At 63.6% G+C, this 52,016-nt stretch carries 43 protein-coding genes and 1 pseudogene; 21 read left to right on the forward strand and 23 right to left on the reverse strand.

The window, feature by feature from the left end:
* The 7 genes from DEVEQU_RS10980 to DEVEQU_RS11010 form a co-directional block, all read right to left on the reverse strand.
* Positions 1-757: ABC transporter ATP-binding protein (locus DEVEQU_RS10980; RefSeq protein ID WP_164550354.1), on the reverse strand; the 757-nt coding region annotated here is incomplete at its 3' end.
* Positions 754-1,926: an ABC transporter permease gene (locus DEVEQU_RS10985; RefSeq protein WP_206437829.1), complete on the reverse strand. Its 1,173-nt coding sequence runs from the start codon at positions 1,924-1,926 to the stop codon at positions 754-756. The genes DEVEQU_RS10980 and DEVEQU_RS10985, both read right to left, overlap by 4 nt.
* Positions 1,923-2,852, reverse strand: coding sequence for an ABC transporter permease (locus DEVEQU_RS10990; RefSeq protein WP_126150627.1), 930 nt, complete (start codon positions 2,850-2,852; stop codon positions 1,923-1,925). The genes DEVEQU_RS10985 and DEVEQU_RS10990 overlap by 4 nt, the downstream gene beginning before the upstream one ends.
* Before the next feature lie 152 nt (positions 2,853-3,004).
* Positions 3,005-3,769 carry an ABC transporter ATP-binding protein gene (locus tag DEVEQU_RS10995; protein WP_126150628.1) on the reverse strand — a complete coding sequence of 255 codons (765 nt, stop codon included), beginning with the start codon at positions 3,767-3,769 and terminating at the stop codon, positions 3,005-3,007.
* Complete coding sequence (locus tag DEVEQU_RS11000) at positions 3,766-4,800, reverse strand: FecCD family ABC transporter permease (protein WP_386849554.1); 1,035 nt, start codon at positions 4,798-4,800, stop codon at positions 3,766-3,768. Before DEVEQU_RS11000 ends, DEVEQU_RS10995 begins: the two co-directional genes overlap by 4 nt.
* On the reverse strand, positions 4,797-5,816 hold the full coding sequence (locus DEVEQU_RS11005; RefSeq protein ID WP_126150629.1) for an ABC transporter substrate-binding protein: 1,020 nt from the start codon (positions 5,814-5,816) through the stop codon (positions 4,797-4,799). The genes DEVEQU_RS11000 and DEVEQU_RS11005 overlap by 4 nt, the downstream gene beginning before the upstream one ends.
* 117 nt (positions 5,817-5,933) lie before the next feature.
* The gene (locus DEVEQU_RS11010; protein ID WP_164550355.1) at positions 5,934-6,878 is read right to left on the reverse strand and encodes a carbohydrate kinase family protein; all 945 of its coding nucleotides are present in this window, start codon (positions 6,876-6,878) and stop codon (positions 5,934-5,936) included.
* Between the two features lie 219 nt (positions 6,879-7,097).
* On the opposite strand from DEVEQU_RS11010, the gene DEVEQU_RS11015 reads away from it, so the two are divergent.
* Complete coding sequence (locus DEVEQU_RS11015; protein ID WP_126150631.1) at positions 7,098-7,676, forward strand: TRAP transporter small permease subunit; 579 nt, start codon at positions 7,098-7,100, stop codon at positions 7,674-7,676.
* Complete coding sequence (locus tag DEVEQU_RS11020) at positions 7,676-9,067, forward strand: TRAP transporter large permease (protein WP_126150632.1); 1,392 nt, start codon at positions 7,676-7,678, stop codon at positions 9,065-9,067. Before DEVEQU_RS11015 ends, DEVEQU_RS11020 begins: the two co-directional genes overlap by 1 nt.
* Positions 9,068-9,418: 351 nt before the next feature.
* Here DEVEQU_RS11020 and DEVEQU_RS11025 read toward each other — a convergent pair whose 3' ends face one another.
* The gene (locus tag DEVEQU_RS11025; RefSeq protein ID WP_126150633.1) at positions 9,419-10,519 is read right to left on the reverse strand and encodes a TRAP transporter substrate-binding protein; all 1,101 of its coding nucleotides are present in this window, start codon (positions 10,517-10,519) and stop codon (positions 9,419-9,421) included.
* A 249-nt stretch (positions 10,520-10,768) separates the two neighbouring features.
* Here DEVEQU_RS11025 and DEVEQU_RS11030 point away from each other — a divergent pair, with 249 nt between their 5' ends.
* Genes DEVEQU_RS11030 through DEVEQU_RS11040 form a run of 3 tightly spaced genes read left to right on the forward strand, consistent with a single transcriptional unit; the run spans position 10,769 to position 12,486 of the window.
* The gene (locus DEVEQU_RS11030) at positions 10,769-11,167 is read left to right on the forward strand and encodes a COG4315 family predicted lipoprotein (protein ID WP_126150634.1); all 399 of its coding nucleotides are present in this window, start codon (positions 10,769-10,771) and stop codon (positions 11,165-11,167) included.
* A 27-nt stretch (positions 11,168-11,194) separates the two neighbouring features.
* Complete coding sequence (locus DEVEQU_RS11035) at positions 11,195-11,701, forward strand: sigma-70 family RNA polymerase sigma factor (protein ID WP_126150635.1); 507 nt, start codon at positions 11,195-11,197, stop codon at positions 11,699-11,701.
* Positions 11,698-12,486 carry an anti-sigma factor family protein gene (locus tag DEVEQU_RS11040; protein WP_126150636.1) on the forward strand — a complete coding sequence of 263 codons (789 nt, stop codon included), beginning with the start codon at positions 11,698-11,700 and terminating at the stop codon, positions 12,484-12,486. The genes DEVEQU_RS11035 and DEVEQU_RS11040 overlap by 4 nt, the downstream gene beginning before the upstream one ends.
* 177 nt (positions 12,487-12,663) lie before the next feature.
* On the opposite strand, the gene DEVEQU_RS11045 is transcribed toward DEVEQU_RS11040, so the two are convergent.
* A complete protein-coding gene (locus DEVEQU_RS11045; RefSeq protein WP_206437830.1) occupies positions 12,664-13,845 on the reverse strand; it encodes an alpha-hydroxy acid oxidase in 1,182 nt (393 codons plus the stop codon).
* Positions 13,846-14,032: 187 nt separating this feature from the next.
* On the opposite strand from DEVEQU_RS11045, the gene dps reads away from it, so the two are divergent.
* The 4 genes from dps to DEVEQU_RS11065 all read left to right on the forward strand — a co-directional run bounded on the left by dps (position 14,033) and on the right by DEVEQU_RS11065 (position 21,892).
* On the forward strand, positions 14,033-14,506 hold the full coding sequence (dps, locus tag DEVEQU_RS11050; protein ID WP_126150637.1) for a DNA starvation/stationary phase protection protein Dps: 474 nt from the start codon (positions 14,033-14,035) through the stop codon (positions 14,504-14,506).
* 616 nt (positions 14,507-15,122) lie between these two features.
* Positions 15,123-19,853: a glutamate synthase large subunit gene (gene gltB, locus DEVEQU_RS11055; RefSeq protein WP_126150638.1), complete on the forward strand. Its 4,731-nt coding sequence runs from the start codon at positions 15,123-15,125 to the stop codon at positions 19,851-19,853.
* Positions 19,853-20,455, forward strand: coding sequence for a glutathione S-transferase family protein (locus DEVEQU_RS11060; RefSeq protein WP_329601462.1), 603 nt, complete (start codon positions 19,853-19,855; stop codon positions 20,453-20,455). The genes gltB and DEVEQU_RS11060 overlap by 1 nt, the downstream gene beginning before the upstream one ends.
* Before the next feature lie 9 nt (positions 20,456-20,464).
* Complete coding sequence (locus DEVEQU_RS11065; RefSeq protein ID WP_126150639.1) at positions 20,465-21,892, forward strand: glutamate synthase subunit beta; 1,428 nt, start codon at positions 20,465-20,467, stop codon at positions 21,890-21,892.
* A gap of 114 nt (positions 21,893-22,006) precedes the next feature.
* Here the strand turns inward: DEVEQU_RS11065 and nadA are convergent, their stop codons facing one another.
* Complete coding sequence (nadA, locus tag DEVEQU_RS11070) at positions 22,007-23,074, reverse strand: quinolinate synthase NadA (RefSeq protein ID WP_126150640.1); 1,068 nt, start codon at positions 23,072-23,074, stop codon at positions 22,007-22,009.
* A 126-nt stretch (positions 23,075-23,200) separates the two neighbouring features.
* Between nadA and eda the strand changes: the two genes are divergently transcribed.
* Both eda and DEVEQU_RS11080 read left to right on the forward strand, forming a co-directional pair.
* Positions 23,201-23,836 (forward strand): bifunctional 4-hydroxy-2-oxoglutarate aldolase/2-dehydro-3-deoxy-phosphogluconate aldolase, encoded by a 636-nt coding sequence (eda, locus tag DEVEQU_RS11075; protein WP_126150641.1) that lies wholly within the window; start codon positions 23,201-23,203, stop codon positions 23,834-23,836.
* A gap of 131 nt (positions 23,837-23,967) precedes the next feature.
* Positions 23,968-24,960 carry an alpha/beta fold hydrolase gene (locus tag DEVEQU_RS11080; RefSeq protein WP_126150642.1) on the forward strand — a complete coding sequence of 331 codons (993 nt, stop codon included), beginning with the start codon at positions 23,968-23,970 and terminating at the stop codon, positions 24,958-24,960.
* Positions 24,961-25,182: 222 nt separating this feature from the next.
* On the opposite strand, the gene DEVEQU_RS11085 is transcribed toward DEVEQU_RS11080, so the two are convergent.
* The 3 genes from DEVEQU_RS11085 to DEVEQU_RS11095 form a co-directional block, all read right to left on the reverse strand.
* Positions 25,183-26,193 carry an alpha/beta hydrolase gene (locus tag DEVEQU_RS11085; protein ID WP_126150643.1) on the reverse strand — a complete coding sequence of 337 codons (1,011 nt, stop codon included), beginning with the start codon at positions 26,191-26,193 and terminating at the stop codon, positions 25,183-25,185.
* 97 nt (positions 26,194-26,290) lie between these two features.
* Positions 26,291-27,814: an ATP-binding protein gene (locus tag DEVEQU_RS11090; protein ID WP_126150644.1), complete on the reverse strand. Its 1,524-nt coding sequence runs from the start codon at positions 27,812-27,814 to the stop codon at positions 26,291-26,293.
* A gap of 100 nt (positions 27,815-27,914) precedes the next feature.
* Complete coding sequence (locus tag DEVEQU_RS11095; protein WP_126150645.1) at positions 27,915-28,550, reverse strand: class I SAM-dependent methyltransferase; 636 nt, start codon at positions 28,548-28,550, stop codon at positions 27,915-27,917.
* Between the two features lie 93 nt (positions 28,551-28,643).
* On the opposite strand from DEVEQU_RS11095, the gene DEVEQU_RS11100 reads away from it, so the two are divergent.
* Positions 28,644-29,534: a LysR family transcriptional regulator gene (locus tag DEVEQU_RS11100; RefSeq protein WP_211199030.1), complete on the forward strand. Its 891-nt coding sequence runs from the start codon at positions 28,644-28,646 to the stop codon at positions 29,532-29,534.
* Positions 29,535-29,797: 263 nt separating this feature from the next.
* On the opposite strand, the gene DEVEQU_RS11105 is transcribed toward DEVEQU_RS11100, so the two are convergent.
* Both DEVEQU_RS11105 and DEVEQU_RS11110 read right to left on the reverse strand, forming a co-directional pair.
* On the reverse strand, positions 29,798-30,253 hold the full coding sequence (locus DEVEQU_RS11105) for an Hsp20 family protein (RefSeq protein WP_126150646.1): 456 nt from the start codon (positions 30,251-30,253) through the stop codon (positions 29,798-29,800).
* 385 nt (positions 30,254-30,638) lie between these two features.
* On the reverse strand, positions 30,639-31,919 hold the full coding sequence (locus tag DEVEQU_RS11110; RefSeq protein WP_126150647.1) for a Gfo/Idh/MocA family oxidoreductase: 1,281 nt from the start codon (positions 31,917-31,919) through the stop codon (positions 30,639-30,641).
* A 209-nt stretch (positions 31,920-32,128) separates the two neighbouring features.
* Here DEVEQU_RS11110 and DEVEQU_RS11115 point away from each other — a divergent pair, with 209 nt between their 5' ends.
* Positions 32,129-32,803 (forward strand): GntR family transcriptional regulator, encoded by a 675-nt coding sequence (locus DEVEQU_RS11115; protein ID WP_126150648.1) that lies wholly within the window; start codon positions 32,129-32,131, stop codon positions 32,801-32,803.
* Positions 32,804-32,830: 27 nt separating this feature from the next.
* Here the strand turns inward: DEVEQU_RS11115 and DEVEQU_RS11120 are convergent, their stop codons facing one another.
* The gene (locus tag DEVEQU_RS11120; RefSeq protein WP_126150649.1) at positions 32,831-33,697 is read right to left on the reverse strand and encodes an aldose 1-epimerase family protein; all 867 of its coding nucleotides are present in this window, start codon (positions 33,695-33,697) and stop codon (positions 32,831-32,833) included.
* Between the two features lie 158 nt (positions 33,698-33,855).
* Between DEVEQU_RS11120 and hrpB the strand changes: the two genes are divergently transcribed.
* Positions 33,856-36,309 (forward strand): ATP-dependent helicase HrpB, encoded by a 2,454-nt coding sequence (hrpB, locus tag DEVEQU_RS11125; protein ID WP_126150650.1) that lies wholly within the window; start codon positions 33,856-33,858, stop codon positions 36,307-36,309.
* Between the two features lie 76 nt (positions 36,310-36,385).
* Here the strand turns inward: hrpB and DEVEQU_RS11130 are convergent, their stop codons facing one another.
* Positions 36,386-39,292: an insulinase family protein gene (locus DEVEQU_RS11130; RefSeq protein WP_126150651.1), complete on the reverse strand. Its 2,907-nt coding sequence runs from the start codon at positions 39,290-39,292 to the stop codon at positions 36,386-36,388.
* Positions 39,293-39,455: 163 nt separating this feature from the next.
* On the opposite strand from DEVEQU_RS11130, the gene DEVEQU_RS11135 reads away from it, so the two are divergent.
* From DEVEQU_RS11135 to DEVEQU_RS11145, 3 genes are all read left to right on the forward strand, one after another.
* Positions 39,456-39,764, forward strand: a complete 309-nt coding sequence (locus tag DEVEQU_RS11135; RefSeq protein WP_223214188.1) for a BrnT family toxin — start codon at positions 39,456-39,458, stop codon at positions 39,762-39,764.
* On the forward strand, positions 39,727-40,005 hold the full coding sequence (locus tag DEVEQU_RS11140; protein ID WP_126150652.1) for a BrnA antitoxin family protein: 279 nt from the start codon (positions 39,727-39,729) through the stop codon (positions 40,003-40,005). The genes DEVEQU_RS11135 and DEVEQU_RS11140 overlap by 38 nt, the downstream gene beginning before the upstream one ends.
* Positions 40,006-40,069: 64 nt before the next feature.
* Entirely contained in the window at positions 40,070-40,570 is a 501-nt protein-coding gene (locus DEVEQU_RS11145) for a hypothetical protein (protein ID WP_126150653.1), read from the forward strand.
* Between the two features lie 34 nt (positions 40,571-40,604).
* On the opposite strand, the gene DEVEQU_RS11150 is transcribed toward DEVEQU_RS11145, so the two are convergent.
* Positions 40,605-41,576, reverse strand: a complete 972-nt coding sequence (locus tag DEVEQU_RS11150) for an aldo/keto reductase (protein WP_126150654.1) — start codon at positions 41,574-41,576, stop codon at positions 40,605-40,607.
* A complete protein-coding gene (locus DEVEQU_RS11155; RefSeq protein ID WP_126150655.1) occupies positions 41,573-43,264 on the reverse strand; it encodes an ABC transporter ATP-binding protein in 1,692 nt (563 codons plus the stop codon). The genes DEVEQU_RS11150 and DEVEQU_RS11155 overlap by 4 nt, the downstream gene beginning before the upstream one ends.
* A 181-nt stretch (positions 43,265-43,445) precedes the next feature.
* Between DEVEQU_RS11155 and DEVEQU_RS11160 the strand changes: the two genes are divergently transcribed.
* From DEVEQU_RS11160 to DEVEQU_RS20310, 3 genes and pseudogenes are all read left to right on the forward strand, one after another.
* Positions 43,446-44,444 (forward strand): ligase-associated DNA damage response exonuclease, encoded by a 999-nt coding sequence (locus DEVEQU_RS11160; RefSeq protein ID WP_126150656.1) that lies wholly within the window; start codon positions 43,446-43,448, stop codon positions 44,442-44,444.
* On the forward strand, positions 44,441-46,006 hold the full coding sequence (locus DEVEQU_RS11165) for a cisplatin damage response ATP-dependent DNA ligase (RefSeq protein ID WP_126150657.1): 1,566 nt from the start codon (positions 44,441-44,443) through the stop codon (positions 46,004-46,006). Before DEVEQU_RS11160 ends, DEVEQU_RS11165 begins: the two co-directional genes overlap by 4 nt.
* A gap of 88 nt (positions 46,007-46,094) precedes the next feature.
* Positions 46,095-46,194: pseudogene (locus tag DEVEQU_RS20310) on the forward strand (UvrB/UvrC motif-containing protein); the annotation flags it as partial.
* A gap of 201 nt (positions 46,195-46,395) precedes the next feature.
* On the opposite strand, the gene DEVEQU_RS11175 reads toward DEVEQU_RS20310, so the two are convergent.
* Genes DEVEQU_RS11175 through DEVEQU_RS11190 form a run of 4 tightly spaced genes read right to left on the reverse strand, consistent with a single transcriptional unit; the run spans position 46,396 to position 49,040 of the window.
* Entirely contained in the window at positions 46,396-46,620 is a 225-nt protein-coding gene (locus DEVEQU_RS11175; protein ID WP_449240200.1) for a Txe/YoeB family addiction module toxin, read from the reverse strand.
* Between the two features lie 11 nt (positions 46,621-46,631).
* Positions 46,632-46,889 (reverse strand): type II toxin-antitoxin system Phd/YefM family antitoxin, encoded by a 258-nt coding sequence (locus DEVEQU_RS11180; protein WP_126150660.1) that lies wholly within the window; start codon positions 46,887-46,889, stop codon positions 46,632-46,634.
* Positions 46,890-46,938: 49 nt separating this feature from the next.
* The gene (locus tag DEVEQU_RS11185; protein WP_126150661.1) at positions 46,939-47,331 is read right to left on the reverse strand and encodes a MerR family DNA-binding protein; all 393 of its coding nucleotides are present in this window, start codon (positions 47,329-47,331) and stop codon (positions 46,939-46,941) included.
* Positions 47,328-49,040 carry a long-chain-fatty-acid--CoA ligase gene (locus DEVEQU_RS11190; RefSeq protein ID WP_164550356.1) on the reverse strand — a complete coding sequence of 571 codons (1,713 nt, stop codon included), beginning with the start codon at positions 49,038-49,040 and terminating at the stop codon, positions 47,328-47,330. The genes DEVEQU_RS11185 and DEVEQU_RS11190 overlap by 4 nt, the downstream gene beginning before the upstream one ends.
* 419 nt (positions 49,041-49,459) lie before the next feature.
* Here DEVEQU_RS11190 and DEVEQU_RS11195 point away from each other — a divergent pair, with 419 nt between their 5' ends.
* A complete protein-coding gene (locus DEVEQU_RS11195; protein WP_126150663.1) occupies positions 49,460-51,943 on the forward strand; it encodes an acyl-CoA dehydrogenase in 2,484 nt (827 codons plus the stop codon).
* Positions 51,944-52,016: the final 73 nt, after the last annotated feature.

Here is a 52,016-nt window from a genome sequence, read left to right on the forward strand (position 1 = left end):
CAGTATAGGGATGGGCCGGGCGGGCAAAGAGATCGCGCACCGGAGCGGTTTCCATGACCAGGCCGCCATAGAGCACCAAGACGCGGTCGGTCACTTCGGCGATGACGCCGAGATCGTGGGTGATGAGGATGACCGACATGCCCAGGCGCTGCTGCAAATCCTTGAGCAGGGACAGGATCTGGCGCTGGATGGTGACGTCGAGCGCGGTGGTCGGCTCGTCGGCGATCAGGAGCTTGGGGTCGCAGGCCAAAGCCATGGCGATCATGACGCGCTGGCGCATGCCGCCGGAAAATTCGTGCGGATAGGATTTGAGGCGCGTGGCGGCCGAGGGGATGCGCACCAGTTCGAACAGTTCGATGGCGCGGGCGCGGGCCTCGGCGCGGCTGGCCTTGCGGTGGCGCAGAATGGCTTCCATCACCTGCTCGCCTACGCTGAGCGTGGGATTGAGCGAGGTCATGGGGTCCTGGAAGATGACGCCGATGCGATTGCCGCGCAGTTCGCTCAGGGCATTTTCGTCGAGCGACAGCAGATCGGTGCCCTCGAAGCTGGCGGTGCCGCCCTTGATGCGGCCACCGGCCTTGAGCAGGCGCAGCACCGACATGCAGGTGATCGACTTGCCTGAGCCGCTCTCGCCGACCAGGCCGAGCATTTCCCCGGGGAAGACATCGAAGCTGACGCCGCGCACGGCCTGGACTTCGCCGCGGCGGGTGAAGAAGGAGGTGGCGAGATCGCGGACGGAAAGAATGGGCTGGGTCATCCGCGCAACCTCGGATCGAGGGCATCGCGCAGGCCATCCCCCAGGAAATTGAAGGCAAACATGGTCAGGGAAATCGCGGCGGCAGGGAAGAAGAGCTGATGTGGATAGGCCCGCAGTGTCTCGACGGCTTCGGAGGTCAGCGAGCCCCAGCTGGCCAGCGGCGGGGTGACGCCGAGACCGATAAAGCTCATGAAGCTCTCGATGAAGATGGCCGAGGGGATGAGCATGGTCAGGGTGACGATGATGGGGCCGATGGAATTGGGCAGCAGGTGGCGGGTGAGGATGCGCGCCGGGGAAGCCCCCATGGTGCGGGCGGCGGCGACATAATCCTGGCTCTTGAGCGAGAGAATCTGTCCGCGCACGATGCGCGCCATATCGACCCAGAACACCGAGCCGATGGCGATGATGATCGAGAGCAGTCCGCTATCGAACACAACCATCAGCAGCACGACATAGAGCGTCAGCGGGATGGTGGAGATGATTTCGACAAAGCGCATCATCACCGCATCCACCTTGCCGCCCATATAGCCGGCAATGCCGCCATAGAAGACGCCGACAAAGAAGTTCACCAGGGTGGCGACAAAAGCGACGGTGAGCGAAATCTGCGCGCCATAGAGCTGGCGCACGAGAATGTCGCGCCCGAGCTGGTCGGTGCCGAAGATATAGGTGCGGTTCCAGCTCCAGCCGGAGGGGCGCAATTCGCTGCCGTCTGCCAGCAGCAGGCGCGGCGGCAGGCTGGAATAGTCGAGGGTGACGGTGGTGTCGCCAAACTCGAAAGCCTGGCTCTTCTTGATCATGTCGCGACGCTCGCCGCGTACCAGAGAGAGCACGTGGCCCTCGCTATCAACCTCGTAGAGGTTGAAATTGGAGGCGTTGAGGAAGAAGCGGGTGGTTTCGCCGGTGGAGCTGGTGACCGCATAGGTCTCGAAAACAGGCGGGATATTTGAGAGCTTGAGGTCCTGGCGGAAATAGGTGTGCGGGGACAAGGCCGGACCGAAAAAGGCGGCAATGACCAGCGCGACGATGAAGACGATGCTGGCCATGGCCGGCTTGTTTGCGAGAAGGCGCCGGCGCACTTCCTGGCCATAGGTGGGCGCGGGCGGTGGCGGGGGTGCCTGGGTGGCGTCTGCCGGCAGCTTGGCCCACATCTCGGGAGCGATCTGGGTCATGCGGCGGCCTTGCTGAGCTTGATGCGGGGATCGAGCCAGACATAGAGCAGGTCGACGATGAGGATCATGACCATGAGAATGGCGGCGTAGAAGATGGTGATGCCCATGATGGCGGTGTAGTCGCGATTGGTGATCGAGAGCACGAATTGCCGGCCGATGCCGGGCAGGGCAAAAATCTGCTCGATGACGAAGGAGCCGGTGACGAGATTGGCGACCACCGGGCCAAGCACGGTGACCACCGGCAGGAGCGAATTGCGCAAGCCGTGCTTGATCAGGATCTGGCCGGGTTTCAGGCCCTTGGCGCGGGCGGTGGTCATATAGTCCTGCTCGAGCGTTTCGAGCAGCGAGGAGCGCGTCAGGCGCGAGACGAAGGAAATCCAGAAGCCGGAGAGGGCAATGACCGGCAGGATATAGCCGCGCCAGTCGTCGAGCCCGAAGGTGGGCACCCAGCCCAGCCGCAGGGCGAAGACATAAAGCGCCACCGTGGCAATGACATAGGAAGGGATGGCGACGCCAAGCGTGGCGATGGCCATGACCAGCGTATCGGGCCAGCGATTGCGGTTGAGCGCGGCGGTGATCCCCAAAGGCACGCCGACGGCGACGACGCAGATGACGGCCAAAAGGCCGGTCTGCAGCGTCACCGGCAGGCCGGCGGCGATCATCGAATTGATCGAGACGCCCGGATATTTGAACGAGGGGCCAAGATCAAAGCTGAGGATGCGGGCGAGATAGTTGAGGTATTGCTGCCAGATGGGCAGGTCCAGGCCGTATTTGGCATTGAGCGCCGCGGAAATTTCGGGCGCCAGCATGCGCTCAGACACGAAGGGCCCGCCCGGCACAGCGTGCATGAGGAAGAAAGTGAGCGTGATGATGGCGAACAAAGTCACGGCCATCATGCCCAGGCGACGCAGGATATAGGAGTACATCAGAAAGTCTGGCTTGAAATGGTTTGCTTATAGCCGGGCGCTGGGGAGCACATCGCCCATATGCATCAGCAAATGGGCGGGCAATCAATCCACCGCGCCGCGTTATAGGAAAATAATTTTGCGCAGTTTGACGCAGGCAAAAGGGGCGCGGGTCAGGCCGACAGGATGTGGATATGCGGCTTGCCGTGGTGCGGACTGGTCTCGACGCGCGCATCGACGCGGAAGACATCGCGCAAAAGCTGTTGCGTGAGAACGGTTTCCGGAGTGCCGCGGGCAACGATGCGGCCCCTTTCCATCACCACCAGCTGGTCGCAGAACAGGGCGGCGTGGTTGAGATCGTGCAGGGCGATGATGCTGGTGAGCTGCAGCGCCGAAATCAGCTGCAGCAGTTCCATCTGATGCTGGATGTCGAGATGGTTGGTGGGCTCGTCGAGCAGGATTTCGGTCGGGGTTTGGGCAAGGGCGCGGGCGATATGGACGCGTTGGCGCTCGCCGCCGGAAAGACTGTGCCAGAACTGGTGCTGCCGATCGAGCATGCCGACGCGGCTAAGCGCTTCGCGCACGGCCTGGTCGTCGGCCCTGGTCCAGCCCGAAAGCGGGGCGCGGTGGGGAATGCGGCCGAGCCGGACCACATCGAGCACCCGCACATTGGCCTCGGTCGAGGCATGCTGTTCGACCAAAGCCACGCGGCGGGCGAGAGCACGGCGGCCGATGCGGCCGATGTCCTGGCCATTGAGGGTAACCATGCCGGCCTCAGGGCGCCGCAGCCCGGCGAGCAGGCGCAGCAGCGAGGACTTGCCCGAGCCATTGGGGCCCAACAGGCCCAGCATGCCACCACGCTGGGCTTGCAGCGATACATCGTCGACGATGCGCTTGTGCCCGATGGACCAGGAGAGGTTCTTGGCCGCGATGGTCATGCGGCCCCCTTGGAACGGTAGAGGATGATAGCGAAGAACGGCACGCCGACAAGTGCGGTCACCACGCCGATGGGCAGCACCTGCTGGGGCATGACCACGCGGGCGACGATATCGGCAAGCACCATGAAGATGCCACCGGCAACCACGCAGGTGGGCAGCAGACGGGCGTGGTTGGGGCCGACGATGAAGCGGGCGGCATGAGGCACGACGAGGCCGACAAAGCCGATCGAGCCGACCATGGAGACGATGGTGGCGGTCATCAGCGCGGTGACGCCAAACAGCCCGAACCGCACCGCGCCTACTGGTATCCCGAGCGAGGCGGCGGCGTCGTCGCCGAAGGCGAAGGCGTCGAGCGCGCGGGCGAAATAGAGGCAGACGAGGAAGCAGAGGCCCACCACGGCGGCCACGAGGTAGAATTCGGGCCAGCGCACGCCGCCAAAGCTGCCCAGAAGCCAGAACATGACGTCGCGGGCCTGCTGGGCATTGCCCGACGTGGTGACGACATAGGAGGTGAGGGCATTGAACAATTGCGAGGCGGCCACACCGGCAAGGATGGTCTTGCCCGCCCCCCCGCGCGCGCCATTGGAGAGCAGGGCGACGAAGAGGAAGGCGGCGAATGCGCCGGCAAAGGCGCCGGCGGAGAGGGTGAGCGTGCCCGCCCCGACCCCGAGAATGACGATGGCCACGGCCCCGGTGGAGGCGCCGGCGGAAATGCCCAGCACATAGGGCTCCGCCAGGGCATTGCGCAACAGCGATTGCAGCACCGCTCCGCTGAGCGCGAGGCCGGCGCCGCAGCAGGCGGCGACCAATGCGCGGCTGAGCCGATAGTCCCAGATGACGCTTTCCTGGATGGGCGGCAGGGCAATGGCGGTCCAGCCCAGCCGATTGGTGAATGCGGCAAAGGTGACATCGAGCGGGATCGACATCTCGCCGATGCCGGTGCCGGCGGCAATGGCCAGCACCAGCAGGAGGCTGGAGAGCAGGAGCAACAGGCCAAGCCCGGCTCCCGCAAGCCTGTCGTGCCAGATCACTGGATGAGACCGGGCTTCTCGAGCTGGGCGGCCACCTGCTCTGCGCCATAGAGGGTGCGGATAGTGGGGTTCATCGCCTGGCCGTCCATAACCACGATATGGTCGTTCTTGACCGCGTCGAGCTGGCTGACGGCCGGGTCAGACTTGAGGAAGGCAATCTTGTTGGCAGGCTTGTCGAGCTCCCAGCGATTGCGATCGAGATCGGCGACCACGATGACATCGGGATTGGTGGCCATGATGCCTTCCCAGCCCATGGTGGGCCATTCGGCCTCGGTGGTGATGGCATTGTGGCCACCCAAGAGGTCGGCAATGAACCCGGATGCACCGTTCTTGCCGCCGAGATAGGCGTCATCGGCGGGGCTGGGGCTGGAGAACCAGAAGACGAAGGAGAGGTCCTGGTTGGCCGTGCCGACGCGCGCGCGCAGGGCGGCTTCGCGGGCCTTGAAATCGGCGATCAGCGCCTGGCCGCGATCGGCCACGTCGAAGATCCGGGAGAGCTCGTCGATTTCCTGGTAGAGCAGATCCATGTTCCACAGCGCATCGCGGCTGCCATAGACATCCTTGGTATCCTGGCGGGTGGTGCAGACGCCGGGAGAGAGATAGCCGGGGATGCCGAGCGTCTCGAGGTCCTCGCGCTTGATCACCTTGCTCTCCGGGCCAAGCAGCAATGGCAATTGCGCGGCCACGAAGTCGGGGCTTTCGGCCAGCACCGCCTCGAGGCTGGGCTGTTCGACGGTAAGGAGCTTGACCTTGGCATTGGCCGCTTCGAGCTCGGGCAGCACCTTGCTCGGCCAGAAGGCGGTGGCCACCATGTGGTCTTCAAGCCCGAGCAGCAGCATGATCTCGGCGCTGTTCTGCCCCAGGGCGACGGCGCGTTCGGGTGCCTTGTCGAAGGTGACGGAGACGCCGCAATTGTCCAGCGTCAGGGGATAGCTGGTCGAGGCGGCAAAGGCGGGAACTGTTCCCAGCGCCAGAACGAGACTGAGCAGCGCGGCGCCGGACTTGATAGGAAACATGAGATGGCCTTGGAAAGCGTTTTGCGAGGAGGGCGCGCGTGCGCCTTCTACGCCGGGGTGTGGCGTAAAACAAGACTGCATATGTCATGTTATGCTGGCCGAAGACCCGGCGGATACTCAGGCGGCGAGGATGGTGTCGACCTCGGCGCGGCTGGGGGGCTGGCAACCTTTCTTGCCGCAATTGAGGCCGGCGACGACGGCGCCGAAGCGTAGCGTGGTGGCAAGGGCTTCGGCATCGAGCTGGCCCAGGGCGCCGGGCTTGAGCGCGCCGGTTTCGGAGAGCCAGGTGAGGATGCCCGCCATAAGGCTGTCGCCGGCGCCCACCGTGTCGCCGAAAACCGGCGGCGCATAGATGGCGGCCCTGGCTTCGGCCCGACGCGAAAAGGCGCGCGAGCCGTGTTCGCCCAAGGTGACGACGACCAGCTCGCAGTTGGGCCGGTCGAGCAATTTTGCAGCGTAATCCTCGATGCTGAGCTCGGGCGCCAGCCAGGCGTGGTCTTCCTCGGAAAGCTTGATCAGATGGGCGAGATCGAGAAATTGCGACAGGCGGCGGCGATAGCCGTCCTCGTCATCGACCAGCTTGTCGCGGACATTGATGTCAAAGGAGATGGTGGCGCCCCGGCCGATGGCGGCGCGGACAATGTCCAGCCAGACCAGGGCGTCTTCCTCGAGGATCGGGCAGAAGCCGCCGACCTGGTAGAGGGCAATGGATTGCGGCAGGGCCCTAAGCAGGCCGTCGCGGGTGAAGGCGCGGTCGGCACCACGCTCGAAGACGTAGGAGGCCTGCATCTTGTCATTGAAACTGACTATGGCCTTGGTGGTCGGGGCGGCGACGCGCTCGGTTAGCAGCACCGACACCTTGGCTTCGGCCAGGGGTGCGAGCAGGAGGTCGCCGTGCTCGTCCTGGCTGATAGGGCAGAGAAAGCCGGTGTCATTGCCCAGCTTGGCCAGCGCAATGGCGCAGTTGAACGGGGAGCCGCCAGCATGGGCGACGCGCTCGGCGCCGGGCGCTGCCGAGACCGGCACCAGATCAATCAGGCTCTCACCGCCGACAACGAACATGGTCTCTTCCCCTAAAGTGTGTCGGTGCTGCCATAGCACTTTAGTCGCATGAGTTTCCAGCCCGTCGCGATGGGTTGCCAGAGGGCCGATCCCGGCCGAAATCGGCCGGGTCATGCGGAGTTAAGCGTTGACCCACCGAACGGATAATGTTCAATCGGTCCAGTGGATTGCCGTCTCGGGGAGAGGGATGGCGTCCGAGGGAAGAAGGGAGGCTCTCAATTGCAAGGGCTCGCTGCGCTGGTCCGGGTGATCAGCGCCATCAACTGGCTTGTGGGCCAGGTCTTGTCTTGGCTCGCACTGGCGTGCGTGTTCGTCTGTTTCAGCGTCGTGGTGCAACGCTATTTCTTTCACAGCTCGACCCTGTGGATGCAGGATCTCTATGTGTGGCTGGCCGGTGCCATGTTCACCGGGGTGGCCGGCTTCGCACTGCTGCGCAACGACCATGTGCGCGTCGACATCTTCTATCGCCCCGCCTCTGTGCGGCGCCGGGCTATTTCCGACCTGATCGGGGTGGTGCTGTTCCTGATCCCGTTCATGGTCGTGGTGTGGACCTATACTTTCCCGGCCGTCAGGCGCTCCTGGGGCTTTTATGAGGCCTCGTCCAATATCGGGGGTATGCCGGGACTGTTCATCCTCAAGACCTTCATCCTGGTATTCGCCGTGCTGGTCGGCCTGCAGGGCCTCGCCATGGCCGCCCGCTCCATCCTGGTGCTGGCCGGGCGCGAGGCGCTGTTGCCGCCCGATCTGCGCTACGAAACCGATGAGGAAAAGCCGCAAGCGGCCGGAGGAACTGCCTGATGGATCCCGTCCTTATTGGGGAAATTCTCGCCGCGCTGATGTTTTTCGGCATTATCGGCGTGTTGATGCTGGGCTTTCCGGTGGCGTTTTCGCTGGCCGGCACGGCGCTGATCTTCGGACTGGTCGGCATGTGGCTGGGCGTCTATGACCCGTCAAATTTCGGCTCCTTGGCCGGACGCTATATCGGGCTGATGACCAATGAAGTGCTGGTGGCGGTACCGCTCTTCATCTTCATGGGCGTGGTGCTGGAGCGCTCGGGCATTGCCGAGCAATTGCTGCTGACCATGGGCAAGCTGTTCGGCAATCTGCGCGGCGGACTGGGGCTTTCGGTGGTGGTGGTGGGGGCGCTGCTGGCGGCATCGACCGGCGTGGTCGGCGCCACCGTGGTCACCATGGGGCTGATCTCGCTGCCGGCCATGCTGCGTGCCGGCTATGATCCCAAACTCGCCACCGGCGTCATCTGCGCCTCGGGCACGCTGGGGCAGATCATTCCGCCCTCCACCGTTCTCATCTTCATGGGCGACATGCTTTCGGGCATCAATGCCCAGGTGCAGATGTCGAAGGGCAATTTCGCGCCGGAGCCGGTTTCGGTCGGGGCGCTGTTTGCCGGCGCCATCATTCCGGGCCTGCTGCTGGTGGGGCTCTATATTCTCTACATCATCTTCAAGGCGATCACCGATCCCAAATCCTGCCCGGCGACGCCGGTGCCGGAGGCAGAAAAGCAGCATCTGGCGCGGGAGATTGTAACGGCGCTGGTGCCGCCGCTGCTGTTGATCGTGGCGGTGCTGGGCTCGATCCTGGCCGGCGTCGCCACGCCGACGGAGGCGGCATCGGTGGGCTCGATCGGTGCACTGATCCTGGCGCTGCTCCGCCGCCGGCTCGATTTCGGCGTGCTCAAGCAGGCGGTGATCTCGACGGCGACGATCACCTCGATGGTGTTCATCATCCTGTTCGGCGCGGCGGTGTTCTCCATCGTCTTCCGCATGATGGGCGGCGACAATCTCGTGCACGAATTCCTCTCCTCCATGCCGGGCGGTGCCGTTGGCGCGCTGATCATCGTCATGCTGATCATGTTCCTGCTCGGCTTCATCCTGGATACGTTCGAGATCATCTTCATCGTCATTCCGATCACCGCCCCGGTGCTGCTGGCGCTGGACGTGAACCCGATCTGGCTGGGGGTGATGGTGGGCGTGAACCTGCAGACCAGCTTTTTGACGCCGCCCTTCGGCTTTTCGCTGTTCTATCTGCGCGGCGTGGCGCCCAGAAGCGTCTCGACCGGCATGATCTATCGCGGGGCGGTGCCCTTCGTGATCCTGCAGCTCGTGGCGCTGGTCTTGCTGTTCATGTTCCCGGACCTGATCACCTGGCTGCCCAAGATGATCTATGGCTGAGCACGGCTTCGGCGCCGAAGAACAAAAGACCGGCGGAGCGATCCGCCGGTTTTTTGTTTTGGGGCAGGGGCCAACATGGGCGTGCCGGGATCGTTCAGCAGCCCCATCCGCATGGTGCGGCCCAGCCTCCGTGCCCAAACCCAGAGATCCCCTGATCATTGTATGCTCGACCGTTGCCAAGACGGGCAAGTGAAGCACCCCCGGGGTCGGGCCCGAGGGTGGCGGCCGGTGATGGTAGAAAGGGCAAGAGTTGGCGAGGCGGCATGGTGGTTTGCTGCAGGCGCCGAAACCCAACCAAACAAAAACCCCGCGGTGGTAACCGCGGGATTGGGGTATGCCGGCGGGCCGGGATTACTCGTATTTGATGTATTTTTCGCGGGCGGCAAGGAAGGGCATGTCGGTGCCTTCGGTGCGCTGGCGCAGCAGGTTGAAGGCGGTGACGAAGCTTTCGGCCACTTCCTTGGTGAGGGCGTCGCCGCCGTCGCGGATTTCGGCGATCAGTTCCATCGACGCCTTGGCGCCGGCCTCGAGAATTTCCTCGGGGAATTGCCGCACATTGACGCCGTGCTCGGTGACCAGCGCGTTGAGGGCGCGGGGATCGTTGGCATACATGTCGGAGGCCACGTCGTCATAGGAGGCCTGGGCGCACATCTTGACGATTTCCTGCAGGTCTTCGGGCAGCGCCTGGAACTTAGCCTTGTCGACGACGATTTCGGTTGCCAGGCCCGGCTCGACGAAGCTGGGGAAGTAGTAGTTCTTGGCGATCTGATAGAAGCCGAGCGCCAGGTCGTTATAGGGGCCGACGAATTCGGCGGCGTCGAGCGTACCGGACTGCAGGGCGGCAAAAATTTCGCCGGCGGCCAGGTTGGTGACGGATGCGCCGAGCTTGGCCCAGACCTGGCCGCCCAGGCCCGGGGTACGGAAGCGCAGGCCCTGGATATCGGCAACGCCGGTCAATTCGTTGCGGAACCAGCCGCCGGCCTGGGTGCCGGTGTCGCCCGAGAGGAAACCTTGCAGGCCGAACTGGTCGTAGATCTTGTCCCAGAGTTCCTGCCCGCCCAGATAGCGCACCCAAGCGGTGAGCTCGCGGCTGGTCATGCCATAGGGCACGCCGGTGAAGAAGCTGAGGCCCTGGCTCTTGTTCTGCCAGTAATAGGGGGTGCCGTGGCTCATTTCGGCGGAGCCGTCGATCACGGCATCGAGCGCCTGCAGACCCGGAACCATTTCACCGGCGGCGTAGAGCTGCACGGTCAGTCGGCCACCGGAGGCGCGGGTGATGCGGTCGGCGAGGTTCTGGGCGCCGACCCCCAGGCCCGGGAAATTCTTGGGCCAGGTGGTGACCATGCGCCAGGTGATATTGCCCTGGGCAATGGCGGGTGCGGCCAGAGTGGTGGCTGCCGCCGCGCCGATGGTGGCCACCGAAGCCTGCTTGAAGAATTCGCGTCTTTTCATTCATTTCCTCCTGAAAATGCGCCGCCGGGCGACGCATGCAGCGCGGCTCCCTCTCCCTGGGACACGCTGGTCCCGATCAAGAAAGCAATCGTGGCGGCTGCTGTCCAGCATCTTGTTTGTTCGCCTCGACTTTTTACCGGTCCGCACCAGCACAGGAATTATTTCGTCGCTGCGGGATGAAAGCTCGGGCTGTGGTGTTGATACTGGTGAAGCGCGCGCAGGCGGCTTCCCACACAAGGAGACACTGAAATGCAGTTCCGTTCGCTTCTCGCCGGCGCCGCGGCGCTCGCGCTGTTCGCCGTGCCAGCCTTTGCCGCAGACTTTCTCGGCGGGCAGGTCAAATCCACCGATATCGGTGGCAAGATGGTGCTGACCGACGCCAATGGCATGAGCCTTTACACCTTCGACAAGGACACCAAGGGTGACGGCAAGAGCGTGTGCAATGATGATTGCGCCGCCAAGTGGCCGCCGCTCTTCGCCGACGACAATGCCGCCCCCGAAGGCGATTTCACCGTCGTGACCCGCGACGATGGCACCAAGATGTGGGCGTATAAGGGCTGGCCACTTTACTATTGGTATGAGGATGCGGCTGCCGGCGACGTCAAGGGTGACGGCGTGGGTGGCGTCTGGCATCTTGCGGTCGAATAAGGCGTAGACGTTCCAGGACCGTTCGGCGTGGTCGATTTTCTTGATGAGCTCGAAGCCAATGTACCGGCCCTGCGCCGGTATGCGCGGGCGCTCACCCGCGATATCGACCGCGCCGACGACCTCGTGCAGGATTGCCTGGAGCGCGCCATCGGCCGACGTGGGCTGTTCCAGCCACGTGGGCCGCTGCGCCCCTGGCTCTTCACCATTCTCACCAATTTGCATCGCAACAGCCGGCGCGAGGCGCGACGGCAGGGCACCGTGCTCGATCTCGATGCGGTGGCTGAACCGGCAATCCCGGCCCCGCAGCCCGGCCATATGGCGCTGGCGGAGCTGGCGCGCGCCATCGACACCCTGCCACTCGATCAAAAGGAAGCCTTGCTGCTCGTGACTCTCGAAGGCCTTGCCTATGCCGAAGCCGCCGCCATTCTGGGCATCCCCACGGGCACGCTGATGAGCCGGTTGGGCCGTGCCCGTGCCAGCCTCAGGACCATGACCGGCACGCCGGCCGAGCCGCATTTGAGGACGGTCAAATGAGTACGCCCGATCGCGACCGGCTGATGGCCTATATAGACAACGAACTCGATACCGCAGGGCGCGCGGCGGTGGAGGCCGATGCCGCCGCCATGATCGAGATTGCCGCCCTGCAACGGCAGGCCGACGCCATCCGCACGCTTTTTGCGCCTGCCGCGGCCGAGCCGGTGCCGGCGCGGCTCGATCCGCATCGGCTGGCGCTGGTGCGCAATCGGCAGCGGGTGCAGGCGGTGGGGCGTGCCGCCATGATCGTCGCTGTGCTGGGCGTCGGCATTGCCGCCGGCTGGATGCTGCGGCCGAGCGGCGAGGCGCCGGCGCTTTACGACCGGCTGATCGCCAATGCCGTCAGTGCTCACACCGTCTATGTGGCCGAGCAGCGCCATGCGGTGGAGGTTTCGGGCAGCGACAGCGAGCATTTGTCCAACTGGCTGTCAAACCGGCTGGCCAGCAAGCTGGCCATGCCCGATCTTTCGGCAGAGGGGCTGAGTTTTCTGGGTGGGCGGCTGCTGCCGGCGCCGGAAGTGGCGGGCGGACGGGCGGCGCAACTGATGTATGAGGACGCCGCGGGCGAGCGGCTGACGCTTTATATAACACCATCGAACGGGGTGGGCGGGCCGGCGCTGGATACAGTGCGGTTCGGCGTCGATACGGCTGTCTATTGGGCCGACGATATCTTCACCTGCACCCTGGTGGGGCCGCAATCGCCCGAGGCGATGCAGGCGGTGCTGACCAGCGTGGCGGCGCAGTTGAGCCCCGGCCAAAGCCAGCGCGGCTACCGCGATCTCTGAAAACCTCTCCCTTTGGCGGAGGGGTGGGGGCGCGGCGCCGGGTAGGGGGGCATCCAAGATGCAGCCCGCCCCATCGTCACCACCGGGCTCGACCCGGTGGTCCACAAGATACCGTGCCGCTGGATTGCCCGGTCAAGCCGGGCAATGACGATCGGGGGATAACCAGAGACGCAGGCCCTATCCCCGTACCGGCGCATTCCGTGCCGGCAGGTCATTGGAATAGATGTTGTGCCGGCCGACATTGAGGATGTCGCGCTCGCCGCAGAGCGCCATGGTGGTGTCAAGTTCCTTGCGGATGATTTCGAGGACGCGGGTGACGCCGGCCTCGCCGCCGGCACCCAGACCATAGAGCATGGGGCGGCCGATGAAGGTGGATTTGGCGCCATAGGCGATGGCCTTGAGCACGTCCTGGCCGGAGCGGATGCCGCTATCGAGATAGACCTCGGTCTTGTGGCCGACCCGGTCAACGATTTCGGGCAGGACGCGAATGGTGGAGGGCGCGCCATCGAGCTGGCGGCCGCCATGGTTGGAGACGACGATGGCGTCGGCGCCATTGTCGATTGCAGCCTCTGCATCGTCGGCATCGAGCACGCCCTTGACGATGACCGGGCCGCCGAAGCGCTCCTTGATCCAGCGCACGTCGCCCCAGTTGAGGGTGGGGTCGAACTGGCTGGCGGTCCAGGAGGAGAGCGAAGCCAGGTCGTGATCACCGCTCACATGGCCGACGATATTGCGGAAGGTGTGGCGCTGGGTGCCGAGCATGCGTAGGCACCAGAGCGGATGCTGCATCATCTGCCAGACCGAATAGGGGGTGATCTTGGGCGGGGTGGAGAGGCCGTTCTTGATGTCCTTGTGGCGCTGGCCCAGGATCTGCAGGTCCATGGTGAGGACCAGGGCCGAGCACTTCGCGGCCTTGGCGCGATCGATCAGGCGATTGATGAAGTCGCGGTCGCGCATGACATAGAGCTGGAACCAGAAGGGAGCGTCGGTGTTCTCGGCCACGTCCTCGATGGAGCAGACACTCATGGTGGAGAGGGTGAAGGGAATGCCGAATTTGTGGGCGGCGCGCGCTGCCTTGATCTCACCGTCGGCGGTCTGCATGCCGCCCGTCGCCGCCGGGGCGATGGCCACCGGCATGGTGATTGACTTGCCCAGCATGTCGACCTTGAGATTGCGACCTTCGAGGTTCACCGCCACGCGCTGGTTGAGCAGGATCTTCTGGAAGTCGCTTTCGTTGTCGCGATAGGTGCTCTCGGTATAGGAGCCGCTATCGGCATATTCAAAGAACATCTTGGGGACGCGCCGGCGCGCCAGGCGCTGCATTTCCGCGACGGTCAGGACCTTGTCGATGGCGGGCATTTTCGGCACTCCGGCTGATGGTCTGTCTGCCCTAGCAACTAACATGTTAGTCGTCAATGTGAGTTGAGAGCAGGGCTGAGGTGAGCAAAATGCGGGGTGCGGGGACGGAACGCATCCGGCCGTGCGCCAGTTGAAAGAGGGACGGGCAGCTCGCCCGCCTTTTCAACCAGCGTCAGGACAAAGTCCCATGAAAACCCCGTCCATCGATATCAAAGCCAATGCCAAGTCCGCAGTGATCGAGGTTCTTAATGCGCGCCTCGCCGATGCCATCGACCTGGCGCTGATCACCAAGCAGGCGCATTGGAACCTCAAGGGTCCCAATTTCATCGCCGTGCACGAAATGCTCGATCCGATGCGCGCCGCCATCGACAACCATGTCGACATCATCGCCGAGCGCATTGCCCAGCTCGACGGCATTGCGCTGGGCACTAGCCAGGTGGTGGCCAAGGCGACCAAACTCGCCGCCTATCCCACCGATATCCGCAAGAGCACCGAGCATCTGGCGGCGCTGGCCGAACGCTATGCGGCCCTTGCCAATCAGGTGCGCGAGGATATCGACACCACCGATGAGGCCGGCGATGCCGATGCCGCCGATATCCTCACCGCCTTTTCGCGCGAGCTCGACAAGAATCTGTGGTTCATCAAGTCGCATCTCGAATAGAATCTATGTTGGGTCGGGGGTGCCTGGTGGCGTCCCCGCCGCTCCTATGTGCGCTGCTGTCCTATGCCTGCTTTTTAGGTTTGTAGGAAATATCGCAGCCAATGCGCACGAAAGTAGGAGTTCAGCCTAATTTTCGTGCATGATGCGCAGAATTTATGCAGAATGGCGTAAATCTCTGCCACGAAGTCCTATTTTTCCTATAGCTATTTCCTGCCTTTCCTATAGATTTTCCACAAAGTCCAACTTTGGCGCTTGCTCGCAGTTTGGAACTATGCAAATGTGCCCTGGTTAGGGCAGCTATTCTGTCCTATCTGACGCGTCGCCCCGCTCTCCGCGGCCAGCGCGCACGCTGGTTCGGCTGGACCATTCGTCGAGAATGGAAACGAACAGGCGGGGCTCAGAGCCCGAATTATGAGCGGCCATTTGGATGCAGTGCCGCTCCCCGTTAAAATGGCTGAAGCGCTCACCCGAGCCGTACGAAAACAGTACGACCCGCTTGGATTGCTGACCGCCAGAGGAAAGGATGCATCCGAGAGCCGGTGAACCGGCAGCAACAGGATGCGCACGCGACTTTAATTGCCCCCTGCGAGGGCGCCGAACAGAACGAGGTTGAGCCATGGCACACGAACGGACCGGACTTTCCGCCGAGACGGAACCAGTCGCCAGCAAAACCCTCATTCTCAATGGCAAGCGTGTCACCGGCCGCCCGGCGGCGCAGGGTCTTTATAACCCCGCCAACGAACACGATGCCTGCGGCATCGGCATGATCGCCAATATCAAGAACCTGGCCAGCCACGAAGTGGTCGAGAAGGGTCTCGAGATTCTCGAGAACCTCGAGCATCGCGGTGCGGTGGGTGCCGACCCGCTGATGGGCGATGGCGCCGGCATTCTGGTGCAGACCCCGCACGCCTTCTTCAAGAAGGTGTTGCCCTTCGATCTGCCCGAAAAGCACCACTACGCCGTGGTCATGATCTTTTATCCCAATATTGAAGGCCTGCGCGACCGCTGCGCCGATGTGGTGCGGCGTTGCCTCAGCCAGGAGGGCCTCGCTCTGCTGGGCGAGCGCATCGTGCCCACCAATAATGGCAAGCTCAGCCGGGGGGTGATCGCCACCCAGCCGGTGATCGAGCAGATGATCATCGCCCGCCCCGAGGGCCTGACGCTCGACGAGTTCGAGCGCAAGCTGTTGATCGTGCGCAAGGTGATCTCCAACACAGTTTATAAGGAAGTGCCCGAGAGCGATGGAGATAACGGCTTTTACGTCGTCTCCATGTCGGCGCGGACCCTGGTCTATAAGGGCATGTTCCTGGCCGATCAGCTGGGCAGCTTCTACCATGACCTGCACGATGCCGATTTCGAAAGCGCCATTGCGCTGGTGCACCAGCGCTTCTCGACCAATACTTTCCCCTCCTGGAAGCTGGCCCATCCCTATCGCATGACCACCCACAATGGTGAGATCAACACCATCCGTGGCAACGTCAACTGGATGGCGGCGCGGCAGGCCTCGGTGCATTCGCGCTATTTCGGCGAGGATATTTCCAAGATCTGGCCGATCTCCTATGAGGGCCAGTCCGACACCGCCTGCTTCGACAACGCGCTCGAATTCCTCGTGCGTGGCGGCTATCCGCTGCCGCATGCGGCGATGATGCTGATCCCGGAAGCCTGGGCCGGCAATCCGCTGATGGATGAAAAGCGTCGCGCCTTCTACCAGTACCATGCCTCGCTGATGGAGCCCTGGGACGGTCCGGCCGCCATGTCGCTCAGCGATGGTCGCTATGTCGTGGCCACGCTCGACCGCAATGGCCTGCGTCCGGCGCGCTATCTTGTCACCAAGGAAGGCCATGTGGTGCTGGCCTCGGAATCGGGTGTGCTCAACATCCCGGACGAGGACATTGTCGAGCGCTGGCGCCTGCAGCCCGGCCGCATGCTGCTGATCGATCTCGAACAGGGCCGCATCATCTCCGACGACGAGATCAAGGCGACGCTGGCGACCGCCAACCCCTATGCCGACTGGCTGGCCCGCACGCAGATCGTGCTGGAAGACCTGCCAGCCGTGCCGCCGCGTGCGCCCGAAGCCACCGAAGCGCTGCTCGACCGGTTGCAGGCCTTTGCCTATACGCAGGAAGACATCAAGCTGTTGATGGCACCCATGGCCACCACCGGCCAGGAAGCCGTGGGCTCGATGGGCACCGATACGCCGATCTCGGCGCTCTCGGACAAGGCCAAGCTGCTCTATACCTATTTCAAGCAGAACTTCGCGCAGGTGACCAACCCGCCCATCGATCCGATCCGCGAGGAATCGGTGATGAGCCTGGTCTCCTTCATCGGGCCGCGGCCGAACCTGTTCGATCTCGAGGGCCTCTCGACGGTCAAGAGGCTGGAAGTGCGCCAGCCGATCCTGACCAATGAGGATCTCGAAAAGATCCGCGGCATCGGCGACATCGAGAGCAACCAGTTCAAGACCAAGACGCTCGACATCACCTATCCGGCCGAACACGGCGCCGAGGGGATGGAAGCGGCGATCGAGGCGCTGTGCCAGGCCGCCGAGGAAGCGGTGCGGGGCGAATACAATATCATCATCCTCTCCGACCGGCTGGTGGCGGCGGACCGGCTGGATATCCCGACGCTCCTGGCGCTGGCCGCCGTGCATCACCATCTGATCCGCAAGGGCTTGCGTACCTCGACGGGTCTGGTGGTCGAAACCGGTGAAGCCCGCGAAATCCACCATTTCGCGATGCTGGCCGGCTATGGCGCCGAAGCGATCAACCCCTATCTCGCCTTCGAGGCACTGCAGTCGCTGCATGCCGAGGGCAATTATCCCGAGGAAGTGTCGGCCGACGAGGTCGTCTACCGCTATATCAAGAGCGTCGGTAAGGGCCTGCTCAAGGTCATGTCCAAGATGGGCATTTCGACCTACCAGTCCTATTGCGGCGCGCAGATCTTCGATGCGGTGGGGCTCTCCTCGGACTTCGTCAACAAGTACTTCTTCGGCACTGCCACCACGATCGAAGGTGTGGGTCTCAAGGAAGTGGCCGAGGAAACCGTGCGCCGCCACAACCTGGCCTTCGGCGATGATGCCGTGCTGCGCAAGCAGCTCGATGTCGGCGGCGAATATGCCTACCGCATTCGTGGCGAAAAGCATGCCTGGTCGCCCGATGTGGTGGCCGATCTGCAGCATGCCGTGCGCACTTTCGAAGAAAGCCCGGAAAATGCCCAGGACCGCTATAACAGCTTTGCGGCGCGGGTGAATTCGGGCGAGAACGGTTATCTCGCCATTCGCCACCTGTTCGACATCCGCCCCATCGGCCCGGCCGTGGCGCTGGAGGAGGTCGAGCCGGCCGCCGACATCGTCAAGCGTTTCGTCACCGGCGCGATGAGCTTCGGCTCGATCTCCCGAGAGGCGCATACGACGCTGGCCATTGCCATGAACCGGATCGGCGGCAAGTCCAATACCGGCGAAGGCGGTGAGGAGCCCGATCGCTATAAGCCCCTGCCCGACGGCTCGCGCAATCCGCTGCGCTCGGCCATCAAGCAGGTCGCTTCCGGCCGCTTCGGCGTCACCACCGAATATCTGGTCAATTCCGACCAGATCCAGATCAAGGTCGCGCAGGGTGCCAAGCCCGGCGAAGGCGGTCAGCTGCCTGGCCACAAGGTCGACTGGATCGTCGCCAAGACCCGTCACTCGACGCCCGGCGTGGGCCTGATTTCGCCCCCGCCGCACCACGACATCTATTCGATCGAAGATCTGGCGCAGCTGATCTACGATCTCAAGAACGTCAATGAGCAGGCCGATATCTCGGTCAAGCTGGTGTCGGAAGTCGGTGTCGGCACGGTTGCGGCCGGCGTCGCCAAGGCGCGCGCCGATCACATCACCATCTCGGGCTATGACGGCGGCACCGGCGCTTCGCCCCTGACCTCGCTCAAGCATGCCGGCGGCCCGTGGGAAATCGGCCTGGCCGAAACCCACCAGACGCTGGTGCTCAACAGGCTCAGGTCGCGCGTAAAGCTGCAGGTCGATGGCGGTCTCAAGACCGGCCGTGACGTGCTGATCGGCGCGCTGCTCGGTGCCGACGAATTTGGCTTTTCGACGGCGCCGCTGATCGCGGCGGGCTGCATCATGATGCGCAAGTGCCATCTCAACACCTGCCCGGTTGGCGTCGCCACCCAGGACCCGGTGCTGCGCAAGCGCTTCAAGGGTACGCCCGAGCATGTCATCAACTATTTCTTCTTCATCGCCGAGGAACTGCGTGGCCTGATGGCATCGCTGGGTGCCCGCACCCTCAACGAGATCATCGGCCGTTCGGACCTCCTCGATCAGCGGAAGCTCGACGATCACTGGAAGGGCCAGGGCATCGACCTCGCCAAGGTGTTCTACAAGCCCGAGCCGCTGGGTGGTGATACGCTCTATCACTCCGAGAGGCAGGACCATCACCTGGAAAGCGTGCTCGACCGCAAGCTGGTCGAACTCGCGGCCCCGGCGCTGGAAAACGGCACCCCGGTGCAGTTCGAGCTGCCCATTCGCAGCCGCGACCGCTCGGCCGGTGCCATGCTGTCAGGTGCCTTGGCCAAGAAATATGGCCATGAGGGCCTGCCCGACGACACCATTGCCATCACCCTGCGCGGCACGGCCGGACAGGCGTTTGGCGCGTTCCTGGCCAAGGGCATCTCGATCGACATGATCGGCGACGCCAATGACTATGTGGGCAAGGGGCTTTCGGGTGGCCGCATCGTGGTGCGTCCCTCGGACACGGTCGGGTTCGATCCCAATCGGTCGATCATCGTCGGCAATACCGTGCTCTATGGCGCCATTGCCGGTGAATGCTACTTCCGCGGCATTGCCGGGGAACGCTTCGCCGTGCGCAATTCGGGCGCCATCGCCGTGGTCGAGGGCACGGGCGATCATGGCTGCGAATACATGACCGGGGGCCTTGTCGTGGTCATCGGCCAGACCGGTCGCAATTTTGCGGCGGGCATGAGCGGCGGCGTCGCCTATGTGCTGGATGAAGACGGGACCTTCCGGTCGCGCTGCAACCTGGCCATGGTCGATCTCGAACCGGTGCAGGAAGAAGAAGAGCTGATGCAGAAGCTCCACCACCATGGTGGGGACCTCGAATGGCATGGCCGTGTCGACATTTCGGGCGACATGACCAAGCATGACGATGAGCGCCTGCACCAGCTGATCAGCAATCACCTGCACTATACCGGCTCGAGCAAGGCCAAGCACATCCTTGAAAACTGGGTCGAGATGCGGCCCAAATTCGTCAAGGTCATGCCGGTCGAATATCGCCGCGCCATCCTCGAGATGGAAAAGAAGCGCGCTTCGGGCGCCGTGGCGGCGGCAGAGTGATGATGCAGCTTTACGGCAACCTTGGCTCGGGCAACGTCCTCAAGGTCAAGTACATCGCCGACGCCACCGGCCGGCCCTTCGTTCTGCATGAGATTGCGTCGCGCTCCGGTGCGACGCAGACGCCGGACTTCCTCAAGCTCAACCCTGCCGGGCAGATGCCGGTGGTGGTGCTGGAGGATGGCCGGCCGCTGGCCCAGTCCAACGCTATCCTGCGCTATCTGGCGCAGGGGACGCGTTTCCTGCCAGCCGACCCGTATCTCGCGGCCAAGGTGGACGAGTGGCTGTTCTGGGAACAGTATAGTCACGAGCCGACCGTGGCGGTGGCGCGGGCCCGCGTCGTCTATGATGGGCAGGCTGTTGCCGATCTCGACCCGGGCCTTGTGGCCAGGGGAAACAAGGCGCTCGACCTGATGGAACAGGCGCTGACGGGTCGAAAATGGCTGGTGGGCGAGACCATGACGATCGCCGATATCGCCTTGCTCGCCTATACGCGCCAGGCGCCACAGGGAGGCTTCGATCTTGCCAAGCGCCCGGCAGTGCTGGCCTGGATAAAAGCCTCGGAACAAGAACTTGGACTGCCGTCCTTCCGGACGGAAAACTAGGAGGAAAGCATGGGTAAGGTTACAGGCTTTCTCGAAATCGATCGTGAGGAACCGCGCTATCAGCCGGCTTCGGACCGCATTCGTCACTTTGGCGAATTCACCATTCCGTTGCGCGAAGCGCAGGTGGTGGACCAGGCCGCCCGCTGCATGGATTGCGGCGTGCCCTTCTGTCATGGCGATACTGGTTGCCCCGTGCACAACCAGATCCCGGACTGGAACGACCTCGTCTACAACAATGACTGGGAAGAAGCGGCGCGCAATCTGCACTCGACCAATAACTTCCCCGAATTCACCGGCCGCATCTGCCCAGCGCCCTGCGAGGAAGCCTGCACGCTGAACCTCGAGGACGTGCCGGTCGCCATCAAGACCGTCGAGCAGGCCATTGCCGACAAGGCCATCAAGTCAGGCTGGGTCAAGCCGCAGGTGCCGGCGCACAAGACTGGCAAGCGCGTTGCCGTTATCGGCTCCGGCCCGGCGGGCCTGGCTGCGGCGCAGCAATTGGCGCGCGCCGGCCATGACGTGCATGTCTATGAGCGCGAGCCCAAGGCCGGTGGCCTGCTGCGCTATGGCATTCCCGACTTCAAGATGGAAAAGGACCATATCGACTTCCGCGTCTCGCAGATGGAAGCCGAAGGCGTCACCTTCCACTATGGCGTCAATGTCGGGGTCACCACGCCGCTCTCCACGCTGCAGGCCGAGCATGATGCCGTGCTGCTGGCCGGTGGGGCGGAAAAGCCGCGCGCCGTCGATGTCGAGGGCAATAGCTTTGATGGCGTGCATTACGCCATGCCATTCCTGATCCAGCAGAACCGCCGCGTCGGTGGTGAGGATGTGTCGGGCGAGTTCCAGCTTTCTGCCGCCGGCAAGCATGTCGTGGTGGTGGGCGGCGGTGATACCGCCTCGGACTGCGTCGGCACATCGTTCCGTCAGGGCGCCATTGCGGTGACCCAACTCGACGTGCGCCCCATGCCGCCCGAGCTCGAGAACAAGCTGACCAACTGGCCCAACTGGGCGGTCAAGATGCGCACCTCGTCCAGCCAGGCCGAAGGCGCCATCCGTGAATTCTCCGCCGGCACCATGAAGATCCTCGGCAATGCCAAGGGTCATGTGACCGGGGTGGAATGCGCCAGGGTCGATCGCAAGCGCCAGCCCATCGAGGGCAGCGAGTTCGTCATCAAGGCCGATCTCGTGCTCTTCGCCATCGGTTTTGCCGGTCCGCTTCAGGACGGCATGCTGAGCGAGCTCGGTGCCGATCTCGACAAGCGTGGCAATCTCTTTGCCGATACGTTCACCTACAAGACCTCGGTCGACAAGGTCTATGCTGCCGGCGATATGCGCCGGGGGCAGTCACTGGTGGTCTGGGCCATCCGCGAAGGCCGCCAGGCCGCCCGTGCCATCGACAACGACCTGATGGGCAAGACCGACCTGCCGCGCTGACGCGAGGTTTTGAAGCAGACCAATGGGCCTCTCCCGGATCGGGGGAGGCCCATTTGTTTGGGGGAAGCGGAATAGGGCTCGAAATTAGGTCAAGTGTCAGCCCGGCGGCTGGTCTCAATCCTGTTTGCGGCTCATGTCGATCATGCGCTCGACGGCGAGGCGGGCGGGGCCGATGATGTCGGGAGGGATGGTGACTTCCTCGCTCATGGTGTGGAGCGACCACAGCACGTTTTCGAGATTGATGCGTTTCATGTGCGGGCAGATATTGCAGCCGCGCAGGAAGTCGACGCCGGTGGTTTCGGAGGCGACATTGTCTGACATCGAGCACTCGGTGACCATGACGACGCGCGCCGGCCTTGTGGATTTGACCCAGTCGATCATTGCCGCGGTGGAGCCGGCGAAATCGACCGCGTCGATCACCTCGGGCGGGCATTCGGGATGGGCGATGATCTTGGCCGTCGGATAGGCGTGGCGCAGCTCGGAAATGTCGTCTGCGGTGAAGGTTTCGTGCACCTCGCAGGCGCCGGCCCAGGTGATGATCTTCTTGTGAGTTTTCTTGGCGGTGTTCTTGGCCAGATATTGGTCGGGGATCATCATCACCGTGTCGCCCTCGACGCGATTGACAATGTCGAGCGCGTTGGAGGAGGTGCAGCATACATCTGTTACCGCCTTCACCGCGGCCGAGGTGTTGACATAGGTCACCACCGGCACGCCGGGATAGCGGGCGCGCATGGCCATGACGTCCTCGGCGGTAATGGATTCCGAGAGCGAACAGCCGGCGCGGCTATCGGGGATCAGCACCGTCTTTTCCGGGTTTAGCATTTTGGAGGTTTCGGCCATGAAGTGCACGCCGCACTGCACGATGACCGACTGACGGACCTTGGTGGCCTCAATGGCCAATTGCAGGCTGTCGCCCACCACATCGGCGACGCCGTGATAGATTTGTGGCGTCTGGTAATTGTGCGCCAGGATGACGGCATCCTTCTCCTTCTTGAGCCGGTTGATCTGAAAGATCAGCGGCGCATAGAAGGGCCATTCGACGCCCGGGATCTTGTCCTTGACCCGATCGAAGATCTTGTCGGTGGCGCGTTCCACGGCCTTGGAATAGCCGAGATCGAAATGATCGGCGAGAATAGCGCGGGCGTCCGCGAGCGGGGTTACCGCATTGATCATCTGCACCATCGGGGCCTCCCACGCTCAACGCCGGGAACCTAGGGATTATTGGCTTTCATTTCAATGAATGGCCTTGCAGGAAAGTGACGAGACGCCTAACGCTGGGGCCAGTTTCTTCCTGCCGAGGACCAGTTCATGCCGCAAGACGCCAATGCCATTCGCTCTATCCTCTCGCTGGCGCCGGTCGTGCCCGTCATCATTCTCGACGATGTCGCCCAGGCGCGCCCGCTGGCCGAAGCCCTGGTGGCGGGTGGCCTGCCGGTGCTGGAAGTGACGCTGCGCACGCCCAATGCGCTCAAGGTGATGGAAGAAATGGCCAAGGTCACCGGCGCTATCGTCGGCTCCGGCACGGTGCGCAATGCCGCACATATGAAAGCCTCGGTGGATGCCGGCTGCCGCTTCATGGTGTCGCCGGGCGCCTCGCCGCGCCTGCTCGACGCGGCCGAAGACGTGGCCATTCCGCTCCTGCCGGGGATCGGCACCCCGACCGAGGCCATGGCTGCGGCTGAGCGTGGCTATAGCTTCCTTAAATTCTTCCCCGCCGAAGCCTTGGGCGGCGCGCCGGTACTCAAGGCTTTCGCCTCGCCGCTGCCCGATATCACCTTCTGCCCCACCGGCGGCATCGATCCGGCCAAGGCCAAGACCTATCTCGGCCTGCCCAATGTGATCTGCGTCGGCGGCTCCTGGATTATGCCGGCCGAGGCGCTGGCCTCCGGCGATTTCGCCCGCATCGAGAGCCTGGCGCGCGAAGCCAGCCTGCTCAAGGGCTAATTTTTGGGCTTTTAAGGTCTCAGCGCCCTCGGGTTTTTGATCCGGGGGCGCTTTTTTGTGCTGGCTGTCGATCACCGCAATGGTGCCGATTTCGCCGGGGACGAAATCGGGCTAGGGTGGGATAAAATGCAATGCAAGGTTCGTCCGTGACTGCTCTTGTCGACCCCAATGGCCCCAAACTCGCCGTAACCGCCAACAATCCCGTGCCCGAAGGGGTGCGGGTGGGGTTTTTCACCACCTCCGACAAGCTGCGCCTGCGCTATGCGATCTGGCCGAAATCGGCGGGGCCGCATCGGGGGACGGTGTGCCTAGTGCAGGGACGCACCGAATATATCGAGAAATATTTCGAGACGGTGGCCGATTTCCGGGCGCGGGGCTTTGCCGTGGCTACTTTCGACTGGCGTGGACAGGGCGGGTCGGAGCGGCTGATCGGCAATCCGACGCTGGGTTATGTCGACAAGTTCGACGACTACTGGACCGATTTGCGCTGTTTCCACGCCGAGATCCTGCTGCCCGATTGCCCGCCGCCCTTTTATCTCGTTGGCCATTCCATGGGCGGGCTGGCGAGCCTTTATGCGGCGACGCGCGACCGGATGATGTTCGATCGGGTGTTCCTGTCGGCGCCGATGGTGAGCCTTTACAAGATGGAACAGGCCATGAAGCGCTGGGCGCTGTTCGCCGAGGTGGCGAGCTTCGTCGGGCTTGGAAAGGTGCCGGTGGCGCGCAAGGGCGACCGGCGGCCGGACGAGGCGATGTTCGTCAACAATCCGCTGACCTCGGACGTGCTGCGCTACAACCGCATGGTCGAAACCATCCGCGCCGATGACGGGCTTTATCTGGGCTCGCCGACGCTGCGCTGGCTGGCGGCCTCGATGCGGGCCATGGCGGATGCTGCCCATGACTCTTTTCCGGCGACGCTGAAGATTCCGATGCTGATGCTGGCGGCGGCGCGCGACGAGATCGTCTACACACCGGCCATCGAGGCGCTGGGCCTGCGATTGCGGACCGGTCGGCACATGGTGATCCCCGGCGCCCGGCACGAATTGTTCATGGAAAACGACTCTATCCGCGGCCAGGTCCTGGCTGCGTTCGATGCCTTCATCACCGACCAGACGCGGGTTTAGAGCGTCTTGCGTTCTGGTTGATGCGGCTTCATCGCCCCCTCCCCCCTTGAGGGCTCTGAGCTGTCCCGAAGGGCAAATCTCTTCAGCGGAGAGATTTGAAGTGAAGAGGCCGGGGTGGGGGGGGTGGTGCAGTGACACACCGATGGACCCCCACCCTCAATCCCTCCCCTCAAGGGGGAGGGAGGCGAAAGAGCCCGGAGGTCCACCTTAGGCTGATATCACCTAGCTCAGCGCTGCGGCCAGATAGGGCAGGCTGAGGTCCATGCGGTAGTCGACGCCCGAATGGTTGTCGGGAAATTCCTCGTAGCGATGGACGATGCCCTGCTGGTCGAGCAGGCGATGCAGGCGGCGGGTGCCATAGAGGATGTTGTACTGATCATCGGTGCCGCATTCGAGATAGAAGCCCTTGAGCGTGCCAATGGCGGCGGCCTGGGTTTCGGCCATGCGCACCGGGTCCCATTTGAGCCAATTGGCCCAGCGGTCCTCGATCAGCTCGCAGGTGTCATTGGTCACCGGCAGGCGCAGGCCGAGAAAGGTTTCGGGGTTCGGATCGGGATCGAAGCTGGCGGCCTGGGCGAGGATCATCAGCACCATGGTGTCCTTGCCGTCGAGCTTGGGTTTTGCCTCGAAGGCGCTCATCCAGGCTTCGATGGAATAGTTGAATTTGGCCAGTGCCCGCAAAGTGTTGGGAAATTCAGGCAGGTAAAGGTTCTCGAAGCCCGCATCGCCGGAATGGCTGGCGGCGGCCGACCAGATATCGGGATGGCGCATGGCGTGGATCAGCGCGCCGAAGCCGCCTGAACTCTTGCCGAAGACGCCGCGCCGACCGCTGCCGCCGCAACCGAATTTCTGCTCGACGGCAGCAAGCATCTCGGTGGTGAGGAAATCCTCCCAGTTTCCGAGCACCGGGCTGTTCACATATTGATTGCCGCCCAGCCGCGAGAAGCAATCGGGGAAGGCGACGACGACGGGCGCCATCTTGCCCTCGCCGATCAGCCGATCGAGCCGCTCGGGCACGTTTTCGCCAAAGGCCTTCCAGGCGGTGTGGGCGGGACCGCCGGCAGTATAGCCGACGAGATCGACGAGGAGCGGCAGGTCCCGTCCGTCGTGACCATGGGGCACATAGACATCGACGATGCGCGTGGTCGGATCGCCCAGCAGATTGCCCTTGAGGGCCTGGCTCTCAACCATGAGGCGATGGACGGTTCCGGCAGGATGGCTGGTGCGGCGCATGATGGCTCCGTTGGTCGGGATGGTCACTGCCCAGACTTGGGCCGGGTGCGCGGAAATGGCAAGGGTCGAGGTGGAGCGATGCTCCAAATGTCAAAGACTACTCGGCGGCGCCGCGGTGGTCGATGAGGGCGTCGGGGCCGTTGGGGTCGCCGGGGGCGGTTTCGCAGCCGAGCTCGGGGAAGGCGGCGATGCGCTGGTTGCGGAAATCGGTGCGCAGGACGATGAGGCCGCGCTCCTCGAACCAGGTCAGCAAGCGCCGGGCGCGGCTGGCCGAATGGGTGCCGTAGAGGCGGGCCAAGGTGGCGTCGGACGGGCAGGGTGCGCCGGTGAGCGCGGCCTGGGCGATGACGAGGAACACGCCCTGCACGTCATCTGTCAGCGTTTCCGAGAGGGCGAGGGCCTGTTGCCAGCCGTCGGAGCTGGCGATTTCCTCATCGGGCGCCACGCGGGCGACGGCCAGCAGGCGCTTGAAGGCGGGCAAAGCCGGTGGATCGCCGGGCACGCGGCGGATGCGGCAGCGCACGAGGAAATCCTGATAGAGCACGGCCGTGGTGCGGAAGCCGGCATCGGGGTCGCTCAAAAGCTCTGCCATCACCGCCTGGATCTGCGCCTCGCGCTCAGCCTCGTCGATCTCGGGGAACAGCGAGGCGGGCTCTTCCGGTGCTTCGGCGCGGGCCTTGGCGCGGGCTTCGGCCACCTGGGCGAGCAGTTCATTGGTCGAGGGCGGCGGTGGCGGCGGCGGGCGGCGCACCACGGGGCGGGCCAGTTCGTCCGGCTCCATGGTGAAGATGAGGTCGGCGGCATCAACAGGCGCCTCGGGCAGGGGGGTCAGCTTGGGGCTGGTCGAGCGCGCCGAGGTTTCCACCGCGCCGATGGTGATCGGCAGTGGTCGGCGCGAGATAGCCGGCCCCAGAGCGACGAAATGGCCGCGCTGCAGATCGCGGAACTGCTCGGCCTGGCGGCGATCCATGCCTAAGAGATCGGCGGCACGGGCCATGTCGATATCGAGGAATGTGCGGCCCATGAGGAAGTTCGACGCCTCGGCGGCGACGTTCTTGGCCAGCTTGGCGAGGCGCTGGGTGGCGATGACCCCGGCCAGGCCGCGCTTGCGGCCGCGACACATGAGGTTGGTCATGGCCCCGAGCGAGAGTTTGCGGGCTTCGTCGGAGACTTCGCCGGCAGCGGCCGGGGCGAAGAGCTGGGCTTCGTCCACCACCACCAGCACCGGATACCAATAGTCGCGATCGGCATCGAACATGCCGCCGAGGAAAGCCGCGGCGGCGCGCATCTGCTGCTCGACGTCGAGGCCTTCGAGATTGAGCACGACAGAGACGCGGTGCTGGCGCACGCGGGCGGCGATGCGAGTGAGTTCGTTCTCGGTGCGGGCGGCATCGACGACCAGATGGCCATATTTGTCGGCCAGGGTTACGAAGTCGCCTTCCGGATCGACCACGCATTGCTGCACCCAGGGGGCGGACTGTTCGAGCAGGCGCCGCAGCAAGTGGGATTTGCCGGAACCGGAATTGCCCTGCACCAGGAGACGGGTGGCCAGCAGTTCCTCGAGGTCGAGCGAGGCCGGGCCCTTGCCCTGACTTGCGCCCATGTCGATGGCTACCTGCATTCCTTCTCCGGCCGGCGCTTGGCGCCCATCACGATCACTGGCTTCTGCCTAGCACAGAGGGGAGGCGATTCGGCCAGAACTCGTGCGCCATCCACAAGCCTCAGGCCAGCGCCTGTGGCTTGCGTGCAATGAAGAACACTGCCGCGACGCCACCCGGGTGCCAGCGATGGACGATCTGGAACCCAGCCTTGCGTTGCATCTTTTCGAGGCCATTGCCGGAAAAGAAGCTCAATTGCGGCAGCTTGCCCAGCGCCCGGCCCAGCGGGGCGATCGGCATGAGCACCGCCAGGGGGCTCCAGCCCATACAGGCGGTGCTGGTGACCAGATAGCCGCCCGGCTTGAGCATGGCAAAACTCTTGTTGATCGCGGCTTGCGGATCGGCCAGGAGATGCAGGATCGAATGGCCCATCACCATGTCATAGCGCTCCCGCTCGACCGGCAGGCTGGCAATGTCACCCTGAGCAAAATCCACATTGGTGATCCCGGCCTTCTCTGCCTTGGCGCGGGCGATGGCGATCATGTTCTCGGAAAAATCCACTGCCCTGATATGGCCGACATAGGGGGCATGGCGCAGCGCCGTCGAGCCGGTGCCGCAGCCGAATTCGAAGATCTTCATGTCGGGGCGGAACAGCGCGCGTGTCGCCTCGATCTTGCGCTCATAGGCGGCCTGATTGGCGATGGGGGAGGCGGCATAGCGCTCGGCCATATTGTTCCAGAATGCGGTGCTTGCGGCCATGTCTTGTGTGCTCCTTCGCCAACGGGGCCAAGATAGAGCCGGGTCGTGAACAAGAAAATTGCATAAATAGGCAGTTACGATATGCATTAATGCATGAAAATGCGCGGCATGGATTTTGACTGGAACCTCGTGCGGGCCTTTATGGCCACGGTTGAGGCCGGCTCGCTCTCGGCCGCCGCCCGGCAATTGGGACTGGCGCAGCCGACGCTGGGTCGGCAGGTGGCGGCGCTCGAAGCCGCGTTGGGGGTGACGCTGTTCGAGCGGCCGGGGCGCGCCTTGGTGCTGACCGAGGCCGGGCGGTTGCTGGTCGAGCATGCGCGGAGCATGGGGGAAGCCGCCGATGGCCTGACGCTGGCGGCGGCGGGACAGTCGCAGGCCATGGATGGGGTGGTTCGCGTTACCGCCATCGAGCTCTATGCCGCCCATGTGCTGCCGCCCTTCCTGGCGCTGATGGAGGAGCGGGCGCCAAAGCTCAGGGTGGAACTGATTGCCGCCGACGCGGTACAGGATCTGGTGCGGCGCGAGGCCGATATCGCCATCCGCCATGGCCGGCCGGATCAGGATGGGCTGGTGGCGCGCCGCTGCGCCGATACGCGGGCCCGGCTTTATGCGGCGCCCAGCTATTTCGAGCGCTTCGGCCGGCCGCGCAATGGCGCGGAATTGGCCCATGGCCGGTTGATCGGCTTTATCGGTGACGATGGGGAAATGCTGGCCGAGCTCAACCGGCGGGGCGCCAAAATGGGGCCGGAGAATTGTCGGCCATTCACCAATAGCGGTTCGGTCGGTTGGGAATGGGTGCGGCGCGGCATGGGCATGGCGCTGATGCTGGAAAAGGTGGCCGAGGCCACCCCGGGCGTAGAATTGGTCTGGCCGGAAATGGAGCCGGTGCCCATTCCGGTCTGGCTGGTCACCCATCGTGAAATCCACACCAGCGCCCGCATCCGGCTGGTTTTTGACCTGCTGGCCGAGCATCTGGGGGCTTAGGCGTTTACGGACTGGATGATGTTGCCCGCTTCTCCACGCGGAACTTCAGTAGAGGGCTTGAGTGGGCGGCACACCCCCACCCAGCCTCCCCCTGAAGATGGGGGAGGAGCCATATCGCGTTCTGGGCAAGGTCTAGCCACAAGCACGGGCCGAACTCCTTCCCTTCTTGCGGGGGGGATCGAGGGAAGGGGCATCAGTGGCTCGCCAACAAACAAAAACGCGGCCCTTGCGGGCCGCGCCTTTTATCGTCAGGGGGAGGACGATTAGTTGACGGACTTGTCTTCGATCGAGGCAGTACCGCCATTGATCTGGATGGTGCGCGGCTTCTTGCTCTCGGGCAATTCGCGCTTCAGCTCCAGATGCAGCAGCCCGTTTTCGAGGCTGGCGCCATGAACCTCGACATAGTCGGCCAGCTGGAAACGCAGCTCGAAAGCGCGTTCGGCAATGCCGCGATGGAGGAATTCGCGCTTGCTGTCACCGGTTTCGGTGGGCTTGGCGCCCTTGATCACCAGGGAGTTTTCCTTGGTCTCGATGGCGATGTCGCCATTGGAGAAGCCGGCCACCGCGATGGAGATGCGATAGGCATCCTCGCCGGTGCGCTCGATATTATAGGGCGGGTAGGTCTTGGCTTCCTGGCCAACCAGGGTGTCCAGGCGATTGAACACGCGGTCAAAGCCGACAGTGGAGCGATAGAAGGGGGAAAAATCAAAGGTCTGCATAGTCACATTCTCCAATTGAGCAACGTGGGTCTGTTGGTCCCGGCCCCGATTTCGACATCTCCCTTGATCGGCGAGACTGTCTTTGCGGCACCGGTGTCCCCGGCTATCCGGCGGACCACACAGATGTAGGTGAGGCCGAATGCAGTTCAAGAGGGCCTGCTGGCGCAAAATTGCGCTGGCCGCTACAGATGAACGCCAGATGAACAGATGCTTGCAGTCGCGTTCAGGTGCAGGGGGTTAGAACCGATCTCGTGAAGACGAGAGCGATCCCGACCTTCACGCCCCAATCGGTTTCGTCACCCGCCCCCCGCACGAAGCCGAACGGAAAACCAAGCCAGCATGTCCTTTCGACATGCTGGCTTTTTGTTTTGGGGGGCGGCGCCTCCTAGAACCGCACTAGCGTGTTGACGTCGACCGGCATTCCGGTGGCGAAGCTCTTGTTGGCGGCGATGCCGGTGAGGATGGAGAGGGCGCCATCGCGATGATTGGCGCCATAGCCGGGACGGGGGGTGGCGTTGCCGAAGATTTCCTCGAGCATGATCTTGTCGCCGCCGCCATGGCCGCCTTCGCCATGCCTGACCGGCACGACGCGTGGCTCGCCATGCAGTGGGAAGTGATAGAGTTCGACGCCCTTGGCTGCGCCTTCGGTGTCCGAGCCGGCACCGGCATTGATGTAGGAGTTTTCGTGTACCGTCAGCTCCAGCCGCCCCCCGGTGCCGTTGATGGCGACGTTGAAGCCTTCCCAGGGTGCATAGGCATAAAGCGAATAGGTCATCACCGCCTTGTTGCGATAGCGCACGATGACATTCATCGTGTCCTCGATGGAGATGCCGTCGCCAAAGACGTTCTGGTCACGCTGATAGCCGTCTTCAGCCTCCGCGTCCCAGTAAAGCCCTTTCTGCACGGGATTGTCGGTGAGATCGATGGCGAAGGGATCATCCTTGGCCGCGGCGACGCCGGTGGTACGGGTATAGGGGGTGAAGACCCCGCGCTCTTCGGCATTGGCGCGGCCGTAGAACTTGAGATCACCCATGCCGAACACGGTGTCGGGCTGGCTGCCGAGCCAGAAATTGACCAGGTCGAAATGGTGGGTCGACTTGTGCACCATCAGCCCGCCGGAATTGCGCTTGTCGCGGTGCCAGCGGCGGAAATAATCGGCGCCATGGCGGGTGTCGAGCAGCCATTCGAAATGCACCGAGGTGACCTTGCCGATGGCGCCCTCGGCGATGAGTTCGCGCAGGGCCGAATTGTGCGGGGCGTAGCGGTAGTTGAAGGTGACGCGCAGGTCGCGACCGGTGCGCGCCACCGCGTCGAGAATGGCCTGGCACTTTTCCGGATCGGTGGTCATCGGCTTTTCGGTGATGACGTCGCAGCCCAGTTCCATGGCGGCGATGATATATTGGTGGTGGGTGCGGTCGATCGAGGTGACGATCACCACATCCGGCCGGGTTTCGGCGATCATGTTGGCGAAATCGGCGGCCTTGTAGGTGGGCACGGCGGTGCCGCCCAATTCCCAGGAGATGACGCGATTGGTGAAATCCATGCGCGCGGCATTGGTGTCGCACAGGGCGACGAGCCGCGACTGGTCGCGATGCGGTCCAAGGATCGCCTCGTAGAACATGCGGGCGCGGCCCCCGGTGCCCACGAGCGCGTAGGTCTTGGTCATTGCAGTGTCTCCGGTCTGGGTCTGACAGATGGCCGGCCCAGGCGGGCGGCATTGATCCGAAATCTACCATACAAGATTGCGGAAATGTACTGTTGTTTCTACAATTCGTGCGATGCTGTCGCAGCGGACAGTTGCGCGGCCGGCAAAAATCCGCTGAACAGGTTGATCTGTCGGTGGTCGGCGTCGGCGGAGGGCACAAGCGAGGGCATATGACACCAGTTCAGCAAACCAGTCCCGAGACCATGGCCATGCGGCTGGTTCACGCCCTGCGCGACGACATTGTCACCATGGCGCTCAAGCCCGGCGACGTCATTTCGGAAAGCGACATTGCCGGCCGCTTCGGCGTGTCACGCCAGCCGGTGCGCGAGGCCTTTATCCGCCTGGCCCAGCAGGGGTTGCTGTTGATCCGTCCCAAGCGCGCCACGGTGATCAAGAAGATTTCCCCCGACGGCGTGCGGCAGAGCCGTTTCATCCGCGAAAGCATCGAGGTCGAGATCATCCGGCGGGTCGCCAGCGCTCCCGATCAGGCTGTGCATGACACCATCGCCGCCATGATCGCCGAACAGGAAGAGGCCGCCCGCGCCGACGATACCCGGCGCTTTCACGCGCTGGACGAGTTGTTCCACCGCACGCTCGCCCGCCTGGCCGGCGTGGAATATGCCTGGCAGTTGGTGGACGACCACAAGATCCAGCTCGATCGGGTGCGCTATCTGACGCTGGGTGTGTCGTCCAAGCAGCGCGCCATCGCCGAACACAAGCTGATCGCCGATGCCATCGCCAAATCCGACCCCATCGCGGCAGAAGCGGCCATGCGGGACCATCTGGCCCGCGCCGAAACTTTGCTCAGCCAGACGATCGAGGATTTTCCGGACTTTTTTGAATAGGAGCGGGCGGACAGGTGGGCCGGAGGGTCAGCCGATGACTTCGGCGGTGAAGCGGTAGCGGCCGAGGGCGCCCGGGCCGAGGGTTTCGGCATAGGGGCGTTCGCTGAGATCATCGGAGCCACCGACTTCGGCAGCGGTGCCGCGCCAGGGTTCGAGGCAGACAAAGCCGGCGCCCGGCTTGGACCAGATGGCGAAATTGGGCAGGTTTTCCCAGGAGAAGCGCAGAGCTGGGCCGGTTTCGGGGCCATAGCGCAAGCCGGCACCGGCCCCTTGCGGGAAGATCATGGCATCGTTGCGGAAAAGGCTGTGGTCGAGCGTCAGCAGGCCGTTGTCGAAAGGCGAAGGCAATTGCTCGGGGACAACGAGGCCGCCGGAAAGCCGGTGCAAAGCGGGGTCGGACTGGTTGTCCAGTGCGATGCGGTGCGGCTGGCCTGCGGCGCCGGGCAGCGGCCAGGCAAAGGCGGGGTGAAAGCCGATGCCGAAGGGCATGGGACGATGGTCGCGATTGGTGACCTCGGCGGTGACGCTGACGCTGCGGCCATGGACGCGATGTTCGACGTCGAGACGGAAATCGAAGGGATAGAGGGCGCGACTGGCTTCGGAGGCCTCCAGCCGATAGATGCAGCGGTCGGATTCTTCCACAACAAGGGTGAAATTGCTGCGGCGGGCGAAGCCGTGCTGGCTCATCTGATAGCGTTCGCCCTCGATGGTCACCGTGTCGTTGGGCGCCTTGCCGACCATGGGGAAGAGAATGGGCGAGCGGCCAGTCCAGTAGCTGGCGTCGCCATGCCAGAGCCAGTGGCGGCCGTCGCGGGTCTGGATCGACTGCATCTCGGCGCCCAAGGCAGCGATATCGACGGTGAGCTCGCCATTGCCGATCCGGGTCAGTTGCATGGCGTCTCTCCGGACGATTCGTTTCTGAACGTGGCGGAGCCTAAACCCATATCCGGCCGGTGAGAACCACCGAGTACGCCTTGTCGTGAACGGTGTCTGAACGCGGCGCGCCGAATAGGCCTTGCCGGGCATTGGCGCAACCGGCTATCGCCAGAGCCATGAGCCTGCCGCCGCTGCCGCCCTTGCCGATCGATACTGCCCTGCCGGCGCTGGCGGAGGCGCTGGCGAGCCATGGCAGTGCGGTGCTGGTGGCGCAGCCGGGCGCCGGCAAGACCACGCGCGTGCCCCTGGCGCTGCTCGGCGCACCCTGGCGGGGCGATGGACGCATCATCGTGCTCGAACCGCGCCGGCTGGCCGCACGCGCCGCCTCCCGGCAGATGGCGAAGCTTCTGGGCGAAGAGGTGGGGCAGACGGTCGGCTATCGCGTGCGCATGGAAACCCGGGTCTCGGCGCGCACGCGCATCGAAATCGTCACCGAGGGGGTGTTTACCCGGCTGATCCTCGATGACCCGGAACTGAGCGGCATCGCGGCGGTGGTGTTCGACGAATTTCACGAACGCAGCCTCGATGGCGATCTGGGCCTGGCGCTGGCGCTCGACGCCAAGGCGCTGCGCGAGGATCTGCGCCTATTGGTGATGTCGGCGACCATTGACGGGGCGCGGGTGGCGCAATTGCTCGATGCCGCGCCGGTGATCGATAGTCCGGGCCGGACATTTCCGGTCGAGACCTTTTATGCCGAGCCCGATCCGTTGCAGCGGCTCGAGGACCAAGTGGCCGTGGCGGCATTGCGGGCACTGCGCGAGCATGAGGGCTCGATGCTGGTGTTTCTGCCGGGGCAGGGGGAGATCACCCGCGTGGCCGAACGGCTTTCTGCGCAATTGCCTGGCACTATCGATCTCGCCCCGCTCTATGGCCAGCTCAGTCCCGCCGAACAGGACCGCGCCATCCAGCCAGCGCCGGAGGGGCGGCGCAAGGTGGTGCTCGCGACGTCGATCGCCGAAACCTCGCTGACCATAGAGGGCGTGCGGATCGTGCTCGATAGCGGCTTTCGTCGGGTGCCGGTCTATGAGCCGGCGACAGGGCTGACCACCTTGGCCACGGTGCGGGTGTCGCGGGCCGGTGCCGACCAACGCCGCGGCCGCGCCGGCCGCACCAGTCCGGGCGTCTGTATACGCCTCTGGAACGAGGGGCAGACGGCGGCTTTGTCGGCCTTCGACACCCCCGAAATCCTCGCCGCCGATCTGTCGGGGCTGATGCTCGACCTGGCGGCCTGGGGCGTGTCCGATCCGGACACGCTGCGCTTTCTCGATCCGCCACCGGCCCCGGCATGGGCTGAGGCCAGGGCACTGCTGACCCGGCTCGATGCCGTGGATGCGGTTGGGCATCTGACGGCGGCGGGCAGGGGGCTGGCGCAGATGCCGCTGCATCCTCGGCTGGCTCATATGGTGATGGCCGGAGCCGAGGATGGCGATGCGCGTGGCGCGGCGGAACTGGCGGTGCTGATCGGCGAGCGGGGATTAGGGGGCGATGATGTCGACCTGGCGCGCCGGCTCGACCGGTTTCGCAATGAGCGCGGCAAGCGGGCCGATGAGGCGCGGGCGCTGGCTGGACGCTGGGCACGCATGGCGGGCGGCGCCACGGGCGAGGCATTGCCGGCGGGGCAGCATCTGGCACGGGCTTTCCCCGATCGGGTGGCGCAATCGGCGGGCGCGCGGGGACGGTTTCGGCTGGCCAATGGCCGGCAGGCGCAGTTGGACGAGGGCCATGGGCTGGCGGGGTCGCCGTTCATCGTGGTGGCCGATCTTACCGGCAGTGCCACGCAGGGCCGCATCCGCTCGGCGGTGGCGCTGGATGGCGACGACCTCGAAACCCTGTTCGCGGCGCATATCGAAAGCCGCACAGTGCTGGCCTTCGACGCCGCCACCGGCTCGGTACGGGCGCGGCGGCAAAGGCGGCTCGACGCCCTGCGGCTGGCGGACGACACGGCGCCGGTAAGCGACTTTGAGGCGGCGGCGCAATTGCTGGCCGAAGCGGCGCTCAAACGGCCGGAAACGCTGCCCTGGAGCAAGGAGCAGAAGGCGTTGCGGGCCCGCGCCAGTTTCCTGCAGCAGACGCTGGGCGGGGACTGGCCCGATCTCTCGGACGCGGCGCTGGCGACTGACACGGCCTGGCTGGTGCCCCATATCGTGGGCGAGACAAAACTTTCGGCGATTTCAGCCGAGCATCTGGGTATGGCGTTGGATGCGCTATTGCCTTGGGCGAAGCGGCAGGAGATCGAAAAGCTGCTGCCCAGCCATTTCCATGCGCCGTCGGGCAGCCATTTGCCGATCGACTATGCCGCCGAAAACGGTCCGGCGCTGGAGATCCGGGTGCAAGAGTTGTTCGGGCTCGACCGGCATCCGAGCATCGCCAATGGCAAGGTGCCGCTGCTGCTGGTGCTGCTGTCGCCGGCGCATCGGCCGATCCAGACCACGCGCGACCTGCCCGGCTTCTGGCGTGGCAGCTGGAAAGACGTGGCCAAGGATCTGAAGGGTCGCTATCCCCGCCACCCCTGGCCCGATGACCCGCTGGCGGCCCCGGCCACCAGCCGCGCCAAGCCGCGCGGAACTTGAGGCGCTGGCAGCCCTGCGCGGGGCCCTCGGGTCAATCCCGAGGGCGGCTTTGTGGCGCTAATAGGTCGCGGCGGGCTTAAAGCACCTTGCTGACTTCCAAGAGGCCGGGGCGTTTTTCGTTGGCGGCGGTGATGGCGGCTTCGCCGCCGAGGACGACGACATGGCCGTGTTTGGCAACCGCGTCGAGAGCGTCGGCCAGAGCGAGGAAGTCGGCGCGGCTGGTGCCGAGGATTTCGTCACGGCGGCGCTGGCGGAGCTCGTCGGTAGTGCCGGTCAGGAGGCGCCACATGGCCGAATAGCCCTTGGCATCGACGAATTCGGGACGGTCGAGATCGCCGAAGACGCCAATGATGGAGCGGGTGAGATCGGTCTCGCCGATTTCGGCCCTGAGCGCCTTGGCCGCGCCGTCATAGACGTCGAGGGTCTTGAGCAGGTTGGGGTCGCGATAGGAGAGGAAGGCGAAATTGCCCGAGGTGAGGTCGAAACGGCTCGAGCCGCCATAGGCGCCGCCCTGCACGCGCACCTTGTCCCAGAGATAGGTCGTGTTGAGCAGGCGCAGTGCCACTGTGGTGGCGGCGCTGAGCTCGATGCCGAGAGCCTTTAGATTGGCACCCTTGCCCACATAATTGACCTGGGCCGGGATGATGAGCCCCTCATTGCGGGGCGCAAAGGCGTGGCTCCAGTCGGCATCGGGTAGCGCGGCATCGGGAAGGGCCGAGACGAAACTGGCAACTTCGCCCTGGGCCTGCGGCCATAGCGCCTCGTCGGCGGTGACGTTGACCACCATGCGGGTGCGGTTGAATAGGCGGTCGCGGATGGTGCGCAGCGTGGCTTCGACCGCGGGCCAATCGCTGTCGATGGTCTTGACCAGGGTCTTGAGGAACTGCCCATAGGAGACGCCGCCCAGCTGTTCGGCGATCCAGCTGGCTTCGGTCAGCCCGGCCTTGAGGCGGGTATCGACAATGCCATTGCCGCCGGGAACGAGGCGAGCCTCGAAGCCGGCTTTTTCCTCGAGCGCCATCTGCTTGAAGCGCTCGCGATTGCCCAATTGGGCGTCGAGCAACACATCGCCCATGATCTCCAGCATGGCACCGAATTTGTCGGGCACGGCCTTGCCGGAGAGGAAGAACCACGCGGCGGTGCCGCTGCCATCCTGTTTGGTGGCGAGGGCGCGATGCTGGGCGATGCCGCCCGTCGTGCGGCCGATGCGCTGGGTGAGGGAGACGAAATCTTGCTTGCCGGTGCCGGTCTGCAAGAGGGCGCGGCCGAAGAGCGGCAGATATGGCAGGAGGGCCTTGTCGAGGACGCGCAGATCAAAGCCGATATCGAGGTAGAGAATGCCCAGGGTCGGCAGGGGATGGTAGAGCGTGCGGACGCCGCCCACCCGGCTTTCCTCGGTGGGGATGGTGCGGATGTCGCGGTCGAGATCGGCCAGGGTCAGCGTAGGGATCTTGGCCAGATCCTCGGGCTTGTCGACCTCTTCCTGCAGGGCTTTCAGCCGTTCGGTGCGCGCGATCACCGTATCGATGGCGGTGTCGTCGAGGGTCTCGCGGACGGCTGCGAGCTTTTCAGTCTCTTCGCGTGCTTCGCGGGCGCCCTGTTCGGGATCGGCCTGCAAGAGACTGGTGAGGCGATGGGAGTTGTCGAGGAAGTGGCGGCGGATTTCCTTTTCGAAGTGACCCTTGCCGGCCTTGTCCTTGAGCGCGTCGAGCGCGGCTTCGAACTGCAGCGGCGCCAGGGGATCGCCGCCATGCAGCCAATTGCCGAGCGCTGAGAACATGTAGCTCATTCCGCGCGGATAGGAGCCGGTATTCTGTTCGCGCAGGTTGAATTCGAAGGTGTTGATGGCCGCTTCCCGCTGCTCGGCGGAGAAGCCGGTTTCGGCCAGTTCGGCCAGGGTCTCGAGCACAAGTTTCTCGACCTTTTCGGCATTGGCGGGGTCGATGCCTTTGAGGCCGAAGCCGCCCATGGGCTGGCGCAGGGACGTGGAAATGCCGCCCCCGATCATCCCTTCGCCCAGCCCGCTTTCGGTGAGCTTCTTGCGCAGCGGTGCGGCGGGATTGCCGGCGAGCAGGTAGCTCAGCATGCCGTGGCTCAGCACTTCCTCGCGGCCTTCGGGCGGCTCGAGCATCCAATTGACCGAGACCATGCCGTCGCGGCGCTTGTCGGGGTCGATATCGCCGGCATAGGTGCCGCTGACCTGGCGCGGGGCGTTCCAGCGCGGCTGCAGCTTGACCTCGGCATCGACGCGGATGGGCTCAAAGCGGCTGAAATAGGCGTCGAGCAGCTCCAGGCGCTTGTCAGCGGGGTCATCGCCGGCAAAGACCACACGGGCATTGGAAGGGTGGTAATAGGTCTGATGGAAGCGCTTGAAGTCGGCAAAGGTCAATTCGGGAATGACCTTGGGATCGCCGCCCGAGCTCTTGCCATAGGTGGTGTCGGGAAAGAGCGCATTCTGGGTGAGGGTGTGCATCACCGAATCGGGCGAGGAATAGACACCCTTCATCTCATTGAATACGACCCCCTTATAGACCAGCGGCGCGTCGCGGCTTTCCAGCTCATAGTGCCAGCCTTCCTGCTCGAACGTGTCTTCGGTCAAAAGCGGGAACAGCACGGCGTCGAGATAGACATCGACCAGATTGTAGAAGTCCTTGAGGTTCTGGCTGGCCACCGGATAGGCGGTCTTGTCCGGAAAGGTCATGGCATTGAGGAAGGTGTGCATAGAGCCCTTCAACAGCTCCACGAAGGGCTTCTTCACCGGAAACTTGGCGCTGCCGCACAGGACCGAGTGCTCGAGAATATGGGCGATGCCGGTGGAATCCTCGGGCGGAGTCTTGAAGGTGATCCCAAACACCTTGTTCTCGTCGTCATTGACGAGGCTGAGTACCTCCGCCCCGGTCTTCTTGTGCCGGAAGAGCTGCGCCTGCGAATTGATCTCGGCGATGGTCTCGTCGCGGACGAGTTCGAAGGCGGGGTGGGACATGGCAGGCTACTCTTCTTGATTTTCAGGCATCTAACCTAGGTGCACAAATGCGCCGTCGCTAGGGGGTGGACATCTATTCCAGAAAGTGTACATTTTTTGTGTATACTAGCTTCTTTGAGGTGAGTGTGCAGGTCTGTCGTGACTGCACCGATCAAGGGCGGCCTTGACCACCAACATCCCTTATTGGGAGGGGCATTTGGAATATGAATGGGACGAAGACAAAAGGCTTTCGAACATCGCCAAGCACGGGGTGGACTTTCGTGTCGCCGCTTTCATTTTTGAACAACCGGTCCACATGACCAGCGATCAAAGGAACGACTATGGTGAGTTCCGATACCGCGCTATCGGCTACGTGGACGATGAATGCTTCGTCGTGGTGCATACGCGGCGAGACGATGTGATCAGGCTGATTTCGGCCTGGAAAGGCGGTCGCAATGACCAAAGAAAATATCAAGCGCTATTCAATGGATGAGCTCAAGCAAATGCGTGAGCGTGGGGATTATCACGACAGCCGCGACGCTCCAGAGGGTCCTGAATTGGGCGAAGAATTCTGGAAGCACGCTGTTCTGGTTCCTCCCAGATCATCTCCCACGTCTGTGCATCTCAAGCTCGATCCGGACGTGTTCGCGTTTTTCAAGCAGCAGGGCAAGGGGCACATCACCCGCATGCAGGACGTGCTCAAGGCCTATGTGAAGGCGCAGCAGGGCCGATGAGCGCTTTGCCGCGATGCTGACGCAAAGGGTGGGCAGGTTGGGGCGCTGCAGTTCGGAGGCCCCTATGCGCTATATTTGTCTTGCACTTGCCCTGGTGATTTCAACACCGACCCTGGCGCAGGAGCCGCCGAGCTATCAGGATGACCGCTCCTCTGGGGCAGCGCTGGTGCAGTCGCTCTACAATGCGATCAACCGCAAGGAATATCTGCGCGCCTGGTCCTATTATGGCCAGAACGCCGTGGCGCGGGCCGATGATGCCAAGGCCGCAGAAGATTACGAGGCGTTCAAGAAGGGCTATGCCGAGACCGAATTCGTGACGCTCTTGACCGGCGACGAGGCGCAGGAGGGCGCGGCGGGCAGTACCTATTACACCTTGCCCGTCGCCATCGATGCGGTAGATGCGGCCGGCAAGCATAGCCAATTCGTCGGTTGCTATACGCTAAGGCTGGCCCAGCCGAGCATTCAGGATGCGCCGCCCTACCAGCCGCTTCATATCGAAAAGGGCGAGATGAAACCGGCCTCGGGCGCGCTCGACGCCATTCTGCCGGCGCGCTGCGAGGAGTAATTTGCTACCCGGCCTGGCGCCGGGCAGCAAAGGTTCAGACGCCGCCGCGGATTTCGGGCTTGACCTCGCGCTCATACCATTCGCCCAGCTGGGTCATCAGCGCCGGGAACAGGCTCTTGTGCTCGCTGGCGGCGACGTTATCAGCGATCTGTTCGGGCTTGGAGACGCCTGCGATCACGGTCGACACCTGGGGGTGGTCGAGAATCCAGCGCAGGGCGAACTGGCTCATCGGCAGGGCTTCGGGCGCCAGGCCTCTCAGTTCCTGCACCAGTTCGACGCCGCGCTCGAAGGGAATGCCGGAAAAGGTTTCGCCGACCGAGAAAGCGGCGCCGTCGCGATTGTAATTGCGGTGGTCGCTGGCCTCGAACCGCGTGGTCTTGTCGTATTTGCCACTCAGCAACCCGCTCGCCAGGGGCAGGCGGACGATGATGCCGACGTCGCGCTCGGCGGCCTTGGGCAGAAGCGTGGTGGCGGCGTCCTGACGGAACAGGTTGAAGATGATCTGCAGCGTCGCGCAGCCGGGCTGGTCGAGGCAGATCAGGCCCTCCTCTATGGTTTCGACGCTGGCGCCCCAATGGCGCACCACACCCTCGGCGCGGAGCTGGTCCATCCAGCCGAAAATGGCGCCCTCGCGCAGCACTTCGGTGGGGACGCAATGGAGCTGGGCGAGATCGAGGGTCTGGACGCCCAGGCGCCGAGCCGAGCCGAGGAGGCTCTCGCGTATGCCTTCGAAACTATAGGCATTGGGAAAGAGGCTGGAATCGCGGCCGACCTTGGTGGCGATGCGTATGCCCGGCTTGGCATGGGCGCCGATGCGACTTTCCGAGAGGCCGCCGCCATAAACGTCAGCGGTGTCCCAGAAATTGATGCCGGCGGCCTCGGCCGCGTCGAGGATGGCGGTGGCGGTGTCGTCGCCCACCGGGCCGAAATCGCCACCGAGCTGCCAGCAGCCGAGGCCGATTTCGCTGACGTCATAACCGGTCTTGCCCAGTCGCCGCGTTTTCATTGCTTAGTCTCCATTGGGATGGCCGGTGCGCGCTCAGCCAGGGTAACGATCTGGTCCTCCGGCCCGATGACGCTGCGCCGGTGGGTAATGGCCAGGATCGTGACCGCATGGCGCAGGCTGCGCAGTTCCATCATGATCTCGGCTTCGGTGGTTTCGTCCAGTGCCGAACTGGCTTCGTCCAGAAACAGCACCTTGGGGCGGCCGTAAAGGGCCCGGGCGATGGAAACACGCTGTCTTTCCCCACCCGAGAGTTTCAGGCCGCGTTCGCCCACCGTTGTGGCGAAGCCATCGGGGAGGGTTTCAATGAAGGACAGCACCGAGGCCTGGGCCGCCGCTTCGCGCATGCGGGCTTCGTCATAGGGGCGGCCGAGGACGATATTGGCAGAAAGGCTATCGTTGAGCAGCATGACGTCCTGCGGCACGACGCCCACCGCATCATACCAGCTGGTGCGGCTGATGGTTGAGAGATCGGTGCCGTCGACACGGATCGTGCCTTGGGTCGGCTCCAGCGTCTTGAGCGCCAGCTTGAACAGGGTGGATTTGCCCGAGCCGGTGGGCCCGGTGATGAAGGTGATGCGATCGGGCGCAGCGGTGAAGCTGACGCCTGCGAGAGTCTGGCGCTCGCCATAGCGGAAACCGACATTCTCGAACCCCAATCGTCCCTCGCGCACGACAAGCGCGGCATCGCCATGGCGGGCGGTGTCGTCGGGCGAGGACCACATGCGCGCAAAGGGCATGAAGCGGGCGGCGGCGCGCATCAATTCATCGATCGAGGTGCCGATCATCTCGAAAGGCTGGTTGAGCTGAATGAGGATCATGTTGATGAGGACGATGTCGCCGACGCTGATTTCGCCGGCGGCAAAGCGCGGCAGCAATAGCGCATAGGTAATTGCGAGCTGTGCCGCGAGGGCGCCGCCGAAAATGCCGGCGAGGAAGATGCGGCGGCTCGACCAGCCGATCCAGGAGGCGCGGGAAAGATTGGCCTTTTCGGCAAAGCGTTCGCTGATCCAGCGGTCGCCGTTGAAATAGCGCAGTGTCTCCATGGCGTTGACCGCATTGCCGACGAAACTGGAATTGTCCTGTTGGGCTTCGATGGCCTTGTCGAGCAGGGGGCGGGTCCAGCGATTGGCGAGGGCGGTAAGGCCGATGAAGAAAACGCCGTAGATGATGACGATGAGCATGAGCTCGGGGGTGATCACCGCGCCGAGCAGGGCAATGGCGAGGATGATCTGGGTGATGCCGGGTATGAAGACGATGATGGCCAACTGCACCAGGGCATAGACGGCGTTTTCGCCCTGGTTGCGGGCGGTCTGGATTTCGACCGGGTTGTGATCGATGAAAAAGCCGCCGGGCTTGCGCAAGAGAGTGGCAAAGAAGCTGGTGGCCGCGATGTAGTTGAGGTTTTCGGCGGCGATGATGGCGAGGTAATTGACCGAATAACCGGCAATGGTGGCGATGCCCCGCAAGAGCGCAAAGCCGATAAAGCCTATGAGAATGCCGGCCGGGAGATTGCCTGCTGCCAGCATGTCGACGAGGCGGGAGAAGACATAGGGCGTGACCACCGCCAGTATGGCGCTGACCAGGACCACCAGCGCAATGCCAACCAGCATCCAGCGCTCCTGGCGCAGGAAGATAGCGTAGATCGACTTGAGCGGCGGCCAGATGGTTGACCAGTCCTTGGGCGTCATGGGGGAATCGCTCGTCAGGGAAAGGGCCTTGCACCATGCCGATCCCGCGCGTGAGGGTCAAATCCGGCGCCGCAATGGTATTGCTGCCAGGGGGTGGCAGGGTGAGTGGGGCAAGGTGCGAGGTAGGCGGCGCAACCGGATGCGGGTGCGCGCCGTTTCCGATTGCTGAGCGCGGGGTGTCATGGCCATCATCGAACGCAATCTCTATGTGCCTTCCATCGACGCCTGGGTCGACCCGGCGGAGCCGCGGCAGCGTGCCATCATCACCCATGGCCATGCCGACCATGCACGATCGGGGCATGGCGCGGTGCTGGCGACGCCCGAGACCATCGCCATCATGAAGGTGCGCTATGGCGAGGATTGCGCCGGGCGGTTCGAGGCGCTGCGGTTTGGCGAGAACCTCGATATTGACGGCACAAAGGTGAGCCTTCATCCCGCCGGACATATTCTGGGTTCGGCGCAGGTGCGGCTCGAACGCTGTGGCGAGCGGGTGGTGATAACAGGCGACTATAAGCGGCTGCCGGACCGCACGGCCGAGCGCTATGAGCCGGTGGCCTGCGATCTCCTGGTGACCGAGGCGACGTTCGGGCTGCCGGTGTTCCAGCACCCGCGGGCAAGCGAGGAGATCGGTCGGCTGTTGAAATCGGTGGCGACGCAGCCGGAGCGCTGTCACCTCGTGGGGTGCTATGCACTGGGCAAGGCGCAGCGGGTGATCGCCTTGCTGCGCGATGCCGGCTGGGACCAGCCGATCTATCTGCACGGCGCGATGATCCGGCTCTGCGCGCTCTACGAAGAACTAGGCGTGTCGCTGGGCGAATTGATCCCGGCTACCGGCATGCCCAAGGCGGCGATGGCGGGGCAGATCGTGATCGCACCGCCCTCGGCCATTCGCGACCGCTGGAGCCGACGCTTTCCCGATCCCGTGGTGTGCCAGGCTTCGGGCTGGATGAGCGTCAAGCAGCGGGCAAGACAGGCGCTGGTGGAATTGCCGCTGGTAATTTCGGACCATTGCGACTGGGGCGAGCTCAATGCCTCCATCCTCGAAAGCGGCGCCTCCACCGTTTGGGTCACGCATGGGCGTGAGGATGCGCTGGTCTATTGGTGCCGCACCCAGGGCCTCGACGCCGAGCCGCTGGCCCTGCCGGGGCTGGACGACGATGGCGGGGAGGGTGGCGAATGAAACGCTTTGCCGACCTGCTCGAACTTCTCGCTCTGACGCCATCGCGGACGCGCAAGATCGCGGCGCTGGCGCAGTATTTTGCCGAGGTACCCGATCCCGATCGCGGGCTGGCGCTGGCGGTGCTGACCGGAGAAATGGACATCAGCAATGTCAAACCGGCGCTGCTCAAGGAAACGGTGCTGGCCGAGGTGGACGAGACGCTGTTTGCACTGAGCTACGACTATGTCGGCGATCTCGGCGAGACCATTGCGCTGATCTGGCCGCATCATGGTGCGGGCGAGCTGCCGCGGTTGCGCGATCTGGTGCAGTTGCTCAATACCACCAGCAAGGCGCAATTGCCCAAGGTGATCGGTGGGCTTTTGACGCAGGCGGCGATCCATGAGCGCTGGGCGCTGGTCAAGCTTGCCACCGGAGCCCTGCGCATCGGCGTATCGGCGCGACTGGCCAAGACGGCGCTGGCGCAGATGAGCGGGGTCGAGTTGCAGGCGATCGAGGAAGTCTGGCATGGGCTGAAGCCGCCCTATGAGGAACTGTTCGCCTGGCTGGAGGGCAGAGCGGAACGGCCAGAAATTGATCATACGGCGCGGTTTCATCCGCTGATGCTGTCCAACCCGATCGAGGACAAGGATTTCGAAAAGCTCGATCCCGCCGATTTCTCCGCCGAATGGAAATGGGACGGCATTCGGGTGCAATTGGTGCTGGGCAAGAACGGTGCTTCGCTGTTTTCGCGCACCGGCGACGATATTGCGGCGAGTTTTCCAGACGTCGTCGAGGCGGCGATGGGCCGGGCGGTGCTGGACGGGGAACTGCTGGTGGGGCACGACTTCGACGCCAGGAGTTTCAACGACCTGCAACAGCGGCTCAATCGCAAGGTGGCGTCGGGCAAGCAGATGAGCGAATTGCCGGCTTTCGTGCGGGTCTATGACATGCTGTTCGATGGCGATGAGGATATCCGGGCACTCGGCTGGCAGGACCGGCGAGCGCGGCTTGAAAACTGGTTTGCGGCCAATCCGCAGACCCGCATGGACCTGTCCGAAATATTGCCATTTGCCGACTGGGACGATCTCGGCCGTTTGCGCCGGCAGGGGGCGGACGAGCACGGGCATGAAGGGGTGATGATCAAGCTCCGGACCGCTCCTTATGTGCCAGGGCGGCCGAAGGGGTTCTGGTACAAATGGAAGCGCGATCCCAATGTAGTTGACGCGGTGCTGATGTATGCCCAGCGTGGGCATGGCAAGCGCAGTTCCTATTATTCGGACTACACATTCGGCGTATGGAAGGGCAATGAGATCGTGCCCATCGGCAAGGCTTATTTCGGCTTTACCGACGAGGAGCTGAAACAGCTCGATCGCTGGATCCGCGCCAATACCACAGCGGCCTTCGGGCCGGTGCGCGAGGTGAAGAAGGAACTGGTCTTTGAGGTGGCGTTCGACAGCGCGCAAAAGAGCGGGCGGCATAAGTCGGGCGTGGCCCTGCGGTTTCCGCGCATCAACCGCATCCGCTGGGACAAGCCGGCGCAGGAGGCGGCGCGGCTCGAGGACATGGATGCATTTGTGGGGTAGCCCCCACCCAGCCTCCCCCTGAAGAAGGGGGAGGGGCGGTTCGGCGAATTGGGAGAGACAGATGTCATCACGCAGCAATCATGCGCGTCTCGCGGCGCTGGAGAAGGAGATGGAGCACGCGGCGGCGGATTTCAATTTCGAGCGGGCGGCGGCGCTGCGCGACGAGATTGCCCGGCTCAAGGGCGGGGATGGCGCGACGCAGGTGATCCTCGACGAGGGCAAGCCAGTCGAGGTTTCGGTGGGCCAACCACCGCCGGGTCAGATGGGATTGGGATCGGACAGTCCGGTGCGGCAACCGCCCAAGGGCTGGGTGAAGCCGAAAAAGCCGGACCTGATGACGAAAGGGAAGCCGCGGGGACGTTAGGTCCTGGCCATCAATAGTGATGGCGTCATTGGGCTATTTCCAGCCGGTCTTCCACCAGGCGATAGACAAGGCGGTGCTCGTCCGTAATGCGTCGCGACCACCAGCCGGAGAATTCGTGCTTCAACGCTTCGGGTTGCCCGATGCCTTCAAAGGGCGAGCGCTGGCAGTCCTTGATCAACGAATTGAGTTTCTTGATCACCTGTTTGTCGGTCGCCTGCCAATACAGATAGTCCTCCCAGCCTTTCGACATAAAGGCGACTTTCATTCCTCAATCAGCTCGCGGACCGTTCCTTCGCCCCGATTGGCTTCGGCAATGGCTTCACGAAGCCTTGCGGCGTTGGCCGGGCTGCTCAGCAGATATGCTGTCTCATCCCAGGCGCTCGCCTGATCCAGAGGGATGACAATTACAGGCTTTTTCCCGCCGGTCCGCGTGACGATCAGGGGTTCGCGGGTTTCGATGACCGTATCGATGTCGGCCGCGATGTTTTTGCGAAAGTCGGAAATGGATTTGGCGCGCATGAGAGGTCTCCTTGCGCGCTTATGTACGTTATTTTGTACAAAAAATCAATCAGCTCGCTTTCTGCACCCGCTGATCGGCGAGGTTCTTGATTTCACGGAGTTCGGAAATGGTGGTTTCGAGGTCGTCGCGCTGGCGTTCGAGCAGGGCGATGCGTTCGTCGACCTTTTCGGCGAGCAGGTTGACCTGCTGGTTGCGGTCGGCATCGTAGAGGCTGAGATAGTCGGAGATGTCGCGCAGGGAAAAGCCCAGGCGCTTGCCGCGCAGGATGAGGATCAGCCGGGCGCGGTCGCGGCGGCGGAAGACGCGGGTGGCGCCCACCCGTTCGGGGGCGATCAGGCCCTTGGATTCATAAAAACGGATCGCGCGCGTCGAGATGCCGAACTCCTTGGCGAGATCGGCAATGGCGTAGAGATCCTTGTTGTCGGCGTCGATCCGGTTCACTTCTTTGCGGCTCTTGTCTGGGCATAGTCCTCGCGGAGTTCCTTCTTGGACAATTTGCCGATCAGCGTCTTGGGCAAGGCGTCCTTGAAAATGATCTCCTTGGGCATTTCGATCTTGTTGAGCTTGTCCTTGAGGAAGGTCTTGAGACTTTCCTCTGTGGCAGACTGGCCGGCGCGCAGCTTGATATAGGCGACGGGGGCTTCGCCGCGATATTCGTCCGGCACGCCGATGACATTGACCTCTTCGACGGCCTCATGGGTCATCAGCGCCTCCTCGATGGTGCGCGGATAGACGTTGAAGCCCGAGCAGATGATGAGATCCTTGATGCGATCGACCAGGAACACGTAGCCGTCCTCGTCGATATGGCCGACATCGCCGGTGCGCAGCCATCCATCCATGAAGGCGTCGGCACTGGCCTTGGGGTCCTCGAAATAGCCTGGCATGACCTGAGGGCCCTTGACCTGCAGTTCGCCGTCCTCGCCGGTTTCCACCACCTTGCCACTGTCGACATCGACGAAGCGCAGGTCGGTGGCGGGGAGCGGCATGCCGATGGACATGGGCTTGGAGGGTACACGCAGGGCGGCGCAGCATACGACGGGGGAGGCTTCGGTGAGGCCATAACCTTCGGCGAGCAGCGCCTTGGATTTCTTGGCGAAGGCATTGCGCACTTCGTCTGGCAGGGCCGCGCCACCGGAGATGGCGACTTCAAGGCTTGCCAATTGTTCGGCAGTGGCGGTGTCGGCGCGGGCAATGGCGTTGAGCAGGGTCGGCACGGCCGGCAGCACATTGGCGCGGGTGCGGGTGAGCAGGTTGAGCAGTGCCTTGAGCTCGAAGCGCGGCAGCATCACCACCTGCGTGCCGTTGCAGAGCGGCACGTTCATGCAGACGGTCATGGCGAAGATATGGAAAAAGGGCAGCACGGCCACGACCTTGGAAGGCGGGTAGAACAGCCCGTCACCCCATTGGTCGATCTGGCTCATATTGGCGGCGATATTGGCATGGGTGAGCAGGGCGCCCTTGGGGATGCCGGTGGTGCCACCGGTATATTGCTGCACCGCAACGTCATCGGGGGCGATGACCACCGCGTCGGGCGTGGCTTTGGCCGCGATCATGTCGCCGAAGCTGGTGATGCGATCGGCAAAGCGGGATTTTTTCGGCTGCGCCAGATCCTTGCGCTTGGCCACCGAGAACAGGATTTTCTTGACCAGCGGCAGGGCATTGGGGAAGTGGCAGACCACCAGCGACTTGACGTGACCGGCTGCGAGCAGGGCTTCGCCCTTCTCGAAAATCTGCTGCAGGTCCAGCGTGATCATCACATCGGCGCCGGCATTGGCCGTGATGTGGCTGAGCTCGGGCACGGTATAGAGCGGGTTGCAATTGACCACCGTTCCGCCGGCCCGCAGCACGCCGAAATAGGCAATGGGATAGAAGGGCGTGTTGGGCAGCATGATGGCGACGCGCGTGCCCTTGGTGACGCCGAACTGGCGCTGCAGGGCGCCGGCAAAGGCGATGATCTGCTTGGCGAGATCGCCGAATGTGGTGGTGCCGCCGAGGAAATCCAACGCAACAGCGGATGGATTCTTGGCGCAGGCGGCAAGCACCTGTTCATGTACCGGTGTGGTGTCGATCTCGGCGTCCCAGCGCATGCCCTCGGGATAGCTCGATATCCAGGGGCGCGGCGTAGCGGGGGTCGTCGTCGTGGTATCCATGGCGTTCCTCCTCATATGCCGCTGTCGCCAGCGGATGGCTCCCTCGCGCAATGTCCGGACGTTGACCGGTTGCCGCTGCTGCGGCTGGCATTGCGTGGTTAGCAAAGTATTCCATGGCTTTACGTTAGCGTCAATTCGATGCCCGGACTTGGTCATCCTGCGGGTTCTGCACATTGATGCATGACCTAATGTGCGCTGGATTGACGTATACGTAAACTTGAGTAAACTGGCTCAACAAATGCTGGTCTCGGCGCTAAGCTGTGGAGACGGCACTGGGGCTTGCCGCTTCGAGGGCAGGTCCTGAATCGGTAGAATGGACGGGGTGGCGGAACGATTGCCGGCGCCCGATCTTGAAGTTGGCGCGTTTGCAAACGGCGGCCCAGACCTTTCGCCGGCAGACGCTCTGGGAGGACAGAGCAGTGACCTTGTTGCTAATTGCAGTCAGTCTTGTGGTTTTCGCCGTGCTGGCGATGCGCGAAAGCCCGATGTGGCAGTGGGGCCTGGCGATGGTGGTCATTGCGCTGCTGTCAGGGATCGGCTTTACCGAGGCGGGCAGTGCAGTCTATGGGCTGGGCTTTGGCAGCTGGTTGCTGATCGTCCTGGGCGCGGTGCTGCTGGCGCTGAGCCTCAAACCGGTGCGGATGGCGCTGCTGCTGCCGCCGATTTATGCGGCGGTCAAATCCATCCTGCCCAAAGTGAGTCGCACCGAACAGGAAGCGCTCGACGCCGGCACGGTGGGTTGGGATGCCGAACTGTTCTCCGGCCGCCCGGACTGGGACAAGCTGACCAAAATCCGGCCGCTGACCCTGACTGCGGAAGAGCAGGCCTTTCTCGACAATGAGACCGAGACTGCCTGCCGGATGATCGACGACTGGGACATAAGGCACAATCGCGCCGATCTCAGCCCCGAGCTCTGGCAGTTCTTCAAGGACAAGGGTTTCCTGGGCATGCTCATTGCCAAGGAGCATGGGGGGCTCGGGTTTTCGGCTCAGGCGCAGTCGATGATCGTCTCCAAGATCGCCAGCCGCTCGGTGGCGGCGGGGATCACGGTCATGGTGCCCAATTCGCTCGGGCCGGGTGAGCTGCTCGAGAAATACGGCACGCCGACGCAGAAGGAGAAATATCTGCATCGCCTCGCCACCGGCCAGGACGTGCCGTGCTTTGCGCTGACCGGCGTGCATTCGGGCTCGGATGCGGGTGGCATGCGCGATATCGGTGTCGTCACCAAGGGCATGTATAATGGCGAGGAAGTGCTGGGCGTGCGGCTCAGCTTCGACAAGCGCTATATTACCCTGGCCCCGATCGCGACGCTGGTTGGCCTCGCCTTCATCCTCAAGGACCCCGATAACCTGTTGCGGCGCGGCGAGGATATCGGCATCACCCTGGCGCTGATCCCCCATGACCATCCCGGCCTCGATATCGGACGCCGGCATTTTCCGGCGCGCCAGGCGTTCATGAATGGGCCGGTGCGCGGCAAGGATATGTTCGTGCCCATGGATTTCCTGATCGGCGGCACCGACTATGCCGGGCAGGGCTGGCGCATGTTGATGGAATGTTTGTCCACGGGGCGCGCCATTTCGCTGCCCGCCATCGGCTCGACCTCGATCAAGGCGACGCTGCGCGCCACGTCTGCCTATGCGCGGGTGCGGCGACAGTTCGGCATTCCCGTCGGGATCATGGAGGGCGTGGCCGAACCGCTGGGCGAGATGATCAAGCGCGCCTATATGTACGAGGCGGCGCGGCGGCTGACTGCCTCTATGGTCGATGAGGGCCAGCGTCCGGCGGTGATTGCGGGCCTGCTGAAATACACCACCACCGAGGCCATGCGCGACAGCATGGACGATGCCTTCGACATCCATGGTGGTCGAGCCATCCAGGATGGGCCGGGCAATTATCTGTTCGGGGCCTATCAGGCCCTGCCGGTGGCGATCACGGTCGAGGGTGCAAACATTCTCACCCGCACGCTGATGACCTTTGCGCAAGGGGTGCTGCGCGCCCATCCCTATCTGCTCAAGGAAGTGCAAGCGGCCCAGTCGCCGGACAAGCGCGCCGGCATGGAGGCGTTCGACGCCGCCTTTGGCGGCCACACTAAGTTCATGCTGCGCAATATCGCCGCCAGCTTCCTGCATGGGGTGAGCAATGGCGCCTTCGCCTCTTCGCCCAATGAAGGGCCAATGGCCAAATGGTATCGTCGCCTGCATCGCTATGCGCAGGATTTCGCGCTGGTGGCCGACTGGACCACGGTGGTGCTGGGCGGGGCGCTGAAGCGCAAGCAGAAGCTCTCGGGGCGCATGGCGGATCTCCTGGGCGAGCTTTACCTGATGTCGGCAACGCTCAAGCGTTTCGACGAAGAAGGTCGCATCGCCGAGGACAAGGAACTGGTCGACGCGATCATGGAAGATCGTATCGCCAATATCGAACGCATCTTCGGCGAGGTGTTTGCCAATTTCCCCAATCCGGTCTTCGCCAATGCCATGCGTTTCCTCTGCTTCCCGCTGGGGCGGCATGCCAAGCGCTCGAGCGACCGGGTCAATTATCGCTTCGTGCGTTCGGTGCTGCGCCCCGGCGCGTTCCGCGACCGGCTGACGACGGGCGTCTATGTTTCCATGGACCCCAATGACGTTACGGGCGTTCTGGAAGATGCGTTCGTCAAGGTGACCGAGGCCGAGGAAATCGAGGCAAGGTTCATCAAGGCGTCGCGCAAGGGTGTGTTCGAGCGGCGGCTCGACCGTGATGCCATTGCCGATGCGGTGGCTGCGGGCGTGCTCAACGACAATGAGGCCGGCATCATGCGGGCGGCCGACGAAGCGACCAACCGGGCGGTGCATGTCGATGATTTCGAGATGGATGTCTTGAAGGAAACCAAGCCGCAGGCGGCGGAGTTGGCTTCATCCGTTGGATGAAATGGAATGATGCGGGCTGAGCCTGCGCCTCCCTCCCCCTTGAGGGGAGGGAATGAGGGTGGGGGTGGTTGGT

Source organism: Devosia equisanguinis (assembly GCF_900631955.1).
GTDB lineage: Bacteria > Pseudomonadota > Alphaproteobacteria > Rhizobiales > Devosiaceae > Devosia > Devosia equisanguinis.

Bases quoted from the DNA above. Each gene is read 5' to 3' on its own strand.
- DEVEQU_RS11095 (WP_126150645.1), bottom strand. From the start codon at position 28,550: ATGGCCGCAAGCACCGCATTCTGGAACAATATGGCCGAGCGCTATGCC.
- DEVEQU_RS11025 (WP_126150633.1), bottom strand. From the start codon at position 10,519: ATGAAAAGACGCGAATTCTTCAAGCAGGCTTCGGTGGCCACCATCGGC.
- DEVEQU_RS11085 (WP_126150643.1), bottom strand. From the start codon at position 26,193: ATGCGCCGCACCAGCCATCCTGCCGGAACCGTCCATCGCCTCATGGTT.
- dps (WP_126150637.1), top strand. From the start codon at position 14,033: ATGAAAACCCCGTCCATCGATATCAAAGCCAATGCCAAGTCCGCAGTG.
- DEVEQU_RS11020 (WP_126150632.1), top strand. From the start codon at position 7,676: ATGGATCCCGTCCTTATTGGGGAAATTCTCGCCGCGCTGATGTTTTTC.
- hrpB (WP_126150650.1), top strand. From the start codon at position 33,856: ATGAGCCTGCCGCCGCTGCCGCCCTTGCCGATCGATACTGCCCTGCCG.
- DEVEQU_RS11155 (WP_126150655.1), bottom strand. From the start codon at position 43,264: ATGACGCCCAAGGACTGGTCAACCATCTGGCCGCCGCTCAAGTCGATC.
- DEVEQU_RS11110 (WP_126150647.1), bottom strand. From the start codon at position 31,919: ATGACCAAGACCTACGCGCTCGTGGGCACCGGGGGCCGCGCCCGCATG.
- DEVEQU_RS11105 (WP_126150646.1), bottom strand. From the start codon at position 30,253: ATGCAGACCTTTGATTTTTCCCCCTTCTATCGCTCCACTGTCGGCTTT.
- DEVEQU_RS11115 (WP_126150648.1), top strand. From the start codon at position 32,129: ATGACACCAGTTCAGCAAACCAGTCCCGAGACCATGGCCATGCGGCTG.
- DEVEQU_RS11165 (WP_126150657.1), top strand. From the start codon at position 44,441: ATGAAACGCTTTGCCGACCTGCTCGAACTTCTCGCTCTGACGCCATCG.
- DEVEQU_RS11175 (WP_449240200.1), bottom strand. From the start codon at position 46,620: ATGTCGAAAGGCTGGGAGGACTATCTGTATTGGCAGGCGACCGACAAA.
- DEVEQU_RS11060 (WP_329601462.1), top strand. From the start codon at position 19,853: ATGATGCAGCTTTACGGCAACCTTGGCTCGGGCAACGTCCTCAAGGTC.
- DEVEQU_RS11080 (WP_126150642.1), top strand. From the start codon at position 23,968: ATGCAAGGTTCGTCCGTGACTGCTCTTGTCGACCCCAATGGCCCCAAA.
- DEVEQU_RS11100 (WP_211199030.1), top strand. From the start codon at position 28,644: ATGAAAATGCGCGGCATGGATTTTGACTGGAACCTCGTGCGGGCCTTT.
- DEVEQU_RS11140 (WP_126150652.1), top strand. From the start codon at position 39,727: ATGACCAAAGAAAATATCAAGCGCTATTCAATGGATGAGCTCAAGCAA.
- DEVEQU_RS11120 (WP_126150649.1), bottom strand. From the start codon at position 33,697: ATGCAACTGACCCGGATCGGCAATGGCGAGCTCACCGTCGATATCGCT.
- DEVEQU_RS11160 (WP_126150656.1), top strand. From the start codon at position 43,446: ATGGCCATCATCGAACGCAATCTCTATGTGCCTTCCATCGACGCCTGG.
- DEVEQU_RS10995 (WP_126150628.1), bottom strand. From the start codon at position 3,769: ATGACCATCGCGGCCAAGAACCTCTCCTGGTCCATCGGGCACAAGCGC.
- DEVEQU_RS11065 (WP_126150639.1), top strand. From the start codon at position 20,465: ATGGGTAAGGTTACAGGCTTTCTCGAAATCGATCGTGAGGAACCGCGC.
- DEVEQU_RS10985 (WP_206437829.1), bottom strand. From the start codon at position 1,926: ATGACCCAGATCGCTCCCGAGATGTGGGCCAAGCTGCCGGCAGACGCC.
- DEVEQU_RS11010 (WP_164550355.1), bottom strand. From the start codon at position 6,878: ATGTTCGTTGTCGGCGGTGAGAGCCTGATTGATCTGGTGCCGGTCTCG.
- DEVEQU_RS11145 (WP_126150653.1), top strand. From the start codon at position 40,070: ATGCGCTATATTTGTCTTGCACTTGCCCTGGTGATTTCAACACCGACC.
- DEVEQU_RS11150 (WP_126150654.1), bottom strand. From the start codon at position 41,576: ATGAAAACGCGGCGACTGGGCAAGACCGGTTATGACGTCAGCGAAATC.
- DEVEQU_RS11180 (WP_126150660.1), bottom strand. From the start codon at position 46,889: ATGCGCGCCAAATCCATTTCCGACTTTCGCAAAAACATCGCGGCCGAC.
- DEVEQU_RS11005 (WP_126150629.1), bottom strand. From the start codon at position 5,816: ATGTTTCCTATCAAGTCCGGCGCCGCGCTGCTCAGTCTCGTTCTGGCG.
- DEVEQU_RS11090 (WP_126150644.1), bottom strand. From the start codon at position 27,814: ATGCAGGTAGCCATCGACATGGGCGCAAGTCAGGGCAAGGGCCCGGCC.
- nadA (WP_126150640.1), bottom strand. From the start codon at position 23,074: ATGGTGCAGATGATCAATGCGGTAACCCCGCTCGCGGACGCCCGCGCT.
- DEVEQU_RS11190 (WP_164550356.1), bottom strand. From the start codon at position 49,040: ATGGATACCACGACGACGACCCCCGCTACGCCGCGCCCCTGGATATCG.
- DEVEQU_RS11030 (WP_126150634.1), top strand. From the start codon at position 10,769: ATGCAGTTCCGTTCGCTTCTCGCCGGCGCCGCGGCGCTCGCGCTGTTC.
- DEVEQU_RS11040 (WP_126150636.1), top strand. From the start codon at position 11,698: ATGAGTACGCCCGATCGCGACCGGCTGATGGCCTATATAGACAACGAA.
- eda (WP_126150641.1), top strand. From the start codon at position 23,201: ATGCCGCAAGACGCCAATGCCATTCGCTCTATCCTCTCGCTGGCGCCG.
- DEVEQU_RS11045 (WP_206437830.1), bottom strand. From the start codon at position 13,845: ATGCCCGCCATCGACAAGGTCCTGACCGTCGCGGAAATGCAGCGCCTG.
- gltB (WP_126150638.1), top strand. From the start codon at position 15,123: ATGGCACACGAACGGACCGGACTTTCCGCCGAGACGGAACCAGTCGCC.
- DEVEQU_RS10990 (WP_126150627.1), bottom strand. From the start codon at position 2,852: ATGTACTCCTATATCCTGCGTCGCCTGGGCATGATGGCCGTGACTTTG.
- DEVEQU_RS11130 (WP_126150651.1), bottom strand. From the start codon at position 39,292: ATGTCCCACCCCGCCTTCGAACTCGTCCGCGACGAGACCATCGCCGAG.